The organism is Phenylobacterium sp. (assembly GCF_035309685.1).
In the GTDB taxonomy this organism is placed as follows: Bacteria; Pseudomonadota; Alphaproteobacteria; order Caulobacterales; family Caulobacteraceae; genus Phenylobacterium.
This window is the reverse complement of sequence record NZ_DATGEX010000001.1, coordinates 1-55,403: the sequence shown is the minus strand read 5'-3', so window position 1 is coordinate 55,403 and position 55,403 is coordinate 1. Positions and strand designations below refer to the sequence as shown.

The following is a 55,403-nucleotide window of genomic DNA, read 5'->3' as shown; positions in this document are numbered from 1 at the left end:
TTGCCGCCGCCCTGGCCACCGCCGCCCTGGCCACCGCCGCCCTGGCCACTGCGGCCCTGGGCGCCCGCGCCCGGAGCGGCGACCTGGCCCCCGCCGCCCTGGCTCGCGCCAAAGCCGCCGCCGCCACCGCCGCCCTGGCCGCCGCCGAAGCCGCCGCCGCCCATGCTGCTCATGATGCTGCGGACCTTGGCCGAGGCGTCCTGGCAGGCCTTGCTGGTCTTGGCCACGTTCTCGCGCAGGCACATCGCGGCCTCACGGCCCTCCTGACCGGGGCACAGCTTCTTGCTGTCGGCGGCGCAGGCCTTGTCGCGGGCGTCGCGCGCGGCCTGCATTTCAGGCGGCATCTGGAAGCCGCCGCCGCCACCCCCGCCACCAGCGCCGCCGCCGTAGCCGCCGGCGCTCTGGCCGCCGTAGCCGCCACCGCCGCCGCCACCACCACTGGAGTCACCGCCGCCGCCGGAGCCGCCGCCGCGCGGAGCGTTCAGCGCCGCCTGGCAGCCGGCGCTGGCCTTGGCCTTGTTCTCGCGCAGGCACATGAAGGCGTCGCGGCCCTGCTTGCCTTTGCACAGCTTCTGTATGTCGGCCATGCAGGCGATCATCGGGCTCGGCCGGTCGGTCGGCAGGTTGACCTTGCCGCCTTCGGTCAGGCGGTCGCCGCCTTCGGTGATCACCCGCTCGCCCGGGTTTAGGCCCTGGGTGATGCTGGTCATGGTCGGGGTCGCCGGGCCGCGCGTCACGTTGCGCTTGGTCACCGTCTTGTCCGGCTTCAGGATCCAGACGAAATCGCCCTGCGGTCCGGTGCGCACCGCGGTCACCGGCACCACGATCACGTTGTGAAGGCTCTGCAGCGCCACGCGGACGTTGACGAACTGGCTCGGGAACAGATTGCCGCCGGCGTTCGGGAAGCGCGCCTTGGCCTTCACCGTGCCGGTGGTCGGATCGACCTGATTGTCCAGGGTCGAGAAGGTTCCCTGGTCGAGGACCACGGTCTTGGTGCGGTCATAGGCCGTCACCGGCAGCTTGCCGTGCGCGGCCTGCTGCTGGACGTTGGGGACCGAGTCCTGGGGAATGGTGAACTGCACGTCGATCGGGGTGATCTCGGTGACCACCGCCAGGCCCGTGGCGCTGCCCGCCTGGATGAAGTTGCCAAGGTCCACGGCGCGCAGGCCGATGCGCCCCGCGACCGGCGAGACGACGCGGCTGTAGCCGAGGTTCAGCTTCGCCGTGCCGACGGCGGCCTGGTCGGTCTTCACCGTGCCTTCGAGCTGTTTCACCAGCGCGGCCTGGGTGTCGACGTCCTGGCGGGCGATGGAATCCTCGCTGAGCAGGGTCTGGTCGCGCTTGAGCGTCAGCCGGGCGTTGTCGAGCTGGGCCTCGTCGCGCAGCTGATTGCCTTGCGCCTGGAGCAGCGCCATCTGCAGCGGGCGCGGGTCGATCACCGCGATCGCCTGGCCCTTTTTGACCAGCTGGCCTTCCTTGAAGAGGATCTGGGTGATCACGCCGGAGACCTGCGGCGTCACCGTCACGGTCGCGGCGGGCGTCACCGTGCCCAGGCCGTCCAGCGTGATCGGGATGTCGGACGGGAAGGCCGTGGCCACGCCGACCGTGGTCGGAGGCCTGCGCCCGCCGCCGCCGCCGAAGCCGCCAAAACCGCCGCCGCCGCCGCCACCGCCGGCCGCGCCGGGCGGGCCGCCCGGGCCGCCGCGTCCGCCGGCCTTGCTGCTGTTGGCGGTGTGGACCGCGAACCAGACCAGACCCACCAGGGCGGCCAGGACGACGCCGATGATCAGAAGGCGCCGAAGCGGGTGGCCTTGGCTGGTCGCCCCCAGGCGGTCGCGGTTATCCATCATTCCTCCGAGGTCACCTGCGGACCGGGCGCGCCCCCGCGCAACTGCACAAGGCCGCAAGCTCTACAATAACGATCACGCAGCGAACGCTGTTCCCCGCTCATCGCTGAATGGGTAGCATTTGCCAAGCTAGCTGGTCGCTTACTAAGGCCTCCCCATGACAGGCGTCTTTCTGGCCTGCGTCGGAACCTTCCCGGACTGCAACTGCATGACCGCGCCGCAACGCGAGCGTTATGGATTTCTTATGCCGACGAGGGTCGGAGAGGTCTTTGGCGGCGCGCGAGCCGCGAAATCTGACTGAAATTTAATACGCGACTATGGTGGCCCTACGAAGCGCCGCGACAGTCGGCGCGCGAGGAAATGCGGGAGCGAATATGACGACGACATGGGGCGGAGCCGTCGCGGCGGCGATCATCGTGGCTGCGGGCGCCGCGGGCCTGTGGGGCGGTCCGGCCGCCGGGCAGTCGGTCGCCGGCGAGAACGACCGGCCGCCGGCCGCCGCCGCGGGCAATGCGCTGGCCGCCCGCCAGGCGCAGGCCGCCGCCCAGGCGAAGATGGCCGCCCACGGCGAGGAGCTGTTCGGCCAGCGCTGCAAGAGCTGCCACATGCCCCCGGTGGAGCACGCGCCGTCGCGCGCCGAGCTCGCCGCCCAGTTCCCCAATGTGATCATTGACGCGCTGAAGACGGGCAAGATGCAGGCCATGGCGAGCGGCCTCTCCGACAACGACATCGCCTCGATCGCGGTGTTCGTCACCGGCCAGGCGCCGGACGCCCACTTCGACCTGACCGGGGAATCCCGCAACGCCTGCCCGGCGGGCGCGAAATTCAATCCCGCCGGCCCGTCGTGGAACGGCTGGAGTCCGGACAAGCAGAACACCCGCGTCGCGGCCTCGACGACGATCACCGCGGCCAATGCGCCGAAGCTCGCCGTGAAGTGGGCCTTCGCCTACCAGGGCGGCCGCTACGGCCAGCCGACGGTGGTCGGCAACCGGGTCTTCGTGACCTCGTCCTCCGGCCAGGTCTATGCGCTGGACAAACAGACCGGCTGCGTCGCCTGGAGCTACAAGGCGCGCGGCAGCGTCCGCGTGACCGTCTCGGTGGGCAAGAACCCCAAGGCGCCCTCCGGCTGGGCGGCCTACTTCGGCGACATGAGCCGCAACCAGGTGGCCGTCGACGCGAACAGCGGCAAGGAGCTGTGGAACGTCCTGATCGATTCCGGCGGCCGCGGCATCCTGACCGGCGCGCCCTCGCTCTGGGGTGACACCCTCTACGTGCCGCTCTCGTCCTTCGAGGAGGGCGTCGCGGGCCTGGCCGCCTATGAGTGCTGCAAGCAGCGCGGCGCGGTGGCGGCGATCGACGTGGCCACCGGCAAGATCAAGTGGAAGTCCTACGCGATCCCGACCGCGCCGGCGCCGTTCAAGAAGAACGCCGTGGGCACTCAGATGTACGGGCCGGCGGGCGCGGCGATCTGGTCATCGCCGACCATAGATCCCAAGCGCGGCGTGCTCTACGTCGCCACCGGCGACAGCTACACCGACGTCGAGGAGCACTACTCCGACGCCGTCGAGGCGATGGACCTGAAAACGGGCAAAATCAGATGGGCGCACCAGATGACCGAGCTGGACCACTTCCTGGTCGGCTGTCCGCAACAGCGGCCGGGCGTCAACTGCCCGACCCCCAACGGGCCGGACTTCGACTTCGGCTCCTCGCCGATCCTGAAGCATATGCCAGGAAAGGGTGGAAAGGGCGGCAAGGACATGCTGTTCGCCGGCCAGAAGTCGGGCCAGGTCTACGGCCTCGATCCCGATGACGGAAAGATCATCTGGCAGACCCGGATCGGCAAGGGCAGCGCGCTGGGCGGCGTCGAATGGGGCATGAGCGCCGACAACGACAATCTCTACGTCGGCATCGCTGACCGCAGCCTGCCCTCGATCTCGGCGCTGCGGCTCACCGATGGGGCGCTGGTCTGGCGCCATCGCGCGCCCGAGCCGAAGTGCAGCTTCGAAGGCCGCTGCGGCAACGGCTATTCCGGCCCCTCCAGCATCGCCAACGGGGTCCTCTTCACGGTCAACCAGGACGGCCACATCCGCGCCTTCGTGGCCAAGACCGGCGAGGAAATCTGGGACTACGACACTGCCGGGCGTCACTACGAAACCGTCAATGGCGTGAAGAACCAGCGCGGCGGCAACCTCGACGCCACCGGCATGAGCTTCGCCGGCGGCATGGGCTTCGTGATGGCCGGTTTCAACGGCGCCTCGGGCTCCAGCGGGCCGGACAATGTGCTATTGGCCTTCTCCGTCGGGGGCAAGTAGCGGCGGGGCGCAGCCATGGCCTACGAAGCGAAGACCAAGGCGACGGACGTCGACGTCGACGCTTTCATCGCCGGCTCGCCGAAGCCCGCCGACGGGGCCGTGGTCTGCGCCATGATGCGCAAGGTGACCGGGCTTGAGCCGAAGATGTGGGGGCCGACCCTGGTCGGCTTCGGCGAGCGGGAATACGAGCTGGCCGGCGGCAGGACGGGCCGCATCATGGCGATCGGCTTCTCGCCGCGGAAGCCGTCGCTGGTCTTCTACATCAAGCACGCCGAAGGCTGGGATGAGCGTCTGCGCCGCCTCGGAAAACACGCCACCGGCAAGGGCTGCCTCTACATCAACAAGCTCGCCGACGTGGACGCGCGCGTGCTCGAGGAGCTGGTGACCGCCGCCTGGTCCAATACGGCCAGGGTCTAGGCGGCGCCGGCGCCGCGTGCGAACTCTTTTCGCATGACGGACTCACTGACCCGCCGCGCGCTGTCGCAACTGGCCGCCGCCTTCGCGCTTTCCGCCGGCGCGGCCCGATCCGCCGAGGGCCCCTACGAGGTCGTGCTCGAGAGCAACGTCCGCGTTTCCATGCGCGACGGCGTGAAGCTCGCGACCGACGTCTACCGCCCGGCGCGCGGCGGCAAGGCGGTCCCTGGACGCTTCCCGGCGATCATGGAGCGCACGCCCTATGGGCGGAACGTCACCAGCTTCCGCGACATCACCCAGGCCAATCCGAAGACGCCCAAGACCCGCGCCGAGGTCGCCGCGACCTATGTGCGAGCGGGCTATGTGGTGGTCTTCCAGGACTGCCGCGGGCGCTACGATTCCGAAGGCCAGTTCGTCAAATATCTGAGCGAGGGCGCCGATGGCTTCGACACCTGCCGCTGGCTGGTCGCGCAGCCCTGGAGCGACGGGCGGATCGGGACCATGGGCCTCAGCTACGCCGCCCACACGCAGGGGGCGCTGGCCTGCCTCAACCCGCCGGGGCTGAAGGCGATGGTGCTGGACTGCGGCGGCTTTTCCAACGCCTACCAGGACGGCATCCGCCAGGGCGGCGCCTTCGAGCTGAAGCAGGTAACCTGGGCCTACAACCTGGGCCTGGAGAGTCCCGAGGCGCAGAAGGATCCGCGGCTGATGGCGGCGCTGAAGGGCGTCGACCTGAAGGCCTGGTTCGCCTCCATGCCGTGGAAGCCCGGGCACACGCCGCTGTCGCTGATCCCCGACTACGAGGCCTATGTGCTGGACCAGTGGCGGCACGGGAATTTCGACGCCTATTGGAAGCAGGTCGGCATCTACGCCGAGGGCTCCTATGGCCAATACGCCGATGCGGCGATGATCCACATGAGCGGCTGGTACGACGCCTATTCGCGCTCCACGACCGACAACTACGTGGCGCTGTCGAAGCTGAAGAAGGGGCCTGTGCGGCTGATCATGGGGCCGTGGACCCATGGCGCGCGCTCGACCACCTATTCCGGCGACATCGAGTTCGGGCCGGGCGCGACCCTGGATGCGCTCGGCCACGGCGACTACGACGCCCAGCGGCTGGCCTGGTTCGACCGTCACCTGAAGGGCTCCAGCCTCGCCGATCCCGACCCGCCGGTCAGGATCTTCGTGATGGGCGGCGGGTCTGGGCGCAAGACGCCGGAGGGCCGGCTGATGCACGGCGGCGCCTGGCGCACGGAGGCCGCCTGGCCGATCGCCGACGCCAGGCTCACCGCCTTCCACCTGCACGGCGACGGCGCGCTTTCAACGGCCCAACCGGTCGAGAGGGCCGAGCCGATCGCCTACGATTTCGACCCGAACCATCCGGTCCCGAGCATCGGCGGGACGATCACGTCGGGTGAGCCGCTGATGCGCGGCGGCGGCTATGACCAGCGCGAGGGGCCGAGCGTCTACGGCTCGCGCCAACCCTATCTGCCGCTGGAGGCGCGGCCCGATGTGCTGGTGTTCCAGACCGAGCCGCTGAAGGCCGACGTCGAGGTCACCGGCGCCGTCGAGGCCGAGCTGTGGATCGCATCCGACGGGCCGGACACCGACTTCACCATCAAGCTGATCGACGTCTATCCCCCGAGCGCCGACTACCCCGACGGCTATGCGCTCAACCTCACAGACGGCATCCTGCGCTGCCGCTACCGCGACAGCTGGGAGCATCCGGCGATGATGACGCCGGGCCAGGCCTACAGGATCAAGGTCGCGGCGTTTCCGACGTCGAACCTGTTCAAGGCCGGCCACCGCATCCGGCTCGATGTCTCGTCCAGCAACTTTCCGCACTTCGACGTCAACCCGAACACCGGCGCGCCGGAAGGGACGGGCCTGACCCGGCGGGTGGCCAGGAACACGGTGTTCGTGGATGCGAGCCGGCCCAGCCGGGTGCTGCTGCCGGTGATCCCGCCTCGACCATCGAGAAGGCGTGCTTGACGCTTCTGGATAAACAAGTCTACATCATAAACCTTGTGAGAGCCCGTCCGCCAAGGAGACCCAGATGCGAAACCTGCTGATTGTCGCCGCGGCCGCCGCCGCGCTCGCCACCCCGGCCTTCGCCGACACCCTGACCGAGGTCACGTCCCACGGCATCGTCCTGATGCTGGGCGATATGAACATCGAGGTCAGCTACACGCCGGACGGCAAGTTCACCGCCGCCGACGGCCAGGTCACCGGCACGTGGAAGATCGACGGCGACAAGCTGTGCACCAGCTCCAACTTCGATCCCAACGTCACCTGCATCGCCTATCCCAAGGACAAGAAGTCCGGCGACACCTTCACGCTCGATAGCCCGCAGGGGTCGGTGCAGATCAAGATCCGCTAGGCCTGGGGTCTGCTCAGCCCCGCCGGGCGCGGGCGTCCGCCTGCAGGCGGTCGATCTGGCCGCGGATGTGGGCGGCCTCGGCGGCGGTGTTGGCGAGCGAGATGGCGCGGTCGAAGGCCTGGCGCGCCTCGTCGTCGCGGCCGAGCTGCAGGAGGAAGGCGCCGCGCGCGCCGAAGAAATAGAAATAGCCGCCAAGCTGGGCCTCCAGGGGCTCGATCAGCGCCAGCGCCTCGGCGGGCCCGCGCGCCTTGCTGGCGGCGACGGCGCGGTTGAGCGTGATCACCGGCGAGGGCGTCAGCTGCTCCAGCCCGATGTAGAGCGCCTCGATCTGCGCCCAGTCGGTGTCGGCGGGCGTCGCGGCGCGGGCGTGCAGGGCGGCGATCGCCGCCTGGATCTGATAGGGCCCGGGCCGCCGGTGGCGCATGGCCTTGTCGATCAGCGCCAGGCCCTCGCCGATCATGTCTCGGTTCCACAGGGTCCGGTCCTGGTCCTCTAAGAGGATGATCGCGCCGTCGGCGTCGAAGCGGGCGGCGGCGCGGGCGTGCTGCAGCAGGAACAGCGCCGTCAGCCCCATGATCTCCGGCTCGGCCTGGAAGAGCCGCAGCAGCAGGCGGGCGAGCCGGATCGCCTCTTCCGAGAGGCGCGCGCGGGCCTCGGCGGCGTCGGAGCCGGCCGAATAGCCCTCGTTGAACACCAGGTAGACCATGGCCGCCACCGCCGCGATCCGCTGCGACCGCTCGACCGCGCCCGGCGCCTCGAAGGGGACTTCGGCCCTGGCGATGCGCGCCTTGGCGCGGGTGATCCGCTGCTCCATGGCCGCCTCGCCGACCAGGAAGGCCTTGGCGATCTGCTTCACCGTGAGGCCCGAGACGATGCGGAGCGCCAGCGCGATCTGCTGGGTCGCCGGCAGGTCCGGGTGGCAGCAGATGAACATCAGCCGCAGGATGTCGTCGCGGTAGTGCGCCCCGTCCAGCCGCTCGGCCATGGGCGTCTCGACGTCGTCCACGTCGGAGATCTGGTCCTCGTCCGGCAGTTCGGTCAGCCGGCTCTTTCGGCGCACGCCGTCGAGGGCGGCGTTGCGCCCGACCATGATCAGCCAGGAGGCCGCGTCGCGCGGCGGGCCCTTGTCGGGCCAGGTCTTGAGCGCCCGCAGACAGGCCTCCTGAAAGGCCTCCTCGGCGGTGTCCAGGTCGCGGAAATAGCGCAGCAGGGCGCCGATCGCCTGGGGCCGCGCCGAGGTCAGCGCCGCGTCTATCCAGGCGAGGTCGCTCACCCCGCCGCCGCCAGCAGCTCATCGGGCGACAGCACGCCCGGCATATAGAGCATCAGCGGGCGGACCTCATAGGCGCCGCCGGGATTGGCGCGGCCGAGCTCGCGGGCGACGTCCAGCGCCTCGTCGAGGCTCGCCAGGTCCAGGATATAGAGGCCCAGCAGCTGTTCCTTGGTCTCGGCGTAGGGGCCGTCGATGACCATCGGCGGATCGGTCTTGCGCAGCGTGGTGGCCGCCGTCGTCGGCATCAGCCGCAGCGAGGGGCCGAGCTTGCGCTGGGCGGACAGTTTGTCCTGCACGGCGAGGAGGCGGGTCATCACCGCGTCGTCCTCGGCCTTGCTCCAGGCGAAGACGGCCTCTTCGGAATTGTAGCAGAGCAGGGCGTAGAGCATGGCGCGGGGCTTTCCTGGTCGGGCCTAGGACGCCCCAGCCTAGCCGCCTCCGACAGCGCTCCGCAAAATATCCGGTGCTACAGCCCGGCGGGCGGCTCGTGGCGCACCGTGCTGACCGGGGTCAGCACCAGGCGGTCGATGATCTCGGCCATGGTCTCGGCGCTGACGGTGTCGAGATTGCGCAGCCACCAGGCGAGCAGGTTCAGGATGCCGGAGACCATCTGGAACAGGACCAGGTCGTCGCGGACCCCTTGCGGCCGGCGCTCGCGGGTCTGGGCCATGGTGGCCATGGTCTGGCGCAGCATCTCGCCGCGGACCGTCTCGCCCGAGCCGCCAGCGATCAGCGCCTTGTAGATCGGCAGGCGGGCGAGGACGAAATCGCACATGAACTTGGCCGACCCGAGCCGGTCGCGCTGCTGCAGCCACGGCGCGGCCTGCGCCAGGAACTCCCGCACCAGCGCGTCGATCACGTCGGCCAGCAGGGCGTCCTTATCGGCGTAGTGGCGGAAGAAGGTGGCGTAGCCGACGCCGGCCCGCGACGCGATGGCGCGCACGGTGATGGAATCCAGCGGGCTCTCCTCGGCGAGCTCGGTCATCGCCCGGCGCAGCGCATCGCGGGTGCGCACCACGCGCGCGTCGGAAACCATTGACATTTGGGCGTCAGAATCCACTATGATCCACTGTGTATCGTAACTTCGGCCGGAGGGCTGTTGTGAACCGCGCGAAAGCCTTCCGCAAGGTGAGGCTGCCGCGGTGAGGCCAGACCAGACACGCTCCGGCAATATTGTCGGACTATTGACCGAACGCTGATTCCGCAGACGACGCGACGATCGGCACGCAAGGGACGCCGGAAACCGGCGGTAGGGAGAGGCGAATGAGCATTTCACGCAAGACCGCGATCGGCCTGGGCGCCCTGGCGACCGCCGCCAGCGCGCTCGCCCTGATGGCCTCGCCGCACGGCGTGACCGCCGCCAGGGCCGAGGCGACCAAGGTCGCCGGCCCGGCCCGCGTCGACGACTTCCTGCTGGCCGACCAGGACCTCCTGGGCCGCGAACTCTATCGGATGAGCGACGACAAGGCCGTAGTGCTCGTCACCTACGCCAGCGCCGACAAGCAAGTGCATGCCGACGCCCACGCCCTGATGGCGCTGAAAGCCGCCTACGCCGGCAAGAAGTTCGACATGATGGCCGTCGACAGCCGCATCGGCGACAAGCGCGATCCGGTGATCGCCGACGCCAAGGCGGCCGGCCTCGATATGCCGATCCTGTTCGACTACGAGCAACTGGTCGGCGAGGAGCTGGGCGTGACCCGCGCCGCCGAGGTCATCGTCATCGACCCGAAGACCTGGACCATCGCCTACCGCGGGCCGGTGGACGGCGCCAAGGCGGCGGTCGACGCCCTGATGGCCGGCGAGAAGGTGGCGCTGACCACCCGTGAGGCCAAGGGCCAGATGATCGCCTTCCCGGACCGGGCCAAGGCCAACACCTACGCCCAGATCTCCTATTCCCACACGGTCGCCCCGATCATCCAGGCCAAGTGCGCCACCTGCCACCAGCCGGGCGGGATCGGCCCGATGCCGCTCACCAACTACGAGCAGATCAAGGGCTTCTCGCCGATGATCCGCGAGGTGATCCGCACGCACCGGATGCCGCCCTACCTGGCTGACGAGACCGTCGGCGCCTTCCAGGACGACGACCGCCTGACGCCCGACCAGATGAAGACCCTGGTCCACTGGATCGACGCCGGCGCGCCGCGCGGCGCGGGCGAGGACCCGCTGCAGAAGATCAAGTTCCAGGCCCCCGAATGGCCGCTCGGCAAGCCCGACGTGACGCTGAACATCCCCGCGGTGAAGGTTCCGGCCTCCGGCGTGCTCGATTACACCCACCCGGTGGTGCCGATGACGCTACCGGAGGGACGCTGGCTGAAGGCCACGACCTTCCGCGTCACCGACCGCCAGGTGGTGCACCACATTCTTTCCGGCACGGTCGCCACCGATCACAAGGGCGACACCTTCTCCGAATCCCAGTGGGGCGCCTCGCTGGGCGGCTACGGTCCCGGCCGCGGCTCCAACATCCAGCCGATCGACACCGGCGTCTGGGTGCCGGCCGCCGGCGGCGTGGGCTTCCAGAACCACTACACGCCCTACGGCAAGGAGACGGAAGAGAAGACCCAGATGGGCCTCTACTTCTATCCGAAAGGCGAGGAGCCGAAGTACGTCCTGCGCACCTTCCTGATCTTCGATTTCTCGATCGAGATCCCGCCGGGCGAGGAGTGGCACAAGGAAACCAGCTACATCGAGTTCCCGAAGGACGCGATCCTCTACGGCATCACGCCGCACGCCCACGTGCGCGGCGGCTCGACCCAGGTCTCGATCATCTATCCCAACGGCAAGCAGGAGATGCTGCTCGCCCTGCCGCGCTACAACTTCAACTGGCAGTACGAGTACTTCCTCAAGACGCCGCTGAAGGTGCCGGCGGGCTCGAAGATCCTCGCCAAGTGGACCTACGACAACTCGGCGCGTAACCCCGGCAACCCGGACCCGACCAAGACCGTCTATGAAGGCGAGCAAACCTCGTCGGAAATGATGGCCACCTACCTGCACTACCGCTGGGTGGACGAGACGGTCGCGCACCAGACGCCGGAATACGAGAAGCTGCTCCAGGCCAACCTGATGATGGGCATCCTCGACGACAACATGGACGGCAAGATCGAGAAGGCTGAGCTGAAGGGCGGCCCGCAGGGCCCGGCCACCATGCTGCTGAAGTACTTCGACATGATCGACACCAACCATGACGGCGCCCTCGACGCGCAGGAGCTGGCGGCGGCCACGAAGCTGCTGCAGCGCAGCCGCGGCCCAGCGCCGAAGACCGCTGAGGCGAAGCCGACGCCGGTGGCGTCGGTCGGGGCGGCCTCGCCGGCCTCGCGCTAGGCTGACGATCGAACACCTCCAAAGGGCCGGTGGCGACGCCGCCGGCCCAGCGGAGGACAGGTGACCCGCGCCGCGTCAACAGGCATGATGCGGCGCGTTCGATTCAAAAGACCAAGATAGTCCGTAAGAGACCAAGATAAGTTCGGGGGGATTTCCAAGGTGTCCATTCGTTCCTGGCTGTTCGGCGCCGCGCTGGCCGCCGCCTCCACCGTTGCTGTCGCCGCGCACGCCCAGGGCGCGCCGGATGGCGCGGCGATCTACGACACCCGCTGCAAGGCCTGCCATGACGGCGGCAACCCGCGCGCGCCCAGCCGCGCCGACCTGGCGCAACGGGCGCCCGCCGACATCGTCACCGCGCTCACCAGCGGCCTGATGCAGCCGATGGCCCAGGGCCTCAGCGACGCCGACAAGCAGGCTGTGGCCAAGTTCCTCACCGCCGCGCCGGCCGAAGCCGCCGCCGCTCCCGCGCGCGCCGCGCGGCCCACCGGCGCGGAGATGCCGCAGGTCGAGATCAAGAACGGCGTGGTCGGCATCGACCCGATGTGCGCGGTCAACGCCCCGATCAAGGCCGGTCCCACCGACTGGTCCAACATGGGGGTCAATCCGAACAACGACCGCTTCCAGCGCCATCCGGGCCTGACCGCGGCCGACGTGCCGAAGCTGAAGGTGAAGTGGGCCTTCTCGATGACCGGCGGCGGCCAGCCGGCGGTGGTCGGCGACTGGCTGTGGGTGACCAACCGGTCCGGCAAGCTCTATGCGCTCGACACCAGGACCGGCTGCGTCCACTGGGCGCTGGGCGACGTCGTTTCGCGCACCACCCCGATGATCGTCAAGTCGCCGCTCGCGCCGTCAGGCTGGGCGACCTTCATCGCCCAGAACGACCGCAAGGTCCGCGCCTTCGACGCCCAGACGGGCAAGGAAATCTGGCGGTCGCCGCAGCTCGACGAGCACCCCTATTCGACGCTCACCGGCACGCCGATGGTCGCCGGTGACCGGCTGATCGTGCCGATCTCCTCGATCGAGGAGGCCGCGGCCATGGGCAAGGCCTACAGCTGCTGCACCTTCCGGGGCTCGCTGGCGGCGCTGGACCTGAAGACCGGCAAGCTTCTGTGGAAGACGTCGATGATCGACGGGCCGATGAAGACGATCCGCGACAAGGACGCCGGCGGCAAGGTCCAGGGTCCGGCGGGCGCCGCGGTCTGGGCCGCGCCCACGGTCGATATGAAGCGCGGCCTCGTCTACGCGGTGACCGGCGACAGCTACACCGACGTCGACACCAACGGCGACGACGCCATCGTCGCCCTGGACCTCAAGACCGGCGCGATGAAGTGGCGCCGCCAGGTGACCGAGCACGACAACTTCGTCATGGGCTGCGGCCCGACGGGGCCTTCGGGCAACTGCCCGACGCCGCTCGGCCCCGACTACGACTTTGGCGCGGCCCCTGTGCTGTTCACGCTCAAGGGCGGCAAGCAGGTGCTGCTGGCCGGCCAGAAGTCGGGGATCATGTACGGCGTGAACCCGGACAACGGCGAACTGATCTGGAAGACCATCGTCGGCGCGGGCTCGGCGCTGGGCGGCATCGAGTGGGGCATCGGCGCCGACGACTCATACGTCTACGTGCCGATCTCCGACCTCGTCTACCTGTTCAACCCGGCGACGGCGTCGAAGGGCAAGGCGGGCATCTACGCCCTGAACCCGGCGGACGGAAAGTTCGTCTGGTCGGCGCCGGCGCCCGACGCGCCCTGCGTCTACGCCAGCGACAAGGGCCGGCCCAGCCGCTGCGCCAAGGCCCAGCCGGCGGCGCCCGCGGTGATCCCCGGGCTGGTGTTCCAAGGCGGTGAGGACGGCTGGTTCCGGGCCTACGATTCCAAGACCGGCAAGATCGTCTGGGCCGACTCCACGACCGCGCGGACCTACGACACGGTCAACGGCATCAAGGGCCAGCCCGGCGGCGGCATCGACGGCATGGGTCCGACCATCGCCGGCGGCATGGTGTTCATCACCAGCGGCAACAACGGCGCAGCCCGGGTAGGCTCCAACGGGGTCAACGTGCTGTTGGCCTATTCGGTCGACGGCAAGTAGGGGGCTCGGCGGACATGCGGCTCACAGGGGTTCTCGCAGCGGCGGCGGGGCTCCTGCTCGCCGCGTCCACGGTTCTGGCGCAACCTCCAGCCGGCGGTGCGCCTGCCCAAGGACAGGCAAGACCGACACCCAAGCCCGGCTACGTGGTGCCGCCGGAGAACTCCGCGGGCCTCTATCCGGTGGCCGGCGAGCCGATCTTCAAGGCCAGATGCGCCCAGTGCCACGAGCCGGCGGTGGGCCGCGCGCCGCCTAAGGAACTGCTCGCCGCGCGCGCGCCGGAAGAGGTCTATGACGCGCTCACCATCGGCGCGATGAAGCCCATGGCGGCGGGCCTCAGCGAGGCCGAGCTCTATGGCGTGACGCGCTTCATCACCGGCAAGTCGCCGGTGCCCAACGCGCCGCCGGTCGCCGATGCGAACCTCTGCAAGGCGAACGGCCCGCTGCAGCCGAACGGGCCGCAGTGGAACGGCTGGGGCCGCGACGTCGCCAACAGCCGCTATCAGCCGAAGCCCGGCTTCGCCGCGGCCGATATCCCGAAGCTAAAGGTGAAGTGGGCCTTCGCCTATCCCGGCACCAAGAACACCGAGCCCCTGGTGTTCGGCGACCGGGTGTTCGTGGCCTCGATGAGCGGCAAGCTCTATTCGCTCGACGCCAAGACCGGCTGCGTCCACTGGCGCTACGACTGGCGCGGCAGCGCGCGCGCCTCCATGAGCATCGGCCCCTTGAAGGCCGCGCCCAGCGGCTGGGCGCTCTACCTCGGCGACGACCGCATGTTCGTCCACGCCTTCGACGCCGCCTCCGGCAAGGAGCTCTGGAAGGTCGTGGTCGGCGACCACAAGGTGGGCCGGATCACCGGCTCTCCGGCGCTTTATCAGGGCGTGCTCTATGTGCCGCTCTCGGCCTCGGAGGAGAGCCAGGGCAATGTGGCGGCCTACAGCTGCTGCACCTTCATCGGCACGGTGGTGGCGGTGAGCGCCACGGACGGCAAGATCCTCTGGACCCGGCCGATCCTCGACGAGAAGCCGCACGCGACGCGCAAGAACCCGGCCGGGACCCAGATGTACGGGCCGGCGGGCGGCGCCATCTGGTCGGCGCCGACCATCGACGCCAAGGCCGGCCAGCTCTATGTGGCCACCGGCGACAGCTACACCGAGGTCGAGCACCCGACGTCGGACGCCGTGCTCGCCATGGACCTGAAGACCGGCAAGATCCGCTGGGCGAACCAGGTGCTGGCCGAAGACAACTTCATGTCCGGCACGGTCAACGGCCCGCTGGGGACGCGCGGGCCGGACTTCGACTTCGGCTCCTCGCCCAACCTGGTGACCCTGCCGGACGGCAAGTCCCTGGTGATCACCGGCAACAAGTCCTCGATCGTCTACGCAATGGATCCGGCCACCGGGAAGACGGTGTGGCAGACGCCGAAGCTCGGCCAGGGCAGCGCGCTGGGCGGGGTCGAATGGGGTCCGGCCAACGACGGCAAGACCTTCTACGCCGCGCTCGCCGACCCGCCCGGCCGCGGCCGGCCCGGCCTGGTGGCGCTCAACATCGCCGACGGCAAGGAGCTCTGGCGCGCAGACGCGCCCAAGGGCCTGCCCTGCAACGTGCCCTCCGGCCGCTGCTCCCCCAGCTTCTCGCAGGCGGTGACGGCGGTGCCGGGCGCGGTGTTCGCGGGCGCCCAGGACGGGCGGCTGCGCGCCTATTCCGCCGCCGACGGCAAGGTCCTGTGGGAATGGGACACCACCACGCCGCAGGACACGGTGAACGGGATCAAGGCGGCGCCCGGCGGGTCGCTGGACATGGGCGGGCCGACCGTGGCCGGCGGCATGATGTTCGTGCACTCCGGCTACAACGGCAGCGCCGGGGCGTCGAACCTGCTGCTGGCCTTCTCGGTGGACGGGAAATAGCTGAGCTTGAGCGGTTGACCGGCCGTCACTCTCCCCGATAGGCCGGGGCGTGATCGCGCCCACCCACGCCGCCCACCACCGCAACGGACTCGGCATCGCTTATCGGATGGCGGCGATGGTCTGCGTCGCCCTGTTGTCGGCGGCGGTGAAGTGGTCGGGCCACCGGGGCGTGCCGGTGTTCGAGATGGTGTTCTTCCGGAACGCCTTCGCCTTCGTCCCGATCCTCGCCTACATCGCCCGCACCACCGGCTTCTCGGTGCTGAAGACCAAGCTTCCGCTCGGCCACCTGCACCGCTCGGTGGTCGGGCTGATCGGCATGACCTGCTCGTTCTCGGCCCTGCAGCATCTGGCCTTGACCGAGGCCACCGCCTTCACCTTCTGCGCCCCGCTGTTCATGACCGCGCTCTCGGCGCTGATGCTGCGCGAGCCGGTGGGCTGGCACCGCTGGGGCGCGGTGGTGGTCGGCTTCGTCGGCGTCCTGATCATGGTGCGGCCGGAACCCGGCCACATGAACGTCGCCGGCGTCGGCTTCGGCCTGACGGCGGCGCTTGGGTCCGCCTTGGCCATGGTGCAGATCCGCCAGATCGCGGTCACCGAGAAGGGGCCGACCATCGTCTTCTACTTCACCCTGGCCGGCACGGTGCTGGGCGGGGCGGTTTCCCTGTTCAACTGGGTGACGCCGGACCCGATGACGCTCGTGGTGCTGATCGCCGGCGGCCTGGTCGGCGGGGTCGGGCAGCTCTTCCTGACCGAGGCGATCCGGGTGGCGCCGGTGGGTGTCGTCGCGCCCTTCGACTATTCCCAGCTGATCTGGGCGACGGGGCTGGGCTATCTGGTTTGGGGGGAACTGCCGCACGCCGCGACGCTGGCCGGCGCCCTGGTCGTCGCCGCCAGCGGCATCTACATCCTGCACCGCGAGCTCGTGCGCTTCCGGCGCGCCACGGTGGCCGCCTGATCTCCCGGCCTGTGTGGGCTGACGCGGCGTCAGCTTCGCGTTGACAGGCTGCGGTTGCAGGAGGAGTCTTGCACCCAGAACGCCGGTACGCGGGCCTCGCCCGCGGCAGAGAGCTTAGGGAGCGATCCAGATGAAGCGGCTGACGGTGGGTGCGGCGGGTGTGGCGGCGATCGCGGTCGCCCTGCTGGCGGGCGGTCTGCTGACGAGCGGGGCGGCGCGCGCCTCGGTGACGGTGATCGGCGGCGGGCTGGCGGAGGACTGCTCCAAGGGCGCGCTCTCCGGCAAGGTCGACGCGCGCCTGGAGGAGACCTGCACCAAGGCGCTGGAGATGGAAGTGCTGACCAGCCGCGACCGCGCCGGCACGCTGGTGAACCGCGGCGTCCTGAAGATGCGCCGCCTGAACTGGGCGGGCGCCACCAAGGACTTCGACGAAGCCGTGCGGGTGCGGCCGGACATGGGCGAGGCCTATGTCAACCGCGGCGCCGTGCTGATCGGCCAGCACCACTACGCCGAGAGCCTGACCGACCTGAACAAGGGCCTGCAGCTGGGCGTCGAGGAGCCGGCCAAGGTCTATTTCAACCGGGCGCTGGCCTATGAGGGCATGGACGACGAGAAGTCGGCCTATTTCGACTACCAGAAGGCCGTCGAGCTCAGCCCGGACTGGGCCGCGCCGAAGACCGAACTGGCCCGCTTCCATGTGGAGCGGAAAGAGTAGGTGGAGCGCAAAGCGTAAGCCGGGCGTTCTGTCGGGATGCGCAGCCTCCTCATCCTGCTGGCGTTCAGCGCCGCCGCTCCGGCCGCGGCGCAGCCCTTCCGCGACCTGACCTATGCCCAGGACGCGGGGCGCGCCGCCGAGGCCCGCGCCGCCCGCGACCGCGACATTGCGCTGACCAATCAGCTGGCGGTGATGCAGGCGGCCCAGCGCACCCAGCAGGCGCTTGGCGATATCGCCGCGGCCCGCATCGCGCCGCCGGCTCCCCGCGATCCCGACGCGCCGCCGCCCAAGCTCGACCCCAGCCAGCTGGCCGAGATTCCGGACGCGGTGCTGGCGGCGTCCAACGCCCGGGCGCGCGCCGCCGCCGACAACCGCCGCTGACCGGGCCTAGGCGCGCCCGCCAGGCCGCGGGCTCGCGCCGTCGCGCAGCCGCCAGTCGCGGCGGTCGGCCTGGGCGAAGGTCTGGACCAGCTGGGCGGCGAACGCCCTGGGCCGCAGCAGCCAACCGGTGTGCCCGCCCGGGAATTCCACCAACGGCCGCTCCAGGATCTCGGCGAGCGCCTCGGCGGACTTGTGCAGCAGGGTGCGGCGCGTCGAGGTTCCGGCCGCCGGCGTGATCTTGTGCGCCTGGACATCGAGGTGCGGGACGTCCAGCCGGTAGGCGATCGCCTGCGGCACGTCGGACTCCAGCAGGACGGTCATGTTCCGCTCGGGCTCGGGGGTCTTCGGCGGCGGGGGGAGATCGGGCTCGCGGTCCTCCGGGTCGATGCCGGCGAGTTCGGCGCTCTTCTTCGCCGCGGCCGCGAGCCCCTCGTTGTGGAACGCGTCCAGCATGGCCTGCTGCGCGTCGCTGAGGGCGTCACGCTCGGCCTCGGGCAGCAGTTCGCCGGTGGGCGCCTCGTGGACCACCAGCATCTTCACCTGCTCCGGGTGGCGGGTGATCAGCTCCAGGCCGATCAGGCCGCCGATGCTGGTTCCGAACACATAGGCGGGCTCGTCGGTAAGCGCGGCCAGCAGCACATGGGCGTCTTCGGCGTGGGTGGCGATGGTCGGCGGCGCCGCGCCCGGGTCCGGCCGGCTGCGCGACAGGCCGCGGCGATCCAGGGTGATCACCCGGTGGTGCTCGGCGAGCGCGTCGCGCAGCGGGTCGGCGCCGTCGGCGTCCTTGTCGCCGCCCGCCAGGATCAGCACCGGACTGCCGCGCCCGCAGCTGCGGTAGAAGATCGACGCGCCCTCGGCGCGCAGGGTGCCTTGCTGAACGGAGGCCATGGCGAACTCCCAGAGAAACCGGCGAGAACCCGACTCAACCGCCAGATGTTCCGCCGGGTAACCCTAGGTGGCAAGTGGGGCGGGCATTTGGCCAATGGCCAAGGCGGGCGGCGGCGACCGGCCCTGATCGCCAGGGCCTTCGCGATCCGCTAACAGGGTGGCGAGTTCCGCGGTCGGGGGTTTGGCGTGGACGCGTTTTCCTACCTCTCGGTTCTGCTCTCGATCATCCTGGGGCTGGCGATCACCCAGGTGCTGATGGGCTATCGCGGCCTGCTGCTGGCGCGCGGCCGGGTGCGGTTCTACGCGCCGGCGATCACCTGGTCGGCGCTCCTGTTGGTGATCGCCGCCCAGAACTGGTGGTCGAGCTTCGGCCTGGCGCGCCACCGCGACTGGACCTTCCTGCAGTTCAGCGTGGTGCTGCTGCAGATGGCGCTGCTCTACATGATGGCCGGCCTGGTGCTGCCGGATATCCCGGCCGACGCGCCGGTGGACCTCAAGGCGCACTACTACCGCGAGCGCCGGCCCTTCTACCTGGCCTTCCTGCTGCTGCTGGCGGTCAGCGTCAGCAAGGACTTCGTGCTCGATGGCCACCTGCCCGCGCCGGAGAACCTGGCCTTCCACGGCGTCTTCGCCACCTTCTCGCTGTTGGCGGCGCTGATCCGCAAGCCGCGCTTCCACGAGATCGTCACGCCGATCGGCGCCCTGGTCATGGCCGCCTACATCGCCCTGCTGTTCTTCCGCCTGGCCTAGGCGTTCGGGAACGGCCTGCTGACGAAGCGCGAGCCCTTTTCCCCGAACCGCCAGGGCGCCTCGACCGCCTTGGTGATGCCGATGCGCGGCCCGACCGCCACCTGCGCCGGGGGCCCGGGGACGAGGTCGAAGGGCGGCCGGTCGATGCGCGCGCCGTTCTGGGCATGGGTCACGCCCATCGCCTGACAGAGCTTGCCCGGGCCCGAGCACAGGAGCCGCGGATCCTCCAGGCCGCGCCGCGCGATCATCGCGTCGAGGCCCTCGGTGGGCTCGATCGCGCGGATCAGCACCGCGCTGGCCGGCCCCGCGCAGACCAGGTTCATGCACCAGTGGATGCCGTAGGAGCGGTAGACGTAGATCGCGCCCGCCGGGCCGAACATCACCGCGTTGCGCGCCGTGGGGCCGGAGAAGCTGTGCGAGGCCGGGTCCTCGTGGTCATAGGCCTCGGTCTCGACGATGCGGCCGCCGACGCCGTCGAAGGTGAGCGTCCAGCCGATCAGGGCCGGCGCCGCCCGCGACGAATGCATGGCGAACAGCTCGGCTTGACGCCGCAGGGTCTCGGGGCGCGAAATGGCGTCATTCATTCGGGAGGATTTCGCATGCCATACGTCGAGGGCCAAACCATCCACGACGCCGACAGCCACATCATGGAGCTGCCGGGCACGCTCAACCCCTACGTCGCCCCGAAATTCCGCGACCGGTTCATCGAGCTGGCCGGCCCCAAGGCGCTGCTGCCGGAATGGTCGGCGAAGTTCGAGGCCAAGCAGGACGATCCCGAGTTCCGCGCCGGCGACGAGGCGAACCTGCTGCTGCGCAAGAATTACGAGGCCCTGGGCGCCTTCCGCTCGGCCGACCGACCCAAGGCGCTCGACCACTTCGGCTTCGCGAGCCAGCTGGTGTTCACCACCGCCTGCCTCTCCAACTTCGGCCTGGAGCAGATGGGCGAGGTCGAACTGGCGCTGGAGACCGCCCGCGCCCACAACCGGATGATGACCGAGTTCTGCTCGGTCGACCGCCGCCTGCTGGCGACCGGCTACGTGCCGCTCGTCGACCGGCAGAAGGCGCCGCAGATCGCCCGCGAGGCGATCGAGATGGGCGCCAAGGCGCTGGTGATCGCGTCCCGCCATCCGCCGGGCTTCTCGCCCAGCCACGTCGAGCTCGACCCGCTGTGGGCGCTGGCGCAGGAGGCCGGCCTGCCGATCCTGTTCCACGTGGGCGGCGAGGAGAAGATGGCCAAGGCCTATCTGGAGAACGGCCTGCCCTACGTGAAGGATTTCCACGGCGGCGACGAGAACTTCACCTCGCTGACCTTCATGACCATTCCGCTGTCGATCTGGCAGACGCTGTCGGCCCTGGTCATCGACGGGGTCTTCGACCGCTTCCCGCGGCTGAAGTGGGGCGCGATCGAGCTGGGCGCCTCATGGCTGCCGAGCCTGATGCAGTTCCTGGATTCCGGGACCGCGGCCTTCGGCAAGGAGGAGCGGCTGCAGAAGCTCTCAGGCAGGCCCAGCGAGATCCTGCGCCGCCAGTTCCGCGCCACGCCCTATCCGCACGAGAACGCCCGCTGGATCATCGAGAATTCGGGCGAGGAGATGTGCCTGTTCTCCTCGGACTTCCCGCACGTGGAAGGCGGGCGCAATCCGTTGAAGCGGTTCAACGACAGCCTGCAGGGGGTCTCCGATCAGGCCCGCCGCGCGTTCTTCCGCGACAACTTCATCGACCTGATGGGCAAGGGCCTCGACCTGGCCCTGCACGATATTCCGTCGCTGCAGGCGGCCTAGGCTCAAATGTTCCTCCGCCCACAAGGGGAGGAGGATCGTGAATTCAAGCTGCTGCGACCGCCTTGCGGGCCTCGGGGGAGGCGGCCATGGCGCGGGTGATCGATTCCATCAGCGCCTCGATCTGGATCGGCTTGGGGCTGTGCTCGGTGAAGCCGAGGTCGAGGTAGCGCTGGCGGCCGCCTGAGGTCACGTCGGCGGTGAGCGCCACCACGGGCGCGGTCCGGTTGGGGCCGTCGGCGCCGCGCAGCTGCTGCAGCACCTCGACGCCGGTCATGCCGGGCATCTGGATGTCCAGCAGCACCAGGTCGAAGGGGCGCTCGCCCATCAGCTCCAGCGCCTCGGCGCCGCTCGCCGCCTTGGCGACCTCGTGGCCGAAGCTGGAGAGCAACTGGTCGAGGACCAGCAGGTTCACGGCGTTGTCGTCCACCGCCAGGATCTGCAGGGCGGTGGCGGCCGGGACGGGCTCATCGCCGCGGCTGACGGCCTTGGGCCGGGCCGGGCCGGCGGCCAGCGCCAGCGGCAGTTTGATGTGGAAGGCCGAGCCTTGGCCCACCTCGCTCTCCGCCCAGATCCGCCCGCCCATCAGCTCGACGAGCTGCTTGGCGATGGAAAGCCCAAGACCCGTGCCGCCGAACCGGCGCACCTCGGTCTCGTCGCCCTGGGTGAAGCGCGTGAAGAGCTGCGGCAGCAGGTCCGGCGCGATCCCCATGCCGGTGTCGGCGACCGCGATGTGCAGCAGAGTCGCGCCCTCGCCGTTGGGGGTCGCCTGCGCGGTCACCGTGACCGAGCCCTGATCGGTGAACTTCAGGGCGTTGCCGACCAGGTTGAACAGCACCTGGCGCAGGCGCAGCGCATCCACCAGGGCGAAGGCCGGGGCGCTGGGCTTGATGTCGAGGATCAGCGCCACGCCCTTCTCGTCGGCGCGCGGGCCCCAGAAGCTCACCAGCCGTTCCAGGAGCAGGCTCATGTCCTCGGCGGCGGGCACGATGTCGAGCCGCCCGGCGTCGATCTTGGAGACGTCGAGGATGTCGTTGAGGATGCCCAGCAGATATTCGCCGCTGTCTATCAGCACTTCCAGCCGCGCCTTCTGGCCGGCGTCGGTCTCGTCGCGCTGCAGCAGTTGCGCCATGCCCAGCACGCCGTTCATCGGGGTGCGGATCTCGTGGCTCATGGTCGCCAGGAAGTTGGCCTTGGCGCGGCTCGCCTGGCGGGCCTCCTCGCGCGCGTCGTTGGCCGCGGCGCGTTCGGCCAGCGCCTGGTCGCGGGCCTTTTCCAGCTCCGGGATCAGGGCGACGTTGTCGTTGAAGGCGTCGTGCAGCACGCGGATCGTGCGGAAGGTGCTCTCGGCCATCAGCGCGACGAGGACGACGAGGATTGTCAGGTTCAGCAGCACGGCGGCGGCGTGGATCGGGCTGAGCGAGCTGACCGCCAGCACGGCGATGGCCACGAAAACCGGGATCGCGAACCCCCAGAACACCCGGCGCGACAGGGTGCCGGTGGAGATCGCCACCGCCAGCAGGGTGCAGGCCTGCAGGCTGAAGAACAGGACGTCGCCCAGATGGCCGCTCATGGCGATGAGGGTGGTCGGGACCAGATAGCCTGAAATGCGCAGCGCGCTCAGCACCGCCAGTTTGCGGAACCCGCGGACCTCGTCGGCCCCAGCCGCGACCGCCAGCCAGCGGCGGATGAAGTGCTGGTTGACCGCGTCGATGGCGCAATAGCCGACAAAGGCGGCCAGGCCGGTCAGGGGATGGCCCAGCAGCGCCAGCCCGACCCCCGCGACCGCGTTGAACGTCGCGAAGAAGCTGAGCGGATGGGACATCCCGTGCAGGGTCAGGTGATAGAGGCTGACCCCTTCGTCGGCCGCCTCACCGGCGGCGCGCGCCCGCGCGAATTCCCAGACCGGCTTCTTCATCTGCCCCTCACCCGCCGGCGAGGATGGCCGTCAAATGTGAATCTTCGGAGAATCCACTACGTGAATCTACGTGGGTCTAGGTGGGCGCCAGCGCCGCCGCGGTCGTGGCCTCCAGGTCGTCCCCCCCGTCCATCAGGCCGTCGGCGATTCCCGGCGCCTGGGTCAGCACCTGGCCGGCGAAGACCCGCGCGAGGGCGGCCTTGCCCTTCAGCCAGGGGTCATCCGAGCCGGCGGCGGCGAGCGCCTGGCGGCCCAGCATGGCCCCGCCGATCACGTCGCCGGCCAGCTTCAGGTACGGCGTGGCGGCGGCGAGGCTGGCCGGCCCGCCGTTGGCCAGCACCCAGTCGGTGGCCCGCTCCAGGGCCGCGACGCCGGCGGCCAGGCGGCGGCCCACGACCGCGAGGTCGGGGACTTCCGTGAGGCTTTCGGCGGTCAGCGCCAGCTCGGCGCAGAGGCTCCGCATCACCGCGCCGTCGGCCATACGCACCTTGCGGCCGACCAGGTCGATGGCCTGGATGCCGTTGGTGCCCTCGTAGATCGGGGCGATGCGGGCGTCGCGGTAGTGCTGGGCCGCCCCGGTCTCCTCGATGAAGCCCATGCCGCCGTGCACCTGCACGCCCATCGACGCCACCTCCACGCCGACGTCGGTGGACCAGGCCTTGGCGATGGGGGTCAGCAGCTCCTGGCGCGCCTTGGCCGCGGCGCGCTCCTCCTCGCTGTCGGCGAGCTTGGCGAGGTCGGAGAGCACGCCGGTGGTCAGGCAGATGGCGCGGGCGGCCTCTATCCTGGCCTTCATCAGCATCAGCATCCGGCGCACGTCCGGATGGCCGTAGATCGTCCCGTCCGCCTCCCAGACCGTGCGGCCCTGCTTGCGCTCCTGAGCGAAGGCCAGCGCCTGCTGGAAGGCGCGCTCGGCGATGGCGACGCCCTGGACGCCGACCTGCAGGCGCGCGGCGTTCATCATCACGAACATATGCGGCAGGCCTTGGCCCAACTCGCCGACCAGTTCGGCCTGCGCGTCCTCATAGAGCATGACGCAGGTGGGCGAGCCGTGGATGCCGAGCTTGTGCTCGATGGAGCCGGCCCGGAAGCTGTTGCGGTGGCCGAGACTGCCGTCGTCCCTGACCTCGAACTTGTTGGCCAGGAACAGGCTGATGCCCTTCACCCCGGGCGGCGCGTCGGGGGTGCGGGCGATGATCAGGTGGCAGATGTTCTCGGCCGCGTCGTGGTCGCCCCAGGTGATGAAGATCTTCTGGCCGGACAGGAGCCAGCCGCCCTTGCCGTCCGGCCGGGCGATCGAGGTCAGGGCGGCGAGATCGGAGCCGGCCTGCGGCTCGGTCAGGCACATGGCGCCGGTCCATTCGCCGCTGACCAGCTTCGGCAGCACGAGGCGCTTCTGGCGTTCGGTCCCGTGCAGGTCCAGCGCCTCGATCGCGCCCTGGGTCAGCATGGGGCAGAGGCCAAACGCCATGTTGGCGGCGTGGACCATCTCGAAGACGGCCAGTTCCATGGCCTTGGAGAGGCCCTGGCCGCCGTGCTCGGGATCGGCGGAAAGCGAGTTCCAGCCGCCCTCGACGAACTGAGCGTAGGCGTCGGCGAAGCCCGGAGCGGCGGTGACTGTTCCGTTCTCGTAGCGCGCGCCCTCGGTGTCCCCCTTGCGGTTGAGCGGGGCCAGGACGTCGGCGGTGAAGGCGCCCGCGGCCTCCAGCACGGCGGCCACCGTCTCCGCGTCGAGATCAGGATAGGCGCGGGCGATCAGGGCGTCATGGCCGACGGCCGAAAGCGCGAAGGCGAGGTCCCGGACGGGCGCGCGGAAGGTCATGGACGGCTCTCCGATCAGATCGACGCGTCTCTTAGGCCGAAGCGCCCCAGATGTCGCGGGCGTAGCGGACGAAGTTGCCGCCGAGGATCTTCTCGATGCGCGCCGGCTTGTGGCCGCGCTGGCCAAGCAGCCGGGCCAGCTTGCGGAACTGGTCGGGGCCCCGCAGGTCGTCGACGAACGGGTGGGTGTCGGCCCGCTCGCCGGGCGCCGAGATGCCGGCCTTGACCCGGTCCTCATGCTCCTTGGTCAGCGCCGCCTTGTAGGCCTCCAGGTCGTCGATCTGGGTCGTGCCGCCGTCGGTGCCGATGCCGACATGGTCCTCGCCGCAGACCTTCAGCGCATGCTCGATATGTGCCACCACGTCGGCGGCGCTGGCGTGGCCCGACAGGTTCAGGAACGGCATGAAATAGATGCCGACGAAGCCGCCCTTGTCGGCCACCAGCCGCAGCTCCTCGTCGGTCTTGTTGCGCGGCAGGTCGGTCAGCGCGCGGCAGCCGGTGTGGTTGATCGAGATCGGCTGTTTCGAGGTCCGCGCCGCGTCCAGGCAGATCTGCCGTCCGGAATGGGAAAGGTCGACCATGCAACGGTTGGCGTTGATGCGGTCCACGACCTCGCGGCCGAACGGCGTCAGCCCCAGGTGCTCGTCGGCCATCGACCCGCCGCCGAGCTGGTTTTCGTTGTTGTAGGTCAGCTGGAAGACCCTGACGCCGGCCTTGGCGAACTGGTCCACGCGGTGGGCGTCCTGGCCCACCATGGCGCAGTTCTGGAAGCCCCAGATCAGGCCGATCTTCTTTTCCGCCTTGGCGCGGGCGATGTCGGCGACGGTCAGAATCTTCAGCAGATCCTTCGGATGGGCGGCGATGTCGGCGTCGCCCTGTGCGATGCCTTTCAGGGTCTCCTGGTAGGGATCGCCCGGACCGAAAACGTAGGGGAGCGTGATGTTCACCGCCGTCTGGCCCGAAGCGTGCGCGTCGGCCAGCATGCGCGGCGTCACCCCCTTGGCGTCCGGATGGTTGGGGTCGTTCAGGCCGCCCAGCGCATTGATCACCGTCCATCCGGCGATGGGGTCGGCGGACGCGGCGAGGGCGGGGCTCGCGAGGGCGGCGGCGCCCAGGGCGAGCGCGGTGCGGCGGGAGAGCGTCATTCGTCGTCCTCGATATCGCCCTTGGCGAGCGGCTTGAAGGCGCTGCGGGGATAGGCCCGGCCGCGCTTGATGGTGAGCTCCAGGCTCTTCAGGTTCTCGATGTCGGCCGTCGGATCGCGGGTCAGCACGATCAGGTTCGCCAGCTTGCCGGGCGCGACCGTCCCCATGTCGGCGGCCTGGCCGGCGGCGCGGGCGCCGACCTCGGTGGCGGAATGCAGGATCTCGCCGGGCGACATGCCGAGCCTGGCCAGCGCCGCGAACTCATGGCTGACGGTCGGCCACGGATCGTCCCAGGGCGCCTGCCAGTCGGTGCCGGTGGTGATCGGCGCCCCCGCGCGCCAGGCCTGGCGGGTCAGCGCCGCGGCCATGGCGCCGCTGCAGAGCGCGGGTTTCAGCTTCGGATTGGCGGCGCGCTGGCGATCCTGCTCGGCATAGATGCTGACCGTGGCGTCGAGGATCGTGCCCTGCGCCTTCATCGTTTCGTAGAGCCGGCCGATCGTCGGGTTGTCGGCGGCCAGGAACGGCGTGGGGTCCATCGGCGTGCGAGCTTGGTAGGTCGCCGGCGTGCCGGCCACCGCATGGCCCAGGCCGCAGGCGTGGGAGACCACGTCGACCCTGGCGGCCAGGACCTCGGCCGCCGTGGCCGGATAGACGGTGGTGTGAGCCCAGACCAGCATCCCCTGGCGGTGCGCCTCGGCGGCGATCTTCTTCACCAGATCGCCCGGCAGGTTGGCGTAGATCTTGATGGCGGTCGCCGAGGTGCCCTTGGCCAGGGTGACGGCGTTGCGGATGTCGGTCTTGGCGTCGATCGACTGCATCCAGGGCGCCTTGCCGGGCTCGACCCCGAAGTTGGCGGCATGGGTGCGCGGGTCGACGAAGAAGCTCGGGCCGGCCATCAGGGCGGCGTAGTAGATGTCCGGCGCCGGGACCTCGCCGGCGCGGCTCTCGCGGGCCAGTTCGCCCACCGAGCGCAGGTCGTCGGCCATGTCGCGGATGGCGGTGACCCCGCCATAGAGGTCGCGGCGCATGTTGGCCTCGGCGGCGTGGCGGTTGGGCGGCGTCGCCAGGTGCTCGTGGGAATCGATCAGGCCGGGCGCGAGGTATTTGCCCGTGAGGTCGACGACCGTGGCGCCGGGCGGCGCGGCAAGCCCAGCGTCCGGCGCCACCGCCTTGATCCGCTCGCCCTCGACCAGAACGGACATGTCCGCCCGCGCCGGCCCGCCGGTTCCGTCGATCAGGGTCGCGTGGCGATAGAGCGTCGGCGGCGCCGGCGCATCGGCGGCGCGGACCGCGCCCGCCGCCAGCAATGAGGCCCCCGCAATCGCCGCGACGCTCAAGCCGATCCGGATCAAATCACCCTCCCGCTGACGCCGTAAGCGATAGGTCGCAGGCGGCGGCCCGGCAAGCGTCAGGGCCCATCAGCCCCCATACGCCGTAAATCGGCCCGGCCACTCTTTCGGCTAGGTTCCGCGCCCACCATCTTGCCCCGGCAAAGTGGAGCTTCGCCAATGATCCGTACCGCTGTCCTCGCCCTGACCGCGACGCTTGCCTGGGGCGGGGCGGCGCTGGCCAATCCCTCGACCACCGATCCGGCCAAGGTTCCGGCGGGCGCCTATGTCCTCGACAAGCGCCACGCGAGCCTGACGGTGAAGATCGTCCACATGGGCTTCTCGCACTACACCCTGCGGCTCGACGGACTGGACGGGTCCTTCACCTACGACCCGGCCAACTGGCAGCAGACCAAGCTCACGTTCACAGTGGATCCGAAGTCGGTCGACACCAACGATCCGGCCTTCAACAAGCAGATCGCGGGCTATCTCGACGCCGACAAGTTCCCGGCCATCACCTTCGTCTCCACCGCGCTCGCCGGCGGGGAAGACGGCAAGGGAACCGTCACCGGGGATCTGAGCTTGCACGGGGTCACCAAGCCGGTGACGCTGGACGTCACCTTCGACGGCGCGGGCCACGGGATCACGCCCCTGGGCACGCGGCTCGGATTTTCCGGCTCGGCCAGGATTAAGAGGTCCGATTTCGGAGTCAGTAGCGTGATCCTCAATCAGTTCACCAGCGACGACGTCGAGGTGATCTTCGAGGTCGAGTTCGAGAAGAAATAGACTGCAGCCAGGAAGGCCCCGCATGACCTCCGTCCGTTTCGCGCCTGTTGGCCGCAACCGCTACGCCACCGGCGCGATCCTGCTCCACTGGATCATCGCGCTGGCCATCGTGACCCAGGTGAGCCTCGCCTGGCGGTTCGGCGACGACCATAGCCCGACCGCGTTCGCTCTGACGCAGCTGCACAAGTCGATCGGGATCACGGTCCTGCTGCTCAGCCTGATCCGGCTGGGCTGGCGGCTGATCAATCCGCCGCCGCCGGAGCCGGCCGGCCTGGCGGCCTGGGAGAAGGTCGCCTCGCAGGTCGTCCACTGGGCCTTCTACGCGATCATGATCGGCATGCCTCTGACCGGCTGGCTGATGGTCTCGGCCAGCAAGACCCAGATCCCGACCCTGCTCTACGGCGTGATCCCCTGGCCGAACATCCCCGGCATCGGTGGGCTGGCCGCGCCGGCCAAGCACATGTGGGACACCATCGGCCACACAGGCCACAGCGCCTTGGCGTTCGGATTCTACGGGCTCTTCGTCCTGCACGTGGGCGGGGCGCTGAAGCATCAGTTCTTCGACCGCAGCGTTCCGATCCTGCCGCGCATGGCGCCGGGCGCCGTTCCCGGGCGCTGGTGGGACCCCAGGCTCCTGCTGATCGGACTGGCGGTCCTTGGTGTGTTCGCGTTCGGCCAACTGGTGAACCCGCCGCATCCCGCGAGCGGCCCGCCGCCGGCGGAGGCGGCGCCCGCCCAGGCCTTCCTGCCCGAAACGCCGGCCGCGCCGGCCCCCAGCGCTGCCGCGCCGACAACCGCCGCCGCGCCCGCGCCGGCCGCCACCGGCGCCGTGGCCTGGAAGGTCGCGCCGGGCTCGAGCCTCAACTTCGAGACCAAGTGGAGCGGCGACGCCGTGCAGGGCCGCTTCAACAGCTGGAAGGCCGACATCCTGTTCGGCCCGGACGCGCTCGACAAATCCAAGGTGACGGTCACCATCGACATGACCTCGGCCAAGACCGGCGACGAGCAGCGCGACGCCTCCTTGCCCTCCGGCGACTGGTTCGACGCCGCGACCCATCCCAAGGCCGTCTTCACCGCCACGAAGTTCGAGAAGACGGGTGAGGGCGCCTATGTGGCCCACGGCGCGCTGGAGATGCGCGGCGTCAAGAAGCCCGTCGACCTGCCGTTCAAGCTGAAGATCGTCGGCGACAAGGCGCAGATGAGCGGCGAGACCAGCCTCGACCGCACCCTGTTCGGCGTCGGCCAGGGCGAGTTCACCGCCACCGACCAGGTGCCGGCGAAGGTCGCGATCCGCGTCCAAGTGAATGCTGTAAGCGACAAGCGGTAGGCTTGGCCGATTGACAGGCGGACGGGTCAGCCGGAGCTTGCCGCAAGCTTCGCAACAACCTGGGACGTCCCATGAAAAACCTGTTCCTGGCCGCCTGCGCCGTGGCCGGTCTTGTCACGGTCTCCGCGGCCGCGGCGCCGGCCATTCCCGCCTACGTCACCGCTGCGGTGGCCGACAAGGGCCGCGCCGACGATACCGTCGATGACGCGCGCCGCCACATCGCCGAAGTCGTGGCCTTCTCCGGCGTCAAGCCGGGAGACAAGGTGGTCGACCTGATCCCGGGCTCCGGCTACTTCACCAAGGTGTTCTCGAAGATCGTCGGGCCCAAGGGCCACGTCTTCATGATCTGGCCGAACGAGTACGCCAAGGAGGCCCAGCCCGACCCGGTCAAGAACCAGGGCCTGGCGCGCACCGGCTATCCCAACACCTCGGTGATCCTGCAGCCGGGCGCGGCGTTCAGCACCCCCGAGCCGGTGGACCTGGTGTTCACGGTCCAGAATTATCACGACTATCCGGACAAGTTCATGGGCAAGCTGGACCCGGTGGCCTTCTCGAAACAGGTCTACAACGCCCTCAAACCCGGCGGCGTCTTCTTGGTGGTCGACCACACCGCCGAGGCGGGCTCGGGCCTGCGGGACACCGACACCCTGCACCGGATCGACCCGGCCATCGTCAGGAAGGAGGTCGAGGAAGCCGGCTTCAAGTTCGAGGGCGAGAGCAAGGCGCTGAAGAACCCCGCCGACGACCTGAAGAAGGTGGTGTTCGACAAGGCGATCCGCGGCCACACCGACCAGTTCATCTACAAGTTCCGCAAGCCGAGGTAGGAGGCGTGGCCCCGGCGGTGTAACCAGCCGCCGTGGACAAGACCGCCGACATCGAAGACGCCGCCGCCGCGCTCCGGGCCGGCGGCCTAGTCATCCTGCCCACCGAGACGGTCTATGGCCTGGCGGCGGACGCGGGCGATGCGCGGGCCGTCGCCAAGGTCTACGAGGCCAAGGGCCGGCCGGCCTTCAATCCGCTGATCGCGCATGTGGCCGACGTCGCCGTGGCGCGGCGGATCGCGGTCTTCGACGAGCGCGCCGAGCGGCTGGCGGCGGCGTTCTGGCCCGGGCCGCTGACCCTGGTGCTGCCGATCGGCGATGAGGCGGCGGTGTGCGACCTGGCGCGTGCGGGCTTGGACACGGTGGCGGTCCGCAGCCCTGCCCATCCCATCGCCCAGGCGCTGCTGCAGGCCTTCGGAGGCCCGCTGGTGGCGCCCTCGGCCAACCGCTCCGGCCGGCCCAGCCCCACGACCCTCGCCGACGCGGTGGCGGAGACCGGCGCTTCGGCGGCGGCCGCGCTCGACGGCGGACCCTGCCGGATCGGCCTGGAGTCGACGGTGGTGGCGCTGCTCGACGAACCACGCCTGCTCAGGCCCGGCGCCGTCACCCGCGCGGAGATCGAGGCCCTGATCGGGCCACTCTCCGAAGCCGACGCCGACGCCCGGCGCTCGCCCGGCCGGCTCGCCCGTCACTACGCCCCGAACCTGCCGCTGCGGCTCAATGTCGAAGAACCCCGGGCCGGCGAGGTCTGGCTGGGCTTTGGCCGGGGCGGCGCGGGAAGCCTGAACCTCAGCCCCGATGGCGACCTCGCCGAGGCCGCCGCCAACCTCTTCGCCTATCTCCGCGCCGCCGATCTTGCCGACGGCGCCACCGGTATCGCCGTCGCCCCGATCCCGGACATCGGCCTCGGCGAGGCCATCAACGACCGGCTTAGGCGTGCGGCGGGGTTTGTCGGCTAGGCGCTCGGCGCTACATTGGCCCCATGACCGCGCCCGTTCCCGCCGATGTGCTCTCCCGCCTGAAGGCCGTGCTGGGCGAGGGCGGCTGGAGCCAGGACCCCGAGCGGCTGGCGCCCAAGCTGCTGGAATGGCGCGACCGCTGGAGCGGCGAGACGCCGTTCCTGGCGCTGCCGAAGACCACGGCCGACGTGGCCGCCATCGTCGGCATTTGCCGGGAATCCGCCACGCCGATCACCACCCAGGGCGGCAACACCGGCCTGGTCGGCGGTCAGATCCCGCAGGGCGAGGTCCTGCTCTCCACCGAACGGATGCGCGCGATCCGCGAGACCGACGCGTTCGATGACGTGCTGGTGGCCGAGGCCGGGGTGACGCTCTCCGCCGTGCACGAGGCTGCGGCCGACATGCGCCGCCGCTTCCCGCTGGGCCTGGCCTCGGAGGGTTCGGCGACGGTGGGCGGGGTCGTCTCCACCAACGCCGGCGGCACCCAGGTGCTGCGCTACGGCATGACCCGCAATCTGGTGCTGGGCCTGGAGGGGGTGCTGCCCAATGGCGAGATATGGAACGGCCTCAAGCGCCTGCGCAAGGACAACACCGGCTATGACCTGAAGCAGCTCCTGATCGGCGCCGAGGGCACGCTGGGCGTCGTCACCGCCGCGGCGCTGAAGCTGTTCCCGGTGATGGCGTCGCGCGCCGTCGCCATGATCGGGGTCGAGAGCCCGGACGCGGCGCTGAAACTGCTGGTCCGCGCCAAGGACGAGACCGGCGGCGCGGTCGAGGCCTTCGAACTGATGGGCCGGCTGGGTGTCGAGTTCGCGCTGAAGAACATCGCCGGCACGCGCGATCCGCTGAGCGAGGCCCATCCCTGGTACGTGCTGGCCGAGTTCTCGTCCGGCGAGCCGGGTTCCGCTGAGGCTTCGATGGAGCGGTTCCTTGGCGCCGGCCTGGAGGCGGGCCTGATCCGCGACGCCGTGGTCGCCCAGACCGACACCCAGGCCAAGGCGCTCTGGGCGATCCGCGAGAACCAGTCGCCGGCCCAGAAGCCCGAGGGCGCCACCTGGAAGCACGACGTCTCGGTGCCGGTCAGCCGCGTCGCCGATTTCCTCAGCGAGGCGGACGCCGCCATGCGCGCCTTCGTCCCCGGTTGCCGCATCGCCGCCTTCGGCCACATGGGCGACGGCAACATCCACTACGACGTCCTGCGCGGCGACGGCGCCCCAGATGCCCCGCATGCCGCGCGGCGCGACGAAGGCAGCCGCATCGTCCACGACATCGTGGCCTCCATGGGCGGCTCGATCAGCGCCGAACACGGCCTGGGCTCGATGAAAACCGAAGAAGCCAGGCGCTATAAGTCGCCGGTGGAGATCGAGGCGCTGGAGGCCATTCGCAGGGCGCTCGACCCCTTGCGGATCATGAACCCACGGGTGCTGTTCTAGCCCTTGGGCCGGTTGGCCAGATCGGCCACCAGCCTGTCGCCCCACTCGCCGATCGCCTTGGCGTTGAAATAGTAGAGCGCCTGGCGCGCCGCCGGCTGCTGGTTCTGATCCAGGCCGAGCCGTTTCAGCAGCCAGGCCGAGGCGGTCGGATTGCTGCAGCCCAGGCCGTTGGAGAAGAACGCCAGCCGCCCGTTGGCGCGCACGCAGGCCGCCACGTCGGGCGGCGCCGCGGCCCAGGCGGCGTCGAGCTTGCCCCGGTCAAGCCGTCTGACCGCCAGCGCCTCGGCGGCATAGGTCTGCACGGCCTCGGATCCGGCGATGGTCTGCACCCAATCCGCCGAGACGTCAGCGCGCTTGGCGCAGGTTGCGGCCGCGGGCTGCAGCTTGCGGCTGAGCCGCTCCAGCGCCGCGGCGCCGGCGGCCATATCGCCCTGATAGGCGGCGAGGACCCGCGTCTGCTCGGCCGGCGAGAGCTTGGCCCAGACGCAGGCGCCGAGCGTGCCGGCGCGCGCCCCGCCGCCGACCGCCAGCGCCGCCACGAGACCGATGAATGGCGTCCAGGCGGCGCGGCGAAACAGCATGGGTCTGTGATGGCTCACAACCGCCCGGCCCTCAAGCCTCGTAAGGTCTTGGCTTGCCCCGCGAGACGCGGCAAAGCATCGCTCGATGCTCATCGTGCTGTCTCCCGCCAAATCGCTCGACTTCACCGCCGCACCGGCCGCCGCGCCGCTGACCGCGCCGCAGTTGACCGCCGACACCGCCGAACTCGCCAAGGCGGCCAAAAAGCTTAGGGCCAGCGACCTGAAGCGGATGATGGATATCTCCGATGAGCTGGCGAAGCTGAACCGCGAGCGGTTCCAGGCCTTCGATCCCGACAGCGAGGACGGCCTGCAAGCGGCCTTCGCCTTCAACGGCGACGTCTATCTGGGCCTGCGCGCCCGCGAGCTGGACAAGAAGGCGCTCAGCTGGGCGCAGGCGAACGTCCGCATCCTGTCGGGGCTCTATGGCGTGCTGCGGCCGCTCGACGCCATCCAGCCCTACCGCCTGGAGATGGGCGTGCGGATCAAGACCAGGCGGGGCATGAGCCTCTACGATTTCTGGGGTCCCAAGGTCTCGCAGACGCTCGACGCGGCGCTGGTCGGCCACAAGGAGCGCACGGTCGTGAACTGCGCCAGCCAGGAATATTTCGGCGCCGTCGACCGCGCGGCCCTGAAGGCCCCGGTGGTCAGCTGCCGGTTCCTGGAAGAGAAGGACGGCGAGGCCCGCATCATGTCCTTCTTCGCCAAGCGGGCCCGCGGCGCCATGGCCCGCTTCGCCATCGACAACCGCCTCGAACGCGCCGCCGACCTGAAGGCCTTCGACCTGGACGGCTACCGGTTCCAGCCCTCGCTCTCCAGCGACGAGGAATTCACCTTCGCCCGGCCGCAGCCGCCGCCCATCGCCCAGATTCGGGCCCAAACCCGCGCCGCCGCGAAAGCCCGGCTGAAAGAGGAGGCCTGACCATGGCCGTGGACTATAAGCTTGAGGGCCAGGTGGCCGTGATCACCGGCTCCACCTCCGGCATCGGCCAGGCGCTGGCGACCGCGCTCGCCGAACAGGGCGTCAATGTCATCCTGAACGGCTTTGGCGATCCGGCGAAGATCGAGGCCGACCGGCTGGCGATCCAGCAGAAGACCAATGCGGCGGTGCGCTACCACGGCGCCGACATGACCAAGCCGGCCGAGATCCGCGACCTGATCGCTTATGCGCACAAGGAGTTCGGCCGCCTGGACATCCTGGTGAACAACGCCGGCATCCAGCACGTCGCCCCGGTCGACGAATATCCTGAGGAAAAGTGGGACGCGCTGATCGCGGTGATCCTGTCGTCGACCTTCCACGCCACCAAGGCGGCGATCCCGATCATGAAGGGCCAGGGCCGCGGACGGATCGTCAACATCGCTTCCGCCCACGGCCTGGTCGCCTCGGCGTTCAAGGCGCCCTATTGCGCCGCCAAGTTCGGCGTCGTCGGCTTCACCAAGTCCTGCGCGGTCGAGCTCGCCCGCACCGGCATCACGGTCAACGCCATCTGCCCGGGCTACGTCCGCACGCCGCTGATCGAGGCCCAGGTGGTCGATCAAGCCAAGACCCGCGGCATCCCGGAGGAGCGGGTGATCGAGGACGTGATCCTGGCGGCCCAGCCCAACAAGACCTTCGTGGACTACAGCCACCTGGCCGGCATGCTGCTCTATCTGGTGTCGGACGTCGGCGCCTCGGCGACCGGCGCCGCGCTCAGCGTCGACGGCGGCTGGACGGCCAACTGATCGGCGCCCGCCCTCAGCGCTTCTGCGGAAGGCCGTCGATCGTGGCCAGCAGGACACTGAGCTCCGGGCGGACCTTGTAGTCCTCCTCGGCGAGCTTGGCCTGCAGCACGCCCTTGGGCGAGATCACATAGATGGAGGCGTAGGGCACGCCCCAGGCGAAACTGTCGGGCTTGTAGCGGACGTCGCGCAGCTTCCAGCGGTCGATGGTCACCGACCCCAGGTCGGAGAGCAGCGGGTAGGTGATGCCGCGCTTCTCGGTGAAGCCGTCCAGCACGTCGGTCGGATCGTAGCTGAGGGCCGCCAGCTTGTAGCCGCGCTGGGCCAGAGGGCCGGGCGCGTCCTTCATGTCCATCAACTGCTTCTGGCAATAGGGGCACCATTTCGCCGAGCGGAAGAAGATCAGCACCACGCCGTTCTTTCCGGAAAGGTCCTTAAGCCCGACCGGCGCGCCCTTCAGGTCGGTGGCGTGGATCGCCGGGACCTTTTCGCCCACGGGCGGACCCACGTCCCAAGCCGCGGCGGCGGCGGCCAGCGGCGCCACTAGGGTCATGGCAAGGACGAAGGCGGCGGTCAGCTTCATCACGGTCTCCGGAGAATGCGGCGTCGCGCACGGACACCCCGCCTTCCATTCGCATGCGGCGGTCAAAGGTTACGCTGCCGCCCGCTTGACGGCGCTGTTTACGGGCCCCTTGACGCGTGGAGACGATCCGGGCCTTTGAACACCCAACGCCTGTTTGAAAGACGAGAGAAGGAGGCTCCGGGCATGGCCTACAAGCCGTTCGACCTGACGGGGAAGGTGGCGCTGGTCACCGGCGGCAATAGCGGCATCGGCCTGGGCATGGCCGACGCCATGGCCCAGGCCGGCGCCGACGTGGTGATCTGGGGCACCAACGCCACAAAGAACGCCGCGGCCGAGGCCAGCCTCAAGGCGCACGGTCGCAAGGTCATGACGGCCAAGATCGACGTATCCGACGAGGCCGCGGTCAAGGCCGGGATGGCGCAGGCCGTGGCCGAATTCGGCCGGGTCGACACGGTCATCGCCAACGCCGGCGTCGGCGGCGGCGCGCCGTCGTTTTCGGAGTTCTCCACCGAGACCTACCGGCGCGTGCTGGCGGTGAATCTGGACGGGGTCTTCTTCACCTTCCGCGAGGCCTGCAAGCACATGGTCGAGCGCGCCGGGAGCGGCGACAAGGCCGGCGGCTCGCTGATCGTCACCTCTTCGCTGAGCGCCATCGACGGCGCCGCGCGCAATGAGGCCTATGCCTCGACCAAGGGCGCGGTGATCTCGATGATCCGCGCCATCGCGGTCGAGCACGCCCGCTATGGCGTGCGCGCCAACGCCGTTCTGCCGGGCTGGATCGCTACCGACATGACCGCGGGCGCGCAGGGGAACGACAAGTTCAACGACGCGGTGATCAAACGCGTGCCGTTCCGCCGCTGGGGCGAGCCGGAGGACTTCGGCGGTATAGCCGTCTACCTGGCGTCGGACGCGTCCCGCTTCCACACGGGCGACAGCTTCCTGATCGACGGCGGCTACGCGATCTTCTGACGCCTAGAGGTCGAGGTGCAGGAACTGGTTGAAGTACGAGGCGTCGTAGTCGCTGAAGGCTTCGCCGTCCGTGAAGCCGTGGGTGCGGTAGAGGGCGAGCGCCGGTTCGAAGGCCTCGCCCCGGCCGGTCTCCAGGCTCAGGCGCGCCAGGCCCCGCGTGCGCGCCTCGCCGATGATGTGGTCCAGCAGGGCCGCGGCGACGCCGCTGCGCAGATGGTCCGGATGGGTGCGGAAGGACTTCAGCTCCCCCTGATCGGCGGCGAACTGGTTGAGCGCGGCGACCCCGGCGATCGCCTCGCCGCGCCAGGCGGTCCAGACGGTGATCTGCGGCTTCTGGAGGCCGGATAGGTCCAGCGCGCGGACATGTTCTGGCGGCGTGTTGGCCTGCATGCCGGCCAGGTGCAGGGCAAGCAGGCGACGCGTGGGTTCGCCCGAAAGGTCGTCGATGCGGATGGCAAGGGTTTCGGTCATGGCGGCGCTTCTGATCGGGCGCCGGCCGCGTCCTTGCAAGCCGTTCGGCGCTCAGAACGGCGGGAAACAGTCGTAGTTGCGCTGGCCGACGATCCTGCCGTCCTTGAAGTCGAGGAAGATGCCCGAAAAGCAGCGCATCTCGTCGCCGGGCTTGAGGTCGCGCAGCGGGATGGCCAGCACGCCGGTCCAGAGGACCTCCAGGCTGACCCGGTCGCCCTGGGCGATCGCGTTCACGACCTCATAGGTCTGCCGCTGCAGGATCGTCAGGCCCCGCTGGCCGTCGGCGGCCATCATGGCGGCGGTGCGCCGGTCCCCGTTCGGCTTCAACGAATTGGGGTGCTCGATCTGCACGATGTCCGGGTCGAACAGGGCCTGGGCGTCGCCAGGTCGGCCCTCTTCCAGCGCCTTCAGATAGGCCCTGGCCGTCGCCAGGTTCGCCGTTTCATCCGCCATCGCCCCGCCTGCCTCCACGTCAAGGTTTGCTTCGTCCGCCGGCGGCGCCATCGTGGCGCAAAATCGAGGAACGCGCCCATGACCATTCATACCAAGCTCTGTGACCTCCTGGGCGTGAGGCGCCCGATCATGCTGGCGGGCATGGGCGGCGTTTCCTACGCAGAGCTGGTGGCGGCGGTGTCGAACGCCGGCGGCTATGGCGTGCTGGGCATGGCCGGCCGCTCGCCGGACTTCATCCGCGAGGAGATGCGTAAGGTAAAGGCCCTGACCGACAAGCCGTTCGGCGTCGACCTGCTGGCGGCCAGCCCCGACAGCCTGACCGCGTCGGTCGAGATCATCATCGAGGAGGGCGCCTCGTCCTTCGTGGCCGGGCTGGGCGTGCCGATGCCGATTATGGAGAAGCTCAAGAAGGGTGGGCTCAAGGTCATGGTGGTGTGCGGGGCGGTGAAGCACGCGGTGAAGGCCGAGCAGGCCGGCTGCGACGCGGTGATCTGCCAGGGCGGCGAGGGCGGCGGGCACACGGGCCTGGTTGGCACGCTCCCGCTGGTGGCCCAGGCGGTGGAAGCGGTGAAGATCCCGGTGGTGGCGGCGGGCGGGCTCTATGACGGCCGAGGCCTGGCGGCCGCGCTGAGCCTCGGCGCGGTCGGCGTCTGGATGGGGACGCGGTTCATCGCCAGCCAGGAAGCCCACGCGGGTCAGATGTACCGCGACGTGATCGTCGAGGCCTCCGACGAGGACACCGTCCGCACCCGCTCCTATTCCGGCAAGCCGATGCGGGTGAAGAAGAACCTCTGGGTCGAGGACTGGGAGAGCCGAGCCGCGGATATCCAGCCCTTCCCACAGCAGGCCATCCTCTCCAGCCGGGCCGGGGCCATGGGTGGCATCGGCGGCCAGATCGAGAACCTCGACATCGACAAGTCCGCCTTCGCCATGGGCCAGTCGGCGGGCGGGGTGCGCGACGTGCTGCCGGCCGGCGAGATCGTGGCGCGGATCATGGCCGAGGCGGAAGCCGCCATTGAGCGGGTCTCGGCGTTGCGGGCCAAGGCGAGCGCCTGACCGCACGAATTTCGTGAGCCGGGCGTGAAACCCGAAGCCTTCGTAGTCGTTTCGCCCCCCAGGACGTAACGGAGACGATCCATGAAACTGACTGTGAAATGCGCGCTCGCCGCCGCGATTGCCTTGAGCGGCGCGGGCCTCGCGGCCACCTCCGCCTCGGCGGCCGTGGTCTGCAACGCCCAGAACGAATGCTGGCACGTCCGCGGCCCGCAACCCGAGTACAAGCCTGAATGGAACATCGTCGTGCACCCCGACAACTGGCGGTGGAACCACGACGAGCACTACCGCTGGCGCGAACACCGCGGCCGGGGCTACTGGCGCGATGGCGTTTGGGTCAGATTCTAGGCCCTAGATCCGATGGCGAGAGGCGCCGCGGGTTCCCGCGGCGCCTTTTTGCTGCGCCCAAGAAACCGGGGGCCGCGCTTGTTTTTCGCGCGGCTTCGCCCTAGCCCTGACGCGGTGATTTGGCGGGGAGGGCGGCAGATGATCCGGTTTCAGTGGGGCGCGCTGGCCCTCTCGATGGGCCTCGTCGCGGCGCCCGCCTTGGCCGCTCCGCCGGTCGAGCCGCAGGTCATCAACCAGATCGCCGACCAGGGCTTCAATCACGGCGAAGTCGCCGACACCCTGGCCTACCTCTCCGACGAGATCGGCGGGCGGATGACCAATTCGCCGGCCATGCGCAAGGCCGAGGCCTGGACGCAAGGCCGCTACAAGGCCTGGGGCCTCAGCAACGTGCATCTGCAGCCGTTTGAGTTCGGACGCGGCTGGTGGATCGAATCCTCCAGCGTGCGCATGGTCGCGCCGCGTCCGGTGATGCTGCACGCCATCCCGATCGCCTGGACGCCGCCCACCAGCGGGCCGCTCTCCGCGCCGGTGATCGTGGCGCCGCTGCGCACGCCCCGCGACTTCGCCGCCTGGCGCGGCAAGCTCAGGGGCAAGATCGTGCTGACGTCCCTGCCGACGCCGGTGGCCGACGCGACGCGGGCGCCGTTCAGCCGTTTGACCGACGCCGACCTCGGCAAGATGAACGTCTATCAAGAGCCGAGCTACGATCCGGAGGCCTCCACGCGCAACGCCGAGCGCCGCCTGTTCCGCAGTCAGGTCGACTCCTTCCTGGCCGAGGAGGGCGCGGTGGCCTCGGCGTCCATGTCGCGCAGCGATGACGGCCTGGTCCACGGCGAAGGCTCCGGCTACCAGGTCGGCCAGACGCCGAAGCTGCCGAGCGTCGAGATCGCCTCGCAGGACTACCGCCGCCTGGCCAGGCTGGCCAAGGTCGGCGAGGTGCGGCTGGAGATCGACAGCAAGGTCCACTTCGACGACAGCGACACCAAGGCCAACAACGTGCTCGCCGAGATCTCGGGCAGCGACCCCAAGGCCGGCTACGTGATGGCCGGCGCGCACCTGGACAGCTGGGTGGCCGGCGACGGGGCGACCGACAACGGCGCGGGCTCTGCGGTGGTGATGGAGGCCGCGCGGATCCTCGCCGCCCTGCACGTGAAGCCCAAGCGGACCATCCGCTTCGCGCTCTGGGCCGGCGAGGAAGAAGGGCTGCTGGGCTCCTTCGCCTATGTGGACCAGTACCTGGCGCACCGGCCGCCGGTGGATCCGAAGTACGCGACGCTGGGTCCCTATTTCGCCTCGGACAGCGCCTTCCCGATCACGCCGCTGCCGGGCTTCAACGAGCTGCAGGGCTATTTCAACCTCGACAATGGCTCCGGCAAGATCCGCGGGGTCTATGCTGAGGGCAATTTCGCCGCCGCCCCGATCCTGAAGGATTGGCTGGCGCCCTTCGCGAGCCTGGGCGCGACGACGGTGGTGGCCGAGCCCACCGGCTCCACCGACCACGTGTTCATGGTCAAGCTGGGCCTGCCGGCGTTCCAGTTCATCCAGGACCCGCTGGACTACGGCTCGGTCACCCACCACACCAACCTGGACACCTTCGACCACGCCAGGCCCGAGGATCTGCGCCAGGCCGCCGTGATCCTGGCGACCATGCTGCTGGACGCCGCCGACACCGACAAACCCCTGCCGCGCAACGTGCTCCCGACCCAGCCGAAGGTGACCGACCCGCTGAAGTACGCGGAGCCGACGCCCAACTGACTACGGCGCCGACGCCAGGTAGCCGTTGGGGTCCCGCAGGAAATGGCGGAAGTCGTCGATGCAGCCGAACCAGGCCTGGGTCTGACCGCGGAAGTGCTCGTAGGGGTCGTCGGCGAACAGCAGGGTCGAGAGCACCACGTGCGCCTTGCCGGTCTTGTCCTCGTAGGCGCGGCATAGGGCCGAGGTCTGATTGAAGGCGTTGATCTGGGCGAAGGTCGGGCCCGGCTTGTCGTCCGGATAGTCGAACTGCAGCGCTTTGCAGGCGCGTCCCTGGGCGTCGCAGGAGGCGAAGAACACGGTGAAGTTCGCCGCCACCGAGGTGACGTTCAGCAAGACCGCCTCGCTGTCCTTGTCCACCAGGGTCGCCTTGCCGCCGGCCAGGTTGAAGATCGCCATGACGCTGGATGGATTGCGCGCGTCGAAGTTGGCCACCGGCGACGGGATGGGGGCGGCCTTGGCCGGGGCGGGCGCAGCGGCCGCGGGCGCCGCAGCGGCCTTCGGCTTCGGCGTGGCGGCGGCGGCCGAGACCGGGATCAGCAGGGCGCAGGCCAGCAGGGCCGGAGTCTTAAACGGCATGGCTGAGGGCTAGCAGACCTCGCCGTCTCGCGCGAGCGTGGCCTTGGCCGGTTTCCGTGGCGTTCCCATATGCGGATGACTAAGCTCGACCGAAGGTCGGGGAGGATTTCATGGCGTTCGCCATCGTTGCAGGCGTGTTTGTGGTGCTGGCCCTGGTGGTCGCGCTCGGGGCTATCAAGATCGTGCCGCAGGGGCGCGAATACACCGTCGAGCGGTTCGGCCGCTACACCCGCACGCTCAAGCCCGGCATCAGCTTCCTGACGCCGTTCGTCGAGAGCATCGGCCAGAAGATCAACCTGATGGAAGAGGTGCTCGAGGTCCCGCAGCAGGAGGTGATCACCAAGGACAACGTCACCGTCCAGGTCGACGCCATCGTGTTCATCCAGGTGATGGACGCCGCGGCCGCCGCCTACCGGGTCACCAACCTGCACTTCGCGATCACCCAGCTGACCATGACCAACCTGCGGACCGTGGTCGGCAACATGGAGCTGGACGAGGTCCTGTCGCAGCGCGACCACATCAACTCGCGCCTGTTGGAGGTGATCGACGCGGCCACCAACCCCTGGGGCGTCAAGGTGGCGCGGATCGAGATCAAGGACCTGCAGCCGCCGCCGGACATCACCAATTCCATGGCGCGGCAGATGAAGGCCGAGCGCGAGCGGCGCGCGGTGATCACCGAGGCGGAGGGCGAGAAGGCCGCCGCCATCGCCCGCGCCGAGGGCTCCAAGCAGTCGGCGATCCTCCAGGCCGAGGGCCGCAAGGAAGCCGCCTTCCGCGACGCCGAGGCCCGCGAACGCTCCGCCCAGGCCGAGGCCAAGGCCACCGAGATGGTCTCCAACGCCATCGCCGCCGGCGACGTCAACGCCATCAACTACTTCATCGCCCAGAAATATGTGGAGGCCTTCGGCAAGCTGGCCGAGAGCCCGCAGCAGCGGACGGTGATCGTGCCCGCCGAGATGGCCGCTCTGGTCGGTTCCATCGCCGGCATCGGCGAGATGGTGAAGATCGCCCAGTCCGAGCAGCCGCCGGTCCCGCCCGCGGGCCAGGCGAACCGTGGCGGTTCGGCCCGGCCCGCGACGCGCGGTGGCACGACCGTCCCGCCGGCGGGAGGCTAAGCCATGGGAGACCCGATGAGCCTCTATCTCGCCCATCCCCTCTGGGCCTGGCTGGCGCTCGCCGGCGTGCTGCTGGTCATCGAGGTGCTGACGGGCTCCGGCTGGATGCTGTGGCCGGCGGGCTGCGCGGCGGTGGTGGCCTTCGCCGCGGCCTACGGCGGCTTGAGCCCCGGCCAGGCCGTGCTGGTCTTCGCGCTGCTCACCATCTCCTCGGTGCTGCTGGCCCGGCGCTATCTGCCCAAGTCGCTGCTGCGCCGCGCCGACAACGACATCAACGACAATGTCGCCCGCCTGGTCGGTCACCAGGGGCGCGTCGTCACCGCCTTTCACGACCGCAGCGGCCGGGTGTTCGTCGACGGCAAGGAATGGGCGGCCGAGGCCGACGACGCCCAGGCTTTGAACGCCGGCGCGCGCGTCGAGGTCACCGGCGTCGCCGGTGCGCGCCTGAAGGTCCGCGCCGCCTGAGTTTCAATCATCGGCTGCATTATCCGATGCCCAACGCCGTTCGCTAAGCCCTTGGAAGTGCGTTGAAGTTTCGCGGTTTCGCACGGTCATCTTGACCCCCGAGACGTATCTGGCGCTTATGTGCGCCGAACGGGCTAAAGCGCCTGAGCAACGTCTGGGAGATACCGAAGTCATGAGGCCAATGAGATTGGGGCTTCTCGCCGCCCTTATCGTCGCCGTGATGGCGCCCGCGATGGCGCACGCCGCCGCCGCCGCGCCCAGCGTCAGTTCCGAGGCGCGCAAGCAAGGCATGGCCGACGCTCCGGCCCTGGTTTCGGCCGCCGGCATGACCTGCCAGGTCTCCGACGCCCGCCTGGCCGGCAAGACCCAGCCCGACAAGAAGACCGGATCGCTGGGCGCCACCGTCTACGAGGTCGCCTGCGGCCCCAATTCGCTGGGCTTCCTGATCCAGACCAACGGCGCCGCCGCGCCCCAGGTGTTCAGCTGCATCGGCTCCAACTACCCCGCCGACATGAGCAAGCCGACGAGCCCCTGCATCCTGCCGGCCAACATCGACCTGATCCCGGCGATCGACGCGCTGGCCGCCAAGTCCAACGCGCCCTGCGCGCCCAACAAGGTGCGCGCCATCGGGCAGACCTCGTCCAACACCCTGTTCGAGGTGGCCTGCGCCGACGGGCACGACTTCGTCATGAGCGGCAGCGTTCCGCTGGACGCCACCAAGCCGGCGACCATCATCAACTGCCTGCAGACCGAGACCTCGGCGTCGGCCAAATGCCTGTTCACCGACGCCGCCGCACGCCTGGCGGCCGAGGATGGGCTGGCCAAGCTTTCCGACGCCTCCTGTGTGGTGAAGGACCGCCGCTACATCGGCCCGCTGGCCGACGGCACCGACGGCTATGAGTTCGCCTGCCAGAGCGGCAAGGGCTTCATCGCCAAGATCACCAGCAAGGGCACGCTGGCCGAAACGCTGGACTGCGCCAAGCTGTCGGGCGGCGGCTGCACGCTCACCGACACCCGCGCGGCCACCGCCGAGCAGGCCGGTCTCTACACCAAGCTCGCCAAGGCCGCGGGTTCCAACTGCGCGGTCACCAAGTACGCCGTCTTCCCGGCGCAGGGCGACAAGGAGACCGTCGAAATGGTCTGCGGCGACGGCAACGGCGCCATCGGCATCTTCCCAGCCACCGGCAAGGGCATGGTGCTGGACTGCGGCCACGCGCTGATCGCCGGCTTCAAGTGCACCCTGGGCAAGGTCGACTACACGGGCCTGACCAACGACCTGAAGAAGTTCGACAAGAAGGAATGCGTGGTGTCGTCCACCGGCCAGCCGCTGAAGGCGCCCGATGGCACGATCCGCCTGGAAGTCGCCTGCTCCGACGGCCTGCCGGGCTACATGATCCAGTTCACCGACGCCCAGACGCCCAAGGACGTGACCGCCTGCAGCTTCGCCGGCAACTGCGTCCTGCCGACCAACAAGAAGAAGGGCTAGGCGCTTTCCCTCCCCGCCTGGGGAGGGTGGCGAGCGAACGCGAGACGGGTGGGGAACAGTGGGCCGGCGTGCTGAGTCGGCGCCCTGACCCATAGTTCCCCACCCTGGCCGTTTCACGGCCTGTCACTCCCCGAAACGGGGAGGGGAGACTAGATCGCCGCTTCGATGAACATCGGGCCGCGCTGGGCCATGGCGCCGGCGAAGGCCCCCTCGAATTCTTCGGCGGTCGTGCAGCGCACGGCCGGCAGGCCCAGGCCCTTGGCCAGCGGGATCCAGTCGAGCGAGGGCTCGCCCAGGCCCAGCAGCTTGGCGGCCTGCGGCCCGGCCTCGCCCGCGCCGGTGCGCATCATCTCGATGTTGAGGATGCGGTAGCTGTTGTTGGCGAAGACCACGACGGTGACGTCGAGGTTCTCGCGCGCCAGCGTCCAGAGCGCCTGGATGGTGTACATCGCCGCCCCATCGCCGTTCAGCGAGATCACCTTGCGCTCGGGGGCCGCGACCGCGGCGCCGACCGCCAGCGGCAGGCCGATGCCGATGGCTCCGCCGGTCAGCGCCAGCACCTCGTGCGGCCGCGCGGTCATGCCCGCCGCGGCGACGCCGGCGCCCGAGGTCACCGCGTCGTCGCAGACGATGGCGCCTTCCGGCATGTGCCGGGCGATCGAGGCGCCGACCGTGTAGGCCGTCTGCTTGCCGCTGGGCGCGGCGTCCGGAAGGGTCAGCGGCTGGCTGGGCCCGGCCTTGGGCGCGCCCAAGGCGTCGGCCAGCGCCGCCAGGCCGGCCACAGCGTCCTCCGCCCGCGCGGCGAGCGTCAGGGTCGCGCAGCCTTCGGGGACCAGGACGCTGGGGCGGTTCGGATAGGCGAAGAACGCCACCGGCTGGGTCGTGCCGGCGAAGACCATCAGGTCGACGCCCTCAAGCTCCGCCAGCGCCATCTCGCCGAAGTACTGCATCTTCTTCGGCTGGAAGGCGCCGGCGCCCCGCGGCTGGCGCGCGACGAAGGTGTCGCTATAGACCGTGACGCCGGCCGCCTGCAGGCGCGCGGCCTGGGCCAGGGCCTCGGCGCGGCAGGCCTGGCCGCCGAGCAGGATCACCGGCTTGGCGGCGGCCCGCAAAGCCTTGGCCGCCGCGTCGATCGCCGCGCCGGAGGGCGCGGGCCGGACCGGCTTCTGGGCCATCACGATCTGCGTCTCGGTCTCCAGCCAGGCGGAGTCCGCCGGCAGGATCAGGCTGGCTGGGCCACCCGGCGGGCCGAAGCTCGCGGCCACCGCCTCGGCGGCGAGGCCCGCGACGTCGTCCGGGCTGTCGGCCGACTTCACCCACACCGAGTTGGGCGCGGCGAGCGCCGGGATGTCGGAGTTCAGCGGCGCGTCGTACTGCCGGTGATAGGTCGCATGGTCGCCGATCACATTGACGATCGGCGTGAAGGCGCGGCGCGCATTGTGCAGGTTCGCGGCCCCGTTGGCGTAGCCGGGACCCAGGTGCAGCAGGGTGCAGGCGGGCTTGTCGGCAATGCGGCCATAGCCGTCCGCCGCCCCGGTCGCCACGCCCTCGAACAGGCAGAGCACCGGCCGCATTTCGGGCTTGCGGTCCAGCGCGGCGACGAACTGCATCTCGCTCGTGCCGGGGTTGGCGAAGCAGGCGGTGACCTCGTTGGCCACCAGGGTCGAGAGCAGGGCGTCGGCGCCGTTCATGAGAACACCATCACATCTGGAGCGGGCGGATCGGCGAACAGCCGCAGGATGGCGCCGGCGCGCCTCTGGCGGGCGAGCGCCTGGGCGATGTAGCCCTTGTCGGTGATCTCGCCGCTCGGCGCGTCGGGCGCGTCGGGCAGCACCAGGGCGCGGGCGACCTTGCCGCCGGAGCCGCGGGCCTGGGCGTTGTAGGCCTCCAGGCCCTTGCGCACGGCGTCGGCGATGGCCGGCGGCGAGAGGCGCGGGTTGGGATAGAGCAGCAGGCCCACCGACGCCTCGCCCTCGCCGCAGACCACCGCGTCGGTCACCGCCCCGCCGATCGCCGAGATCGCCGCGATGCGCAGGTCGCCGACGCCGACGAAGGTCCCAGACGCGAGCTTGAAGTTCTCCGAGAGCCGGCCGTCGAAGATCATGCCTTGCTGCGGATCGTTAGGGTCCACGAACCGCGCCGCGTCGCCCAGGATGTAGAACCCCTCGTCGTCGAAGGCCTGGGCCGAGCGTTCCGGCTGGCCAAGGTAGCCCTTGGTGATCTGCGGCCCCTTGACCCGGAAATCGAACTTGCCGGCGGTCGGGACCAGCCGCACCGAGGTTCCCGGCGCCGGCAGGCCGATCAGGCCCATGACCTCGTTGGGCCAGTGGACGTTGCAGGCGGTGGGCCCGGTCTCGGTCGCGCCATAGCCGGAGGCGAAGCTGATCTTCTCGCCCACCGTGCGGACGGCCACGGCCTGGATGCGGTCGGCGACCGCCTGGCCGAGCGCCGCCCCGCCATATTGCAGCACGCGCACCTTCTCGAAGAACCGCCGCGCGAGCTTCCGATCCTTCTCCAGTTCGTCGACGAACAGCATCCAGCCGGCCGGGACCATGTTCTGATAGGTGGGCGAGATGTCCCCAAGGTTGCGCACCGTCTCGCCGAACCGCGCCGCGGTCGGCTGGCCGTGGTCGATGTAGAGCGTGCCGCCCCGGTGGACCGACATGTGCAGGATCGAATTGGCGCCCAGGCTGTGGCTCCAGGGCGCGGAATTGACCATCACCGGCGGCTCGGGATCGTCGAAGCAGGCGTCGATCTGGGCCGAGTTCAGGCTAATGTTGCCATGGCTGCAGATCACCGCCTTGGGGTGGCCCGTCGAGCCCGAGGTCAGCAGGTACTTCGCCGGGTCGGCGGGCCGGGCGTTGGCGACCTCGCGGCGGCCCTTCAGCATCTCCTCGAAGAGGACATGGCGCGGCCCGGGGTTCTTCGAGGTCACCACCGGCAGGCCGGACAGCCCCGGCTGCAGCAGGCCCTCGGCGAACAGCTCGGCGTCGTCGGTATAGATGCACGCCGGCTTCAGCACGCGGCACGCCATGGCCAGCCGCGCCGGGTTCGCGCCTCTCAGTCCGTATTGTGGCGAGACCGGCGCGATCGGCATCCGCTGGCTCATGGCCGCATAGCTGATCAGCGCGTGGTCGATGCCGTTGTTGGCCAGGATCAGCAGGGGCTCCAGCCGCACCACGCCCATGGCCGCCAGCGCGCCGGCGATCGCCTCCACCTGCTCGTGCGCCTCGCGGTAGGTGAGCGTGCGCCAGCCCTCGCCCGACCGTTCGGCCAGCCACACCCGGCTGGGCGTCTTCATCGCCCAGTGCGCGAGCGCCGCGGTCATGGTCTGGAAGCGGGTGGAGTAGGGCGTCGGATTGCTCAGCACCATCTCGCCGCCGGCGCGATGCTCGATGTCGAGGCGCCGCGGCGCATAGCGGGCGTCGCGGAACGGGGCGGTGGCGAGATTGAGCTCGGCGTTCATGGCCAGAGCCTTATTCCAAGCCCCAACACAGAAGGGAAGCGCGGAAGGGACGGCTCAGACCGAGAGCTAGGCGCTGAGTTCGGCCAGGCGACGGGCCAGGAACAGCCGCTCGGCCGGCGCGGGATCCAGGGCCAGCGCACGGCGCAGGGCTTCGGCCGCCTCCTGCGCGCGGCCGGCCTTGGCGCAGAGGCCGGCGCGGGCGGCCTGGTAGGGCAGCCATTCGGTGAAGCGCGCCGGGCCCTGGATGGCGGCGAGCGCGTCTAAGCCCGCCTCGGCGCCGAGCGCCTCGGCCAGCGCCACGGCGCGGTTGACCTCGGCGACCGGCGAAGGCCGCACGCTGAGCAGATAGTCGTAGAGCGTGGCGATATCGCCCCAGGCGACAAAGCCGGTCTCGCGGCGCGCCGCGTGGGCCGCGTGGATCGCCGCCATCAGCTGATAGGGCCCGCTGTGGCCCAGGCTCGCGGCCCGGCGCATCAGGGCGGCCGCCTCGCCGATCAGCCGCGCGTCCCACAGGCCCACGTCCTGTTCGGAGAGCGGGATCATGGCCCCGCTCGCATCCAGCCTTGCCGGGCGCCGCGACTCGGCGAGCCGGATCAGGGCGGCGAGACCCAGCACCTCCGGCTCATCGGGCAGCAGGTCGACGAGCAGGCCGGAGAGCCGGAGCGTCTCGCCGGCGAGGTCGGCGGCCTCGGTGGCCCCGGCGGCGTCCTCATAGGCCTGGCCGTAGGCGATCTCCAGCGTGGCCAGCACCGCGTCCAGCCGCTCAGGCCAGGCGTCGGGCTCGGGGATCTCGAAGCGGATGCGTGCGTCGCGGATCTTGCCCTTGGCGCGGGTCAGCCGCTGCTGCATGGCGACCTCGCTGGTCAGCCAGGCGCGGGCGATCCGCTCCACCGAGAGGCCGCACAGGGTCCTAAGCGTCAGCGCGATACGCGCCTCCGGCGCCAGCGCCGGGTGGCAGCAGACGAAGATCAGCCGCAGCCGCTCGTCAGGGATCGGCTCGAAGGCCGCCATGGCGATGGTCTCCGGGTCGGGCGTCGGCTCCGGGGCGTCATGCACCGCCTCGGCGCGCACCTTGGCGCGGCGGCCCAGGTCGAAGGCCCGGCGGCGGCCCACCGCATAGAGCCAGGCGGCGGGGTCGCGCGGCGCGCCGTCGCGGCCCCAGGTCTCGAGCGCCCTGAGGCTCGCGAAGCCGAAGGCTTCCTCGGCCATGTCGAGGTCGCGGAAGCGGATGGCCAGCGCGGAGCGGATGCGGTCGCCCGCCTCGCGCACCGTCTGGGCCAGGACCGCCTCCGCGTTCATCGCAGGTCTCCGCGTGTTTGGCGTTCAGCCCAACGGCCAGACCGGCCGGACCTCGATGGCGTAGTTGGGCGGGCCGGGGATCTTCTTGCCCCAGGCGATCGCCGCGTCCAGGTCGGCGGCCTCCACCAGATAGTAGCCGGCGAGCTGCTCGCGGGTCTCGGCGTAGGGGCCGTCGTGCAGGGTCTGGACCCCGCCCGAGGTTCGGATGGTGGTGGCCGTGTCCGAGGGCTTCAGGCGGTTGCCGCCGACCATGGCGCCCTTCTCCTGCAGCTCGGCGCCCAGGCGCATATGCGCGGCGGTGATCTCCTGCATCGCCGCCTCGTCTCCCCGGAACGTCTCGTCGCTATAGATGATCAGCAGATATTGCATGGTCCTCGTCCTTGCTCGGTTGCGCCAGCTTGGCCGACGCGAATGGCCGCGTCACGGGAGAGACGTGCGGAACCCGGCGCATTCGACAGGCCCTCGCGAGATTCAGCGGCTCTCGGGCGGGACGTAGTTTTCGACCAGGCGGCGCAATTGGGCGATGGCGGCGGCGGCCGGCGAGCTGCGTTGGCGCCAGACCATCAGCGCCATGGCGCCCAGCGTCGCGCCGATGAACGGGATCGGCCCGAACAGCCAGGCGGCCGCGGCGAGCGCGAAATAGTAGCCGCGCACCCCGCTGCTGAACGAGCTGAGCGCCGGGTTCAACAGGCGGCCGACCAGCTCGCCGAACGCGCGGCTGGTCTCTTCATCCACGTGCGGCGGCGTCGCGCCGACCGCGGCGAGCGCATAGTTCAGTTGGCGGATCGCCCAGATGAAGTCGAGCAGGCCGCGCGCCAGGGTGATCACGACCAGGGCCAACTGACCCTCGAACAGCAACCGCGAGGAGGTCTGCACCACGCCCAGGCTCGAGACGTGTTGGTACGCCTGGCCGCCGAACAGGGCGCCGGAGGAGGCGGCGATCAGCAGCAGGTTGGAGGACGCGAAGAACGACGATGAGCTGAGCGTCTGGCCCAGCAGCTGGCCGTCCATCAGACGGTTCTCTCGCCTGGCCATGTTGCGCATCCAGGCGACGCGCAGGACGGTCAGGTCGGCGTTGATCACCGCCCCGCCGCGCTGGCCCAGCAGGGCGAGCAGCGGCTGATAGAACAGCCAGCACACCGCGAACAGCGCGAAGGCGGCGATGTTCAGGGGGTCGAGTTCAATCATGTTCGATCAGGCTCGTGACGTTGGTGTTGCGTAGCCGCGCCGCCACCACCGCGCCGGCCAGCATGACCACGCCGACGTAGATGTAGAACCGGCTCTCCACGTGGCTCTTCTTCAGCCACTCGGCGACATATTCCGCCGTCCCGCCGAACAGCACATTGGCCAGAGCGTAGGGCAGCGAGACGCCGAGCGCGCGCACCCGGGCGGGGAACAGCTCGGCCTTCACCACCGCGTTCACCGCCGCGTAGCCCGAGTGGCAGAGCACCAGGATCATGATCAGGCCGAAGGCGGCGGCCGCGGCATGGGCGTGGCTGATCGCGGTCATCACCGGATAGGTCGCGAAACCGCCCGCCGCCAGGCCGACGGCCATGGTGGTCTTGCGCCCCACCTTGTCGGACAGCCAGCCGACCAGCGGCTGGATCAGCATGTAGAGCACCAGCACGCCGGCCATGATCGAGGTCCCGGTCGCCTTGGAGAAGCCAGCGGTGTTGACCAGGAATTTCTGCATGTAGGTGGTGTAGGCATAGAAGCTGAGCGAGCCGGCGGCGGTCAGCACCATGATGATCGCCACTTCGCGCGGATGCTCGCGCACCAGCGTCCCGGTGCGGCCGCGCTCGGTGGCCGCTGTGGTCTCGGTGAGGAAGGCGCTGGTCTCCTCCAGCCGCGTCTGCATCCAGAAGACCACGATCGCCAGCAGGCCGCCGATGGCGAAGGGGATGCGCCAGCCCCAGGCGTTCAGGTCCTGCGGCGAGAGCGTGTTCTGCAGCACCACCAGAACCAGGAGCGCGGTGACCTGGCCGCCGATCAGGGTGGTGTACTGGAAGGACGACCAGAACCCCCGGTGGGTCTTGCCGGCCATCTCCGACATGTAGGTGGCGCTGGCGCCATACTCGCCGCCGAGCGAGAGGCCCTGCACCAGGCGCGCGGCCAGCAGGCCGTACTGCGCCAGCGCGCCGATCTGGCCGTAGGTCGGCAGGATGGCGATGGCGAAGGAGCCCAGGCACATCAGCGCCACCGCCAGCGTCAGCGCCGTGCGCCGCCCGGCCCGGTCGGCGTAGATGCCCATCAGCCAGGCGCCGATCGGACGCATGACGAAGCCCGCGGCGAAGATGGCGGCCGTCTGCAGCTGCTGGGCAGTGGCGTCGCCCTTGGGGAAGAACTGGGCGGCGAAATAGAGGCTGGTCGAGGAATAGGCGAACCAGTCGTACCACTCGACGAGGTTGCCCGCCGACCCGCCCAGGATCGCCTTGATCCGCGAGAAGGCTGATCTCGGTCGCTCCGCCGTCAACGCGCCCGTCGCCATGCATCCCCCCGGAAATTGCTCAGGGGGATGCTAGGCGAGATTTAGCGCCGCGTCAGGCTCGCTAGATTTTCCCGAGCAGGACCAGGACGACGATGATCACCAGGATCAGGCCCAGGCCGCCGCTCGGATAGTAGCCCCAGCTGCGCGAGTGGCCCCAGGTGGGCAGCGCGCCCAGCAAAAGCAGCACCAGGATGATGATCAGGATCAGGCCCACAGCGTCTCTCCTCCGTCTGTTGTCCAAGGCCAAGCCAACGGACGGTCACGGCGGAGGTTCCGGCAGGGTGCGGGTCTGAGAGGGCCTAGTCGGCCGCGTCGGCGGTGTGCAGGTGGGCGTCGGTGTCGCGCACGCCCAGCGAATACATCAGCCCGATCCAGCCGCCCTTGATGCGCGGCAGCAGGGTGAGCGTCAGCGCCGCCAGCGGGATCAGGATCAGCGGCAGGGAATAGGCCGGGTTCGAGCGCCAGACGATCGGGAACAGCAGCATCGGCGCCACCACCAGGTGCCCGATGACGACGATGGTCAGATAGGCCGGGCCGTCATCGGCCGGATAGCGCGCCAGATCGGTGTCGCAGGTTTCGCAGCGGCCGTTGACCTTCAGGTATTTCCAGAAGAGCGCGCCCTTGCCGCAGGCCGGGCAATGGCCCGCGAGGCCCCGGAAGACCGAACGCCGCAACGGATGGATGATCTCAGCCATGGCGCCGATATGGGCCCGAACGTCCCCGTTGGGAAGGTGGCCCGGCGCATCCGCCGCAGGCTATTTTGGCGCCGCGTCTGTGAGTTTTCGGCCGCCTCGCGCGGTCCGCTACTTCTTGACGTCGTCGGCGGTCTTGGTGACGGCGTGGCCGGCGGCCTGCACGTCCTTGCCCACCCCAGCGACGGTGTTGCAGCTGGCCACCAGCAGGGCGGACGCAGCCGCGGCGAGCACGATCAGTTTGCGCATAGAGAACTCCCCAGACTTCAGGACGCCATCTCCACGATGCGCGGCCTGAGGTCAAGCTTGTGAATGTTTTGCGACGCGTCGGCCTTTGCGGCGAAGGGCGAGAGGCCGCGGATGACCAGCCGGCCGCGCCCCGCTAGGGTGGCGCAATCAACAGGAGGACGACCATGGCCGACGGTTCCGTCGCGGGTTTCACCCAGGACAAATTCGCACCGGTCCGCGAGGCCTTCGCGGCCAATTTCGCCAGCGGCGCCGACGTCGGCGCCTCGTTCTGCGCGACGCAGGACGGCGAGACGGTGGTCGACCTTTGGGGCGGGTTCGCCGACGCGGCCAAGACGAGGCCCTGGGAGAAGGACACCATCGTCAACGTCTACTCGACGACCAAGACCATGACCTTCCTGACCGCGCTGTTGATCGCCGACCGTGGCGAGCTCGACTTCGATGCGCCGGTCGCCCGCTACTGGCCGGAGTTCGCCGCCAACGGGAAGGCGGACATCAAGGTCAGCCACCTGATGGCGCATTCCGCGGGCCTCTCCGGCTGGCGGGAACGGGTCACCACCGAAGACCTCTACGACTGGGACAAGGTCTGCGCCCTGCTGGCGGCCCAGGCGCCCCTGTGGGAGCCCGGCACGGCGTCGGGCTATCACGCCATCACCCAGGGCTATCTGGTGGGCGAGGTGGTCCGCCGCATCACCGGCAAGTCGCTCGGGACCGTGTTCCGCGAAGAGATCGCCGAGCCCCTGGGCGCGGATTTCTGGATCGGCCTGCCGGCGTCGGAGGACGCGCGGGTCGCCGAACTGATCCCGCCGCCGCCCGGGCAGGGGGCCGGTGAAGGCCAGCAGACCGAGATCCAGAAGATCAGCTTCAACAATCCGACCGTCGACGTCTCCGCCACCAGGACGCGCGGCTGGCGCGGCGCCGAGATCCCGGCCGCCGGCGGCACGGGCAACGCCCGCTCGGTCGCCGAGATCCACACGATCCTGGCCAATGGCGGCGTCGCCAAGGGCAAGCGCTTCATGTCCGAGGCCGGCTGCCGCAAGGCGCTCGAGCTGCAGATCGAAGGCCCCGACCTGGTGCTGGGTATGCCCGCCCGCTTCGGCATGGGCTTTGGCCTGGCCGGTGGAACGGTCCCTCTGCCGAACCCGCAGGACAGTATGTACTGGGGCGGCTACGGCGGCTCGATCATCATGATCGACATGAAGGCCCGCACCACGCTCTCCTACGCCATGAACAAGATGGCCGGCACAACCACCGGCGACATGCGCGCCTTCGGCCTGGCCATGGCGGCCTGGGCGGCGTTCGGGGTGGTGTGAGCGGCGGCGCGCTCGCCCAGGCGATCCTGGCGGTCCACCTAGGCGTGATCGCCTTCAATGTGCTGGGCCTGGCCGCCATCCCGCTGGGCGCGGCCCTGGGGTGGCGCTGGGTGCGCGTGCGGTGGTGGCGGCTCGCGCACCTGGCCTCCTGGGCGGTCGTCGCGGTGCAGGCGGTGCTCGGCCGAGCGTGCTTCCTGACGCTCTGGCAGGACGAACTGACCGGCGCCCAGGCCCACCCGCCGCTGATCGAGCGCTGGGTGGAGAACGCCATCTACTGGCCCCTGCCGATCTGGGCGTTCGCCGCGATCTACCTGGCGCTGTTCGCCCTGGTCGCAGCCATGTGGTGGCTGGTCCCGGTGTGGCGAGGCGCCTGACGGCGAGGGCTCAGTGCTTGCCGAGCACCACGCCGATCAGCCAGCCTTCGCCCTGCTTGAGCACGAAGACCTCGTGCGGCGGCAGGTTGTTGATCTGCATGGCGAGGTCGACGGGCAGGGTGGCCGTATCCACATCCTGGTGCTGCCACCCGAAGCTGATGCGGTTCTGCTTCAGGAGATCTTCGACGCCCTGCAGGGTGTGGATCGGCCCCATCTTTTGAAGGAGTTCGGCCGGAATCGGGCCCGTTCGCAGGGTCTCGGTCTCGAAGATGACGGTGTGCAGCGGGGCAGGCTTGGCCGCGGGCGCCTGCGCCGGCGCGGCGGACGCCGTGGCGAGCGCGGCCGCCAGGGCGGCGCCGGCGAGGCCCCGCCCACGCACTAGTCGGCGTCCATTTTCAGCGCGGCGATGAAGGCTTCCTGCGGAATCTCCACCTTGCCGAACTGGCGCATGCGCTTCTTGCCCGCCTTCTGCTTGTCCAGGAGCTTACGCTTGCGGCTCATGTCCCCGCCATAGCATTTGGCGGTCACGTCCTTGCGCAGCGCCCGCACCGTCTCGCGCGCGATGATCCGCCCGCCGATCGCCGCCTGGATCGGGATCTGGAACATGTGCGGGGTGATCAGCTCCTTCATCTTCTCGACCATGCCGCGCCCCCGCGCCTCCGCCCGGTCGCGGTGCACCAGCATGGAGAGCGCGTCCACCGGCTCGGAATTGACCAGGATCGACATCTTCACCAGGTCGCCGACCCGGTAGTCCTCGATGGCGTAGTCGAAGGAGGCGTAGCCCTTGGAAACGCTCTTCAGCCGGTCGTAGAAGTCGAACACCACCTCGTTCAGCGGCAGGTCGTAGACCACCAGCGCGCGGCTGCCGACGTAGCTCAGCTCACGCTGCGAGCCCCGCCGGTCCTGGCAGAGCTTGATGACGCTGCCCAGGTACTCGTCCGGGGTCAGGATCGTCGCCTTGATCCAGGGCTCGGCGATGGTGGCGATCTTCACCGGGTCGGGCATGTCGGCGGGGTTGTGCAGCTCCACCTCCGAGCCGTCGGTCAGGCCGATCTTGTAGATGACGCTGGGCGCGGTCGCGATCAGGTCGAGGTCGAACTCGCGGCTCAGACGCTCCTGGATGATCTCCAGGTGCAGCAACCCTAAGAACCCGCAGCGGAAGCCGAAGCCCAGCGCCGCGCTGGTCTCCATCTCGTAGCTGAACGAGGCGTCGTTCAGGCGCAGCCGCCCGATCGCGGCGCGCAGGTCCTCGAAGTCGGCGGCGTCCACCGGGAAGAGGCCGCAGAACACCACCGGCTGCACGTCGCGGAAGCCGGGCAGGGCGGCCTCGGCGGGGCGCTTCTCGTCGGTGATGGTGTCGCCGACCGCGGCCTGGGCGACTTCCTTGATCTGGGCGGTGATGAAGCCGATCTCGCCGGG

At 69.7% G+C, this 55,403-nt stretch carries 54 protein-coding genes (1 of these 54 running past the window's edge); 28 read left to right on the top strand and 26 right to left on the bottom strand.

All coding sequences use genetic code 11. From position 1 onward, the window contains the following. Positions 1 to 1,847, bottom strand: partial view of an efflux RND transporter periplasmic adaptor subunit gene (locus tag VKQ35_RS00270; RefSeq protein WP_324357861.1) — the 5' portion only. It extends 265 nt beyond the left edge of the window; only the first 1,847 of its 2,112 coding nucleotides appear in the window; it begins with the start codon at positions 1,845 to 1,847; its stop codon lies beyond the left edge, outside the window. Positions 1,848 to 2,221: 374 nt separating this feature from the next. Between VKQ35_RS00270 and VKQ35_RS00265 the strand changes: the two genes are divergently transcribed. The 4 genes from VKQ35_RS00265 (at position 2,222) to VKQ35_RS00250 (ending at position 6,953) form a co-directional block, all read left to right on the top strand. Further along, positions 2,222 to 4,159, top strand: coding sequence for a PQQ-binding-like beta-propeller repeat protein (locus VKQ35_RS00265; RefSeq protein WP_324357860.1), 1,938 nt, complete (start codon positions 2,222 to 2,224; stop codon positions 4,157 to 4,159). Positions 4,160 to 4,174: 15 nt separating this feature from the next. After that, the gene (locus VKQ35_RS00260) at positions 4,175 to 4,576 is read left to right on the top strand and encodes a DUF1801 domain-containing protein (RefSeq protein WP_324357859.1); all 402 of its coding nucleotides are present in this window, start codon (positions 4,175 to 4,177) and stop codon (positions 4,574 to 4,576) included. A 33-nt stretch (positions 4,577 to 4,609) separates the two neighbouring features. After that, positions 4,610 to 6,565, top strand: coding sequence for a CocE/NonD family hydrolase (locus VKQ35_RS00255; protein ID WP_324357858.1), 1,956 nt, complete (start codon positions 4,610 to 4,612; stop codon positions 6,563 to 6,565). A gap of 64 nt (positions 6,566 to 6,629) precedes the next feature. Next, positions 6,630 to 6,953 (top strand): hypothetical protein, encoded by a 324-nt coding sequence (locus tag VKQ35_RS00250; protein WP_324357857.1) that lies wholly within the window; start codon positions 6,630 to 6,632, stop codon positions 6,951 to 6,953. Positions 6,954 to 6,966: 13 nt separating this feature from the next. Here the strand turns inward: VKQ35_RS00250 and VKQ35_RS00245 are convergent, their stop codons facing one another. The 3 genes from VKQ35_RS00245 to VKQ35_RS00235 form a co-directional block, all read right to left on the bottom strand. Beyond that, on the bottom strand, positions 6,967 to 8,226 hold the full coding sequence (locus tag VKQ35_RS00245; RefSeq protein WP_324357855.1) for an RNA polymerase sigma factor: 1,260 nt from the start codon (positions 8,224 to 8,226) through the stop codon (positions 6,967 to 6,969). Next, positions 8,223 to 8,615: a YciI family protein gene (locus VKQ35_RS00240; protein ID WP_324357853.1), complete on the bottom strand. Its 393-nt coding sequence runs from the start codon at positions 8,613 to 8,615 to the stop codon at positions 8,223 to 8,225. Before VKQ35_RS00240 ends, VKQ35_RS00245 begins: the two co-directional genes overlap by 4 nt. Before the next feature lie 77 nt (positions 8,616 to 8,692). Continuing rightward, entirely contained in the window at positions 8,693 to 9,268 is a 576-nt protein-coding gene (locus VKQ35_RS00235; RefSeq protein WP_324357851.1) for a TetR/AcrR family transcriptional regulator, read from the bottom strand. A 221-nt stretch (positions 9,269 to 9,489) separates the two neighbouring features. On the opposite strand from VKQ35_RS00235, the gene VKQ35_RS00230 reads away from it, so the two are divergent. The 6 genes from VKQ35_RS00230 (at position 9,490) to VKQ35_RS00205 (ending at position 17,581) form a co-directional block, all read left to right on the top strand. Next, complete coding sequence (locus VKQ35_RS00230; protein ID WP_324357849.1) at positions 9,490 to 11,544, top strand: hypothetical protein; 2,055 nt, start codon at positions 9,490 to 9,492, stop codon at positions 11,542 to 11,544. A 159-nt stretch (positions 11,545 to 11,703) separates the two neighbouring features. After that, positions 11,704 to 13,626 carry a PQQ-binding-like beta-propeller repeat protein gene (locus VKQ35_RS00225; protein ID WP_324357847.1) on the top strand — a complete coding sequence of 641 codons (1,923 nt, stop codon included), beginning with the start codon at positions 11,704 to 11,706 and terminating at the stop codon, positions 13,624 to 13,626. A gap of 14 nt (positions 13,627 to 13,640) precedes the next feature. Next, positions 13,641 to 15,530: a PQQ-binding-like beta-propeller repeat protein gene (locus VKQ35_RS00220; protein WP_324357845.1), complete on the top strand. Its 1,890-nt coding sequence runs from the start codon at positions 13,641 to 13,643 to the stop codon at positions 15,528 to 15,530. Positions 15,531 to 15,579: 49 nt separating this feature from the next. After that, complete coding sequence (locus tag VKQ35_RS00215) at positions 15,580 to 16,485, top strand: DMT family transporter (protein WP_324357843.1); 906 nt, start codon at positions 15,580 to 15,582, stop codon at positions 16,483 to 16,485. 130 nt (positions 16,486 to 16,615) lie between these two features. Further along, positions 16,616 to 17,200 (top strand): tetratricopeptide repeat protein, encoded by a 585-nt coding sequence (locus VKQ35_RS00210; protein WP_324357841.1) that lies wholly within the window; start codon positions 16,616 to 16,618, stop codon positions 17,198 to 17,200. A gap of 36 nt (positions 17,201 to 17,236) precedes the next feature. Next, positions 17,237 to 17,581, top strand: coding sequence for a hypothetical protein (locus VKQ35_RS00205; protein WP_324357839.1), 345 nt, complete (start codon positions 17,237 to 17,239; stop codon positions 17,579 to 17,581). A gap of 6 nt (positions 17,582 to 17,587) precedes the next feature. Here VKQ35_RS00205 and VKQ35_RS00200 read toward each other — a convergent pair whose 3' ends face one another. Continuing rightward, a complete protein-coding gene (locus tag VKQ35_RS00200; RefSeq protein WP_324357836.1) occupies positions 17,588 to 18,469 on the bottom strand; it encodes an alpha/beta hydrolase in 882 nt (293 codons plus the stop codon). Between the two features lie 186 nt (positions 18,470 to 18,655). Here VKQ35_RS00200 and VKQ35_RS00195 point away from each other — a divergent pair, with 186 nt between their 5' ends. Beyond that, positions 18,656 to 19,219, top strand: a complete 564-nt coding sequence (locus VKQ35_RS00195) for a hypothetical protein (RefSeq protein ID WP_324357834.1) — start codon at positions 18,656 to 18,658, stop codon at positions 19,217 to 19,219. On the opposite strand, the gene VKQ35_RS00190 is transcribed toward VKQ35_RS00195, so the two are convergent. Continuing rightward, positions 19,216 to 19,803: a DNA-3-methyladenine glycosylase gene (locus VKQ35_RS00190; protein ID WP_324357832.1), complete on the bottom strand. Its 588-nt coding sequence runs from the start codon at positions 19,801 to 19,803 to the stop codon at positions 19,216 to 19,218. The two genes, VKQ35_RS00195 and VKQ35_RS00190, sit on opposite strands and share 4 nt — an antisense overlap. A 15-nt stretch (positions 19,804 to 19,818) precedes the next feature. On the opposite strand from VKQ35_RS00190, the gene VKQ35_RS00185 reads away from it, so the two are divergent. Then, entirely contained in the window at positions 19,819 to 21,000 is a 1,182-nt protein-coding gene (locus VKQ35_RS00185; protein WP_324357830.1) for an amidohydrolase family protein, read from the top strand. 43 nt (positions 21,001 to 21,043) lie between these two features. Here VKQ35_RS00185 and VKQ35_RS00180 read toward each other — a convergent pair whose 3' ends face one another. The 4 genes from VKQ35_RS00180 to VKQ35_RS00165 all read right to left on the bottom strand — a co-directional run bounded on the left by VKQ35_RS00180 (position 21,044) and on the right by VKQ35_RS00165 (position 27,233). Then, positions 21,044 to 22,915 (bottom strand): ATP-binding protein, encoded by a 1,872-nt coding sequence (locus tag VKQ35_RS00180; RefSeq protein WP_324357828.1) that lies wholly within the window; start codon positions 22,913 to 22,915, stop codon positions 21,044 to 21,046. A gap of 76 nt (positions 22,916 to 22,991) precedes the next feature. Then, a complete protein-coding gene (locus VKQ35_RS00175; protein WP_324357827.1) occupies positions 22,992 to 24,737 on the bottom strand; it encodes an acyl-CoA dehydrogenase in 1,746 nt (581 codons plus the stop codon). Between the two features lie 31 nt (positions 24,738 to 24,768). Next, positions 24,769 to 25,881 (bottom strand): dipeptidase, encoded by a 1,113-nt coding sequence (locus tag VKQ35_RS00170; protein ID WP_324357825.1) that lies wholly within the window; start codon positions 25,879 to 25,881, stop codon positions 24,769 to 24,771. After that, positions 25,878 to 27,233: an amidohydrolase family protein gene (locus tag VKQ35_RS00165; protein ID WP_324357823.1), complete on the bottom strand. Its 1,356-nt coding sequence runs from the start codon at positions 27,231 to 27,233 to the stop codon at positions 25,878 to 25,880. The genes VKQ35_RS00170 and VKQ35_RS00165 overlap by 4 nt, the downstream gene beginning before the upstream one ends. A 156-nt stretch (positions 27,234 to 27,389) precedes the next feature. Between VKQ35_RS00165 and VKQ35_RS00160 the strand changes: the two genes are divergently transcribed. The 5 genes from VKQ35_RS00160 (at position 27,390) to VKQ35_RS00140 (ending at position 32,535) form a co-directional block, all read left to right on the top strand. Beyond that, complete coding sequence (locus tag VKQ35_RS00160; protein WP_324357822.1) at positions 27,390 to 27,995, top strand: YceI family protein; 606 nt, start codon at positions 27,390 to 27,392, stop codon at positions 27,993 to 27,995. A gap of 22 nt (positions 27,996 to 28,017) precedes the next feature. Next, entirely contained in the window at positions 28,018 to 29,322 is a 1,305-nt protein-coding gene (locus VKQ35_RS00155) for a YceI family protein (RefSeq protein WP_324357821.1), read from the top strand. A 71-nt stretch (positions 29,323 to 29,393) separates the two neighbouring features. Beyond that, a complete protein-coding gene (locus VKQ35_RS00150) occupies positions 29,394 to 30,146 on the top strand; it encodes a class I SAM-dependent methyltransferase (RefSeq protein WP_324357820.1) in 753 nt (250 codons plus the stop codon). Positions 30,147 to 30,178: 32 nt separating this feature from the next. After that, positions 30,179 to 31,102 (top strand): L-threonylcarbamoyladenylate synthase, encoded by a 924-nt coding sequence (locus VKQ35_RS00145; RefSeq protein WP_324357818.1) that lies wholly within the window; start codon positions 30,179 to 30,181, stop codon positions 31,100 to 31,102. Between the two features lie 23 nt (positions 31,103 to 31,125). After that, complete coding sequence (locus VKQ35_RS00140; protein WP_324357816.1) at positions 31,126 to 32,535, top strand: FAD-binding oxidoreductase; 1,410 nt, start codon at positions 31,126 to 31,128, stop codon at positions 32,533 to 32,535. Here the strand turns inward: VKQ35_RS00140 and VKQ35_RS00135 are convergent. Then, positions 32,532 to 33,116 (bottom strand): hypothetical protein, encoded by a 585-nt coding sequence (locus VKQ35_RS00135; protein WP_324357814.1) that lies wholly within the window; start codon positions 33,114 to 33,116, stop codon positions 32,532 to 32,534. The two genes, VKQ35_RS00140 and VKQ35_RS00135, sit on opposite strands and share 4 nt — an antisense overlap. A gap of 85 nt (positions 33,117 to 33,201) precedes the next feature. Between VKQ35_RS00135 and yaaA the strand changes: the two genes are divergently transcribed. Together yaaA and VKQ35_RS00125 are read left to right on the top strand one after the other, a co-directional pair. Further along, on the top strand, positions 33,202 to 34,035 hold the full coding sequence (gene yaaA / locus VKQ35_RS00130) for a peroxide stress protein YaaA (RefSeq protein WP_324357812.1): 834 nt from the start codon (positions 33,202 to 33,204) through the stop codon (positions 34,033 to 34,035). Positions 34,036 to 34,037: 2 nt separating this feature from the next. Then, a complete protein-coding gene (locus VKQ35_RS00125) occupies positions 34,038 to 34,835 on the top strand; it encodes a 3-hydroxybutyrate dehydrogenase (protein WP_324357810.1) in 798 nt (265 codons plus the stop codon). 13 nt (positions 34,836 to 34,848) lie between these two features. Here VKQ35_RS00125 and VKQ35_RS00120 read toward each other — a convergent pair whose 3' ends face one another. Next, a complete protein-coding gene (locus tag VKQ35_RS00120) occupies positions 34,849 to 35,415 on the bottom strand; it encodes a peroxiredoxin family protein (RefSeq protein ID WP_324357808.1) in 567 nt (188 codons plus the stop codon). Between the two features lie 183 nt (positions 35,416 to 35,598). Here VKQ35_RS00120 and VKQ35_RS00115 point away from each other — a divergent pair, with 183 nt between their 5' ends. Then, a complete protein-coding gene (locus tag VKQ35_RS00115) occupies positions 35,599 to 36,384 on the top strand; it encodes an SDR family NAD(P)-dependent oxidoreductase (RefSeq protein ID WP_324357806.1) in 786 nt (261 codons plus the stop codon). Between the two features lie 3 nt (positions 36,385 to 36,387). On the opposite strand, the gene VKQ35_RS00110 is transcribed toward VKQ35_RS00115, so the two are convergent. Together VKQ35_RS00110 and VKQ35_RS00105 are read right to left on the bottom strand one after the other, a co-directional pair. Then, entirely contained in the window at positions 36,388 to 36,855 is a 468-nt protein-coding gene (locus VKQ35_RS00110) for a GNAT family N-acetyltransferase (protein WP_324357804.1), read from the bottom strand. Between the two features lie 51 nt (positions 36,856 to 36,906). Further along, positions 36,907 to 37,308: a nuclear transport factor 2 family protein gene (locus VKQ35_RS00105; RefSeq protein WP_324357802.1), complete on the bottom strand. Its 402-nt coding sequence runs from the start codon at positions 37,306 to 37,308 to the stop codon at positions 36,907 to 36,909. A 78-nt stretch (positions 37,309 to 37,386) separates the two neighbouring features. Between VKQ35_RS00105 and VKQ35_RS00100 the strand changes: the two genes are divergently transcribed. From VKQ35_RS00100 to VKQ35_RS00090, 3 genes are all read left to right on the top strand, one after another. After that, positions 37,387 to 38,364, top strand: a complete 978-nt coding sequence (locus VKQ35_RS00100) for a nitronate monooxygenase family protein (protein ID WP_324357800.1) — start codon at positions 37,387 to 37,389, stop codon at positions 38,362 to 38,364. 81 nt (positions 38,365 to 38,445) lie between these two features. Next, entirely contained in the window at positions 38,446 to 38,709 is a 264-nt protein-coding gene (locus VKQ35_RS00095; RefSeq protein ID WP_324357798.1) for a hypothetical protein, read from the top strand. A gap of 138 nt (positions 38,710 to 38,847) precedes the next feature. After that, positions 38,848 to 40,464 (top strand): M20/M25/M40 family metallo-hydrolase, encoded by a 1,617-nt coding sequence (locus VKQ35_RS00090; protein ID WP_324357797.1) that lies wholly within the window; start codon positions 38,848 to 38,850, stop codon positions 40,462 to 40,464. Here VKQ35_RS00090 and VKQ35_RS00085 read toward each other — a convergent pair whose 3' ends face one another. Continuing rightward, on the bottom strand, positions 40,465 to 41,040 hold the full coding sequence (locus VKQ35_RS00085) for a YbjN domain-containing protein (RefSeq protein ID WP_324357794.1): 576 nt from the start codon (positions 41,038 to 41,040) through the stop codon (positions 40,465 to 40,467). It abuts the gene before it with no gap. Between the two features lie 110 nt (positions 41,041 to 41,150). Between VKQ35_RS00085 and VKQ35_RS00080 the strand changes: the two genes are divergently transcribed. From VKQ35_RS00080 to VKQ35_RS00070, 3 genes are all read left to right on the top strand, one after another. Then, on the top strand, positions 41,151 to 42,155 hold the full coding sequence (locus VKQ35_RS00080) for an SPFH domain-containing protein (protein WP_324357793.1): 1,005 nt from the start codon (positions 41,151 to 41,153) through the stop codon (positions 42,153 to 42,155). 15 nt (positions 42,156 to 42,170) lie between these two features. Then, the gene (locus tag VKQ35_RS00075; RefSeq protein WP_324357792.1) at positions 42,171 to 42,620 is read left to right on the top strand and encodes an NfeD family protein; all 450 of its coding nucleotides are present in this window, start codon (positions 42,171 to 42,173) and stop codon (positions 42,618 to 42,620) included. Positions 42,621 to 42,801: 181 nt separating this feature from the next. Then, the gene (locus tag VKQ35_RS00070) at positions 42,802 to 44,106 is read left to right on the top strand and encodes a hypothetical protein (protein WP_324357790.1); all 1,305 of its coding nucleotides are present in this window, start codon (positions 42,802 to 42,804) and stop codon (positions 44,104 to 44,106) included. A 149-nt stretch (positions 44,107 to 44,255) separates the two neighbouring features. Here the strand turns inward: VKQ35_RS00070 and VKQ35_RS00065 are convergent, their stop codons facing one another. The 9 genes from VKQ35_RS00065 to VKQ35_RS00025 form a co-directional block, all read right to left on the bottom strand. Then, positions 44,256 to 45,797: an acetolactate synthase large subunit gene (locus VKQ35_RS00065; RefSeq protein WP_324357788.1), complete on the bottom strand. Its 1,542-nt coding sequence runs from the start codon at positions 45,795 to 45,797 to the stop codon at positions 44,256 to 44,258. Next, entirely contained in the window at positions 45,794 to 47,572 is a 1,779-nt protein-coding gene (locus VKQ35_RS00060) for a feruloyl-CoA synthase (protein ID WP_324357786.1), read from the bottom strand. The genes VKQ35_RS00065 and VKQ35_RS00060 overlap by 4 nt, the downstream gene beginning before the upstream one ends. Before the next feature lie 66 nt (positions 47,573 to 47,638). Continuing rightward, the gene (locus VKQ35_RS00055; RefSeq protein ID WP_324357785.1) at positions 47,639 to 48,871 is read right to left on the bottom strand and encodes an RNA polymerase sigma factor; all 1,233 of its coding nucleotides are present in this window, start codon (positions 48,869 to 48,871) and stop codon (positions 47,639 to 47,641) included. A gap of 24 nt (positions 48,872 to 48,895) precedes the next feature. Then, positions 48,896 to 49,240, bottom strand: coding sequence for a YciI family protein (locus VKQ35_RS00050; protein ID WP_324357783.1), 345 nt, complete (start codon positions 49,238 to 49,240; stop codon positions 48,896 to 48,898). Between the two features lie 102 nt (positions 49,241 to 49,342). Continuing rightward, positions 49,343 to 50,059 (bottom strand): DUF599 domain-containing protein, encoded by a 717-nt coding sequence (locus tag VKQ35_RS00045; RefSeq protein WP_324357782.1) that lies wholly within the window; start codon positions 50,057 to 50,059, stop codon positions 49,343 to 49,345. Further along, on the bottom strand, positions 50,052 to 51,359 hold the full coding sequence (locus VKQ35_RS00040) for an MFS transporter (protein ID WP_324357780.1): 1,308 nt from the start codon (positions 51,357 to 51,359) through the stop codon (positions 50,052 to 50,054). Before VKQ35_RS00040 ends, VKQ35_RS00045 begins: the two co-directional genes overlap by 8 nt. 61 nt (positions 51,360 to 51,420) lie before the next feature. Beyond that, positions 51,421 to 51,573: a DUF3309 family protein gene (locus VKQ35_RS00035; RefSeq protein ID WP_324357778.1), complete on the bottom strand. Its 153-nt coding sequence runs from the start codon at positions 51,571 to 51,573 to the stop codon at positions 51,421 to 51,423. An 85-nt stretch (positions 51,574 to 51,658) separates the two neighbouring features. Further along, positions 51,659 to 52,054, bottom strand: a complete 396-nt coding sequence (locus tag VKQ35_RS00030; protein WP_324357776.1) for a DUF983 domain-containing protein — start codon at positions 52,052 to 52,054, stop codon at positions 51,659 to 51,661. A 108-nt stretch (positions 52,055 to 52,162) separates the two neighbouring features. Then, on the bottom strand, positions 52,163 to 52,300 hold the full coding sequence (locus VKQ35_RS00025; protein ID WP_324357774.1) for an entericidin A/B family lipoprotein: 138 nt from the start codon (positions 52,298 to 52,300) through the stop codon (positions 52,163 to 52,165). 164 nt (positions 52,301 to 52,464) lie between these two features. Between VKQ35_RS00025 and VKQ35_RS00020 the strand changes: the two genes are divergently transcribed. Next, complete coding sequence (locus VKQ35_RS00020) at positions 52,465 to 53,610, top strand: serine hydrolase domain-containing protein (RefSeq protein WP_324357772.1); 1,146 nt, start codon at positions 52,465 to 52,467, stop codon at positions 53,608 to 53,610. Beyond that, complete coding sequence (locus tag VKQ35_RS00015) at positions 53,607 to 53,984, top strand: DUF2784 family protein (protein WP_324357771.1); 378 nt, start codon at positions 53,607 to 53,609, stop codon at positions 53,982 to 53,984. The genes VKQ35_RS00020 and VKQ35_RS00015 overlap by 4 nt, the downstream gene beginning before the upstream one ends. Positions 53,985 to 53,994: 10 nt before the next feature. On the opposite strand, the gene VKQ35_RS00010 is transcribed toward VKQ35_RS00015, so the two are convergent. Together VKQ35_RS00010 and lepA are read right to left on the bottom strand one after the other, a co-directional pair. Next, positions 53,995 to 54,363 carry a hypothetical protein gene (locus tag VKQ35_RS00010; protein ID WP_324357769.1) on the bottom strand — a complete coding sequence of 123 codons (369 nt, stop codon included), beginning with the start codon at positions 54,361 to 54,363 and terminating at the stop codon, positions 53,995 to 53,997. Further along, the coding region (gene lepA, locus VKQ35_RS00005) for a translation elongation factor 4 (RefSeq protein ID WP_324357767.1) at positions 54,363 to 55,403 on the bottom strand (1,041 nt) is incomplete at its 5' end. The genes VKQ35_RS00010 and lepA, both read right to left, overlap by 1 nt.

Bases quoted from the DNA above. Each gene is read 5' to 3' on its own strand.
- VKQ35_RS00125 (WP_324357810.1), top strand. From the start codon at position 34,038: ATGGCCGTGGACTATAAGCTTGAGGGCCAGGTGGCCGTGATCACCGGC.
- VKQ35_RS00220 (WP_324357845.1), top strand. From the start codon at position 13,641: ATGCGGCTCACAGGGGTTCTCGCAGCGGCGGCGGGGCTCCTGCTCGCC.
- VKQ35_RS00030 (WP_324357776.1), bottom strand. From the start codon at position 52,054: ATGGCTGAGATCATCCATCCGTTGCGGCGTTCGGTCTTCCGGGGCCTC.
- VKQ35_RS00110 (WP_324357804.1), bottom strand. From the start codon at position 36,855: ATGACCGAAACCCTTGCCATCCGCATCGACGACCTTTCGGGCGAACCC.
- VKQ35_RS00085 (WP_324357794.1), bottom strand. From the start codon at position 41,040: ATGCCGTTTAAGACTCCGGCCCTGCTGGCCTGCGCCCTGCTGATCCCG.
- VKQ35_RS00265 (WP_324357860.1), top strand. From the start codon at position 2,222: ATGACGACGACATGGGGCGGAGCCGTCGCGGCGGCGATCATCGTGGCT.
- VKQ35_RS00045 (WP_324357782.1), bottom strand. From the start codon at position 50,059: ATGATTGAACTCGACCCCCTGAACATCGCCGCCTTCGCGCTGTTCGCG.
- VKQ35_RS00150 (WP_324357820.1), top strand. From the start codon at position 29,394: ATGAAAAACCTGTTCCTGGCCGCCTGCGCCGTGGCCGGTCTTGTCACG.
- VKQ35_RS00185 (WP_324357830.1), top strand. From the start codon at position 19,819: ATGCCATACGTCGAGGGCCAAACCATCCACGACGCCGACAGCCACATC.
- VKQ35_RS00255 (WP_324357858.1), top strand. From the start codon at position 4,610: ATGACGGACTCACTGACCCGCCGCGCGCTGTCGCAACTGGCCGCCGCC.
- VKQ35_RS00235 (WP_324357851.1), bottom strand. From the start codon at position 9,268: ATGTCAATGGTTTCCGACGCGCGCGTGGTGCGCACCCGCGATGCGCTG.
- VKQ35_RS00050 (WP_324357783.1), bottom strand. From the start codon at position 49,240: ATGCAATATCTGCTGATCATCTATAGCGACGAGACGTTCCGGGGAGAC.
- VKQ35_RS00065 (WP_324357788.1), bottom strand. From the start codon at position 45,797: ATGAACGGCGCCGACGCCCTGCTCTCGACCCTGGTGGCCAACGAGGTC.
- VKQ35_RS00090 (WP_324357797.1), top strand. From the start codon at position 38,848: ATGATCCGGTTTCAGTGGGGCGCGCTGGCCCTCTCGATGGGCCTCGTC.
- VKQ35_RS00060 (WP_324357786.1), bottom strand. From the start codon at position 47,572: ATGAACGCCGAGCTCAATCTCGCCACCGCCCCGTTCCGCGACGCCCGC.
- VKQ35_RS00260 (WP_324357859.1), top strand. From the start codon at position 4,175: ATGGCCTACGAAGCGAAGACCAAGGCGACGGACGTCGACGTCGACGCT.
- VKQ35_RS00180 (WP_324357828.1), bottom strand. From the start codon at position 22,915: ATGAAGAAGCCGGTCTGGGAATTCGCGCGGGCGCGCGCCGCCGGTGAG.
- VKQ35_RS00115 (WP_324357806.1), top strand. From the start codon at position 35,599: ATGGCCTACAAGCCGTTCGACCTGACGGGGAAGGTGGCGCTGGTCACC.
- VKQ35_RS00160 (WP_324357822.1), top strand. From the start codon at position 27,390: ATGATCCGTACCGCTGTCCTCGCCCTGACCGCGACGCTTGCCTGGGGC.
- VKQ35_RS00250 (WP_324357857.1), top strand. From the start codon at position 6,630: ATGCGAAACCTGCTGATTGTCGCCGCGGCCGCCGCCGCGCTCGCCACC.
- VKQ35_RS00190 (WP_324357832.1), bottom strand. From the start codon at position 19,803: ATGAATGACGCCATTTCGCGCCCCGAGACCCTGCGGCGTCAAGCCGAG.
- VKQ35_RS00240 (WP_324357853.1), bottom strand. From the start codon at position 8,615: ATGCTCTACGCCCTGCTCTGCTACAATTCCGAAGAGGCCGTCTTCGCC.
- VKQ35_RS00055 (WP_324357785.1), bottom strand. From the start codon at position 48,871: ATGAACGCGGAGGCGGTCCTGGCCCAGACGGTGCGCGAGGCGGGCGAC.
- VKQ35_RS00025 (WP_324357774.1), bottom strand. From the start codon at position 52,300: ATGCGCAAACTGATCGTGCTCGCCGCGGCTGCGTCCGCCCTGCTGGTG.
- VKQ35_RS00105 (WP_324357802.1), bottom strand. From the start codon at position 37,308: ATGGCGGATGAAACGGCGAACCTGGCGACGGCCAGGGCCTATCTGAAG.
- VKQ35_RS00095 (WP_324357798.1), top strand. From the start codon at position 38,446: ATGAAACTGACTGTGAAATGCGCGCTCGCCGCCGCGATTGCCTTGAGC.
- VKQ35_RS00230 (WP_324357849.1), top strand. From the start codon at position 9,490: ATGAGCATTTCACGCAAGACCGCGATCGGCCTGGGCGCCCTGGCGACC.
- VKQ35_RS00040 (WP_324357780.1), bottom strand. From the start codon at position 51,359: ATGGCGACGGGCGCGTTGACGGCGGAGCGACCGAGATCAGCCTTCTCG.
- VKQ35_RS00070 (WP_324357790.1), top strand. From the start codon at position 42,802: ATGAGATTGGGGCTTCTCGCCGCCCTTATCGTCGCCGTGATGGCGCCC.
- VKQ35_RS00200 (WP_324357836.1), bottom strand. From the start codon at position 18,469: ATGGCCTCCGTTCAGCAAGGCACCCTGCGCGCCGAGGGCGCGTCGATC.
- VKQ35_RS00155 (WP_324357821.1), top strand. From the start codon at position 28,018: ATGACCTCCGTCCGTTTCGCGCCTGTTGGCCGCAACCGCTACGCCACC.
- VKQ35_RS00075 (WP_324357792.1), top strand. From the start codon at position 42,171: ATGAGCCTCTATCTCGCCCATCCCCTCTGGGCCTGGCTGGCGCTCGCC.
- VKQ35_RS00205 (WP_324357839.1), top strand. From the start codon at position 17,237: ATGCGCAGCCTCCTCATCCTGCTGGCGTTCAGCGCCGCCGCTCCGGCC.
- yaaA (WP_324357812.1), top strand. From the start codon at position 33,202: ATGCTCATCGTGCTGTCTCCCGCCAAATCGCTCGACTTCACCGCCGCA.
- VKQ35_RS00135 (WP_324357814.1), bottom strand. From the start codon at position 33,116: ATGCTGTTTCGCCGCGCCGCCTGGACGCCATTCATCGGTCTCGTGGCG.
- VKQ35_RS00175 (WP_324357827.1), bottom strand. From the start codon at position 24,737: ATGACCTTCCGCGCGCCCGTCCGGGACCTCGCCTTCGCGCTTTCGGCC.
- VKQ35_RS00120 (WP_324357808.1), bottom strand. From the start codon at position 35,415: ATGAAGCTGACCGCCGCCTTCGTCCTTGCCATGACCCTAGTGGCGCCG.
- VKQ35_RS00100 (WP_324357800.1), top strand. From the start codon at position 37,387: ATGACCATTCATACCAAGCTCTGTGACCTCCTGGGCGTGAGGCGCCCG.
- VKQ35_RS00020 (WP_324357772.1), top strand. From the start codon at position 52,465: ATGGCCGACGGTTCCGTCGCGGGTTTCACCCAGGACAAATTCGCACCG.
- VKQ35_RS00210 (WP_324357841.1), top strand. From the start codon at position 16,616: ATGAAGCGGCTGACGGTGGGTGCGGCGGGTGTGGCGGCGATCGCGGTC.
- VKQ35_RS00140 (WP_324357816.1), top strand. From the start codon at position 31,126: ATGACCGCGCCCGTTCCCGCCGATGTGCTCTCCCGCCTGAAGGCCGTG.
- VKQ35_RS00170 (WP_324357825.1), bottom strand. From the start codon at position 25,881: ATGACGCTCTCCCGCCGCACCGCGCTCGCCCTGGGCGCCGCCGCCCTC.
- VKQ35_RS00080 (WP_324357793.1), top strand. From the start codon at position 41,151: ATGGCGTTCGCCATCGTTGCAGGCGTGTTTGTGGTGCTGGCCCTGGTG.